Source organism: Mesorhizobium sp. 128a, assembly GCF_053848025.1.
This window is the reverse complement of the sequence record NZ_JBSPKY010000022.1, coordinates 1-55,054: the sequence shown is the minus strand read 5'-3', so window position 1 is coordinate 55,054 and position 55,054 is coordinate 1. Positions and strand designations below refer to the sequence as shown.

The window sequence follows — 55,054 nt, the reverse complement described above, 5'->3', positions numbered from 1 at the left end:
CATGCTCTACCCCATGTGGGGCCAGCCCCTAAACTTTTGCCGACGCTACTGCGCCGAAATGCACGTCGCCGGCGGCGACCGTCACGACCGACCCCTCATCATCGCGGATCACGAAACGGCAGTCCTCGTCAATGGTCTCGAAGGTACCGCGCACGACATTCCCGTCAATCCTGACAGCAACCTCGCCGCCAAGCCCGGCCGCGCGCGCCAACCAGCGCCGCCTGATGGCGTCGAGCCCGCGTCCGTCATCCCACAGCCGGGCATTGTCGGTCCAGGCATCCGACAGCGCCAGAAAAAGCGTTTCGGCATCGCATGCAGCGCCAAGCGCCTGCAGCGATGTCGCCGGATACGGCATATCAGTGGGATGTGCCACCACATTGACGCCGATGCCGACCGCCACCGCGAAGCGGCCGCCGTCGAGAATGGCCGATTCCAGCAGGATGCCGGCCAGCTTGGCGCCGGACGCCAGCACATCGTTCGGCCATTTCAGCTCGAAGCGGTTTTTGCCCTCACTGCCGCCATCGAAGCCGATTGCGATCCTGCCCTTCGGCACGACGGCCTCGAGCGCATCGGCCAGCGACAGGCCGGCGACGAAACCCAGCGTCGCGGCAAGGCGAAGCTCACCGCCGGTGATGACGAGCAAAGTCGCTGCCAGATTGCCTTCGGGCGATACCCAGGCACGGCCACGCCGGCCGCGCCCGCTTTCCTGCTTCTTGGAAACGACCCACAATTTGCCGGGGTCACCTGCCCTTGCATGGTCCAGTGCCACCGTATTGGTGGAGCCGATACTGTCATGGACCTCGAGCCGGAACCCTTCCGTCTCGGAGGTTGGAGCCAGCCGAAATGCCATCCCGCTCAGAAAAATGTCTTGGCGGCGGCTTCGGCGTAGGTCGCGATCGGACCGCCGATCAGCACATAGAACAGCACGAAGGCGCCACTGACGCCGAGTACGAGGCGCAGTTCGCTGGCCATCGGCACGAAGCCGCCGGCGGGTTCGTCGAACCACATGATCTTGATGATGCGCAGGTAGTAATAAGCGCCCACGACCGAGGCCAGCACGCCGATGATCGCCAGCGCATAGAGGTTGGCGTTGATGGCGGCGAGGAAGACGTACCACTTCCCCCAGAAACCGGCGAGCGGCGGGATGCCGGCCAGCGAGAACATCAGGATGGTCAGGATCGTCGCCATGATCGGGTTGGTCGAGGATAGACCGGCCAGATCGCTGATCTGCTCGACATTGCCTTCCTTGCGCCGCATGGCGAGGATGAAGGCGAAGGTGCCGAGCGTCATCACCAGATAGATCAGCATGTAGATGGCGACGCCGCGCACGCCGGCCTCGCTGTTGGCGGCAAGGCCGACCAGCGCGTAGCCCATATGGCCGATCGAGGAGTACGCCATCAGCCGCTTGATGTTGGTCTGGCCGATCGCGGCAAAGGCGCCGAGCGCCATCGAGGCGATCGAAATGAAGACGATGATCTGCTGCCAGTCCGAGGCGATCGGCTTGAAGGCGCCCATGGTGACGCGCACGATCAGCGCCATCGCCGCCATCTTGGGGGCTGCCGCCAGGAAGGCGGTGACCGGCGTCGGTGCGCCCTCATAGACATCCGGCGTCCACATATGGAACGGCACCGCCGAAATCTTGAAAGCGAGACCGGCGAGCACGAAGACCAGGCCGACGACGAGGCCAAGTTGGCGTTCGCCGCTGCCGAGCGCCGAGGCGATTTCCTGGAAGCCGACATTGCCGGTATAGCCGTAGACCAGGCTGATGCCGTAGAGCAGCATGCCCGACGACAGCGCGCCCAGCACAAAGTACTTCAGGCCGGCTTCGGTCGAACGCAGATTGTCGCGGTTGATCGCAGCCAGCACGTAGATCGCCAGCGATTGCAGTTCGAGGCCGAGATAGAGCCCGATCATGCCGTTGGCCGAGATCATCAGCATCATGCCGAGCGTGCACAGCAGGATCAGCACGGGGTATTCGAACTTGTCGAAATGCTCCTGCTTTGCGAAGCGCATCGACATCACCAGCGTCACCGCCGAACCGACCAGCGACAGCACCTTCATGAAGCGCGAGAACGGATCCTGGATGAAGGCGTTGCCGTAGGCGCTGCCCTGCCCCGTGGAAAAGACCAGCCATAGGCCGGCGATCACCAGCACCCCGACGGCAAGGCCTGTTACCAGGTTGACCATGTTGGCGCGCGAATAGGCGCCGACCATCAAGAGCGCCAGCGCGCCGATGGCGAGGATCAGCTCCGGCGTCGAGAGCGAAAGGCTGGAATAAAGGTCCGGCGTCATGGTTCGCAAAACCTCTGGTCAGTTCGCCGCCGCGGTCTGCGCGGCGCCGATGGATGCGGTGACATTGGTGACGAGCGCCTTGACCGACTGGGCCGTGGCATCGAAGACGGGGGCGGGATAGACGCCGAAGAAGATGACCAGCACGACCAGCGGGTAGATGATCGCCTTCTCGCGCGTCGAGAGATCGAGCAGACCCTTCAGGCTTTCCTTGGTCAGCGCGCCGAAGATCACCCGCCGGTAGAGCCAGAGCGCGTAAGCCGCCGACAGGATGACGCCGGTGGCGGCGAAGAAGGCCACCCAGGTGTTGACCTTGAACACGCCAAGCATGGTGAGGAATTCGCCGACGAAACCTGACGTGCCGGGCAGGCCGACATTGGCCATGGTGAAGACCATGAACACGGTGGCGTATTTCGGCATGTTGTTGACCAGCCCGCCATAGGCGTCGATCTCGCGCGTATGCATGCGGTCGTAGATGACGCCGACGCACAGGAACAGCGCGCCGGAGACGAGGCCGTGACTGAGCATCTGGAAGATCGCGCCCTGCACGCCTTCCTGGTTCATGGCGAAGATGCCCATGGTGACGAAGCCCATATGGGCGACTGAGGAATAGGCGATCAGCTTTTTCATGTCCTCCTGCATCAGCGCCACCAGCGAGGTGTAGATGATGGCAACGACCGACAGCGTGAACACCAGCGGCGCAAACATCTCCGACGCCAGCGGGAACATCGGCAGGGAGAAGCGCAGGAAGCCGTACCCGCCCATCTTCAGAAGGATGGCGGCCAGGATCACCGAACCGGCCGTCGGCGCTTCGACGTGAGCGTCGGGCAGCCAGGTGTGCACCGGCCACATCGGCATCTTCACCGCGAAGGAGGCGAAGAAGGCCAGCCATAGCCAGGTCTGCATATTGGCCGGGAAATTGTGCGTCAGAAGCGTCGGGATGTCGGTGGTGCCGGACTGGAAGAACATCGCCATGATGGCGAGCAGCATCAGCACCGAGCCGGCGAGCGTGTAGAGGAAGAACTTGAACGAGGCATAGACGCGGCGCTTGCCGCCCCAGACGCCGATGATGATGAACATCGGGATCAGGCCGGCTTCGAAGAAGACGTAGAACAGCACGATGTCGAGCGCGCAGAACACGCCGATCATCAGCGTTTCCAGGAGCAGGAAGGCAATCATGTAGGCCTTGACGCGCTTGTCGATCGCTTCCCACGACGCCAGGATGCAGAGCGGCATCAGGAACGTCGTCAGGATGACGAACAGCATCGAAATGCCGTCGACGCCCATATGGTAGGAGATGCCGGAATCCAGCCAGGCGTATTTCTCGACGAACTGGAAGCCGGCCTGAGAATTGTCGAAGCCGGTCCAGATGAACAGCGACACCAGGAAGACGAATGCCGTCGTCGAGAATGCGATGGCGCGGATGTTGCGGCGCGCATTCGGGCTGTCATCCCTGATCGGCAGGATCAGCAGCACACCCACCAGCGGCAGGAAGGTGACCAGCGAGAGGATTGGCACGGCGGTCATCAGAGCATCATCCAGGTGACGAGTGCGGCCACGCCGATCAGCATGGCGAAGGCATAGTGATAGAGGTAGCCGGTCTGCAGCTTGACGACGCGGTTGGTGACGTCGACGACGCGCGCCGATACTCCGTCCGGACCGAGCCCATCAATGATGGCGCCATCGCCGGTCTTCCACAGGAACCGGCCCAGCGCCTTGGCAGGGCGCACGAACACCACGTCATAGAGCTCGTCGAAATACCACTTGTTGAGCAGGAAGGCGTAGAGCAGGCGATGGTTGGCGGCCACACTCCGGGGCAATTCCGGCGAGCGTATGTAGAACTTCCAGGCGACGGCAAAGCCGATGACCATGGCGACGAACGGTGCCAGCTCGACCCACAAGGGCAGTTCGTGGATCTCGTGCAGGATGTGGTTGTCCGGCAGCGTGAACAGCGACACCTTCCAGAACTCGGCATAGCCCTCGCCGATGAAGGCGCCGTGGAAGATGATGCCGGCAAACAGCGCACCGGCCGCCAGGATGAACAGCGGCACCAGCATCACCGGCGGCGATTCATGGACATGGTGCATGACCTCGTGGCTCGCCCGCGGCTCGCCGTGGAAAGTCATGAAGATCAGCCGCCAGGAGTAGAAGGAGGTGAAGCAGGCCGCGATGACCAGCAGGATGAAGGCGAGGCCGGCGACCGAATTGTGCCCGGCAAAGGCAGCCTCGATGATGGCATCCTTGGAGAAGAAGCCGGCGGTGCCGATGACTGTCACCGGAATGCCGACGCCGGTCAGCGCCAGCGTGCCGACCACCATCATCCAGTAGGTCTTCGGAATGAGCTTCCGGAGACCACCCATCCTGCGCATGTCCTGCTCGTCGGAGACGGCATGGATGACCGAGCCCGAACCGAGGAACAGCAGCGCCTTGAAGAAGGCATGTGTGAACAGATGGAAGATGGCCGCGCCATAGGCGCCGACGCCGAGCGCTACAAACATGTAGCCGAGCTGCGAGCAGGTCGAATAGGCGATGACGCGCTTGATGTCGTTCTGGACGAGACCGACGGTGGCGGCGAAGAAAGCGGTGAAGGCGCCGATGAAAGTCACCACCGTCAGCGCCGAATGCGACAGCTCGAACAGCGGCGACAGGCGCGCCAGCATGAACACGCCGGCGGTCACCATGGTGGCGGCATGGATGAGCGCGGAGACCGGCGTCGGGCCCTCCATGGCGTCCGGCAGCCAGGTGTGCAACGGCACCTGCGCCGACTTGCCCATGGCGCCCATGAACAGCAGCAGGCAGACGATGGTCATGGCGGAATGCTTGTCGAGTGCATAGCCGAGGAAGGTCAGCACAGCAGCACCGTGCTCAGCGCCTTCGGCCGGAATGAAGGTCGCGGCATTGGCAAAGATGGTGCCGAGATTGACCGAGCCGAACAAAACGAAGACGCCGAAAATGCCGAGAGCGAAGCCGAAATCGCCGACGCGATTGACGACGAAGGCCTTGATGGCGGCAGCGTTGGCCGATGGTTTTTTGTACCAGAAGCCGATCAGCAGATAGGAGGCGAGACCCACCCCTTCCCAGCCGAAGAACATCTGCACCAGATTGTCGGCCGTCACCAGCATCAGCATGGCGAAGGTGAACAGCGACAGATAGGCAAAGAAGCGCGGCCGGTTCGGATCGTGGTGCATGTAGCCGATCGAGTAGATGTGGACCAGCGCCGAAACGGTGTTGACGACGACCAGCATCACCACGGTCAGCGTATCGACCCTGAGCGCCCAGGAGGCGTCGAGGCCGCCGGACTGGATCCAGCGCAGCACCGGCACGGTGAACACTTCGCCTTCGCCGAAGCCGACGGAGAAGAAGGCGACCCAGGACAGCACGGCAGAGATCACCAGGAAGCCCGAGGTGATGTATTCGGATGCCTTGGCGCCGAGCGAATTGCCGAACAGGCCGACGATCAGGAAGCCGAGCAGCGGAAGGAAGACGATCGCTTGATACATGTTAGCCCCGTCAACCCTTCATCTGGTTCACGTCTTCGACCGCGATCGAGCCGCGGTTGCGGAAGAAGACGACGAGAATGGCAAGTCCGATAGCCGCTTCGGCGGCAGCGACCGTCAGCACGAACAGGGCGAAGACCTGTCCGACGAGATCGCCGAGTGCCGCCGAAAAGGCGACGAAATTGATGTTGACCGCCAACAGGATCAGCTCGACCGACATCAGGATGACAATGATGTTCCTGCGGTTCAGGAAGATGCCGAACACGCCGAGCGTGAACAGGATCGCCGATACGGTCAAGTAATGTGCGATGCCGACGACCATCTCAGAGCCCCTCGCCCGACTTGACCTTGCGGATTTCCATGCCCGTTGCCGGCGTGCGGCCGACCTGGGCTGCGATCGACTGCCGCTTGACCCCTTCCTTGTGACGCAGCGTCAGCACGATGGCGCCGATCATGGCGACCAGCAGCACGAGGCCCGAAATCTGGAAGTAGTAGAGGTAGTCCGTATAGAGGATGTCGCCGAGGGCGGCCGTGTTTGTCCGCGCGGCGAGATCCGGAATGGGCTTTGAGACAGGCGACGCCAGTTGCGGCGCGAAGGTGTAGCCGCCGAGCACCACGATCAGCTCCGCCGCCAGGATCAACCCGACCAGCGCGCCGACAGGCGCATACTGCAGGGCACCCTCCTTCATCTCGGCGAAGTCGACATCGAGCATCATGACGACGAACAGGAACAGCACCATCACGGCGCCGACATAGACGACGAGCAGGATCATCGCCAGGAACTCGGCGCCGGTCAGCATGAACAGGCCGGCGGCATTGAAGAAGGTCAGGATCAGGAACAGCACGGAATGCACGGGGTTACGCGACGAAATGACCATGAAGGCCGACGCCACCGCGACAAAGGCGAAGAGGTAGAAAAAGGCCGCCTCTAGTCCACTCAGCATTGGGGATCCCCCGGGTTCCTGTCCGAAACAGGACGCTCGTCCTGTTCGATATTTGCGACCGCCTCCGGCCGGCAAGTTGCGTGTTCCTTAGACGAGGCCCCTCGCCCCGTCCATGCGTCAAATGTCAGCGGTAGGGCGAGTCCAGCGAGATGTTGCGCGCCAGTTCGCGCTCCCACCGGTCGCCATTCGCCAGCAGCCTGTCCTTGTCGTAGTAAAGTTCCTCGCGCGTCTCCGTCGCGAATTCGAAATTCGGTCCCTCGACGATGGCATCGACCGGGCAGGCTTCCTGGCAGAAGCCGCAATAGATGCACTTCACCATGTCGATGTCGTAGCGCACGGTGCGCCGCGTGCCGTCATTGCGGCGCGGGCCGGCCTCGATGGTGATCGCCTGCGCCGGGCAGATCGCTTCGCACAGCTTGCAGGCGATGCAGCGTTCCTCGCCATTGGGATAGCGGCGCAGCGCGTGCTCGCCACGGAAGCGCGGGCTGACCGGCCCCTTCTCGTGCGGATAGTTGATCGTCTCCTTCGGCGCGAAGAATTGGCGCACCGACAGGAAGAAGGCGCTGACGAAATCCTGCAGCAGCAGCGATTTGGCGGCTTGGCCGAGAGCGGACATCACGCAAACCCCGTGATCTTGAGGAAGGCTGCGGTGAGAACCACCATCGCCAGCGAGATCGGCAGGAAGACCTTCCAGCCCAGCCGCATCAGCTGGTCGTAGCGGTAGCGCGGCACGAAGGCCTTCACCATCGAGAACATGAAGAACATCAGGCAGATCTTGAGCACGAACCAGATCACGCCGGGCACCCAGGTGAAGGGCGCGAAGTCGAACGGCGGCAGCCAGCCGCCGAGGAACAGGATCGTCGCCAGCGCGCACATCAGCACCACTGCGACATATTCGCCGAGGAAGAACAGCAGGAACGGCGTCGAGGAATATTCGACCATGTGACCGGCAACAAGTTCCGATTCGGCTTCCACGAGGTCGAAGGGCGGCCGGTTGGTTTCGGCCAGCGCCGAGATGAAGAAGATGACGAACATCGGGAACAGCGACAGCCAATGCCAGTCGAGGAAGGTGTTGGACAGGCCAAGCTTGGTGCCCAGGCCGTCCTGTTGCGACATGACGATGTCCGACAGGTTGAGTGAGCCAACGCACAGAAGCACGGTGACGATGACGAAGCCGATCGAGACTTCGTAGGACACCATTTGCGCCGCCGAGCGCAGCGCGCCGAGGAACGGGTATTTCGAGTTGGACGCCCAGCCGCCCATGATCACGCCATAGACTTCGAGCGAGGAGATGGCGAAGACGTAGAGGATGCCGACATTGACGTTGGCGATCGCCCAGCCATCGCTGACGGGGATAACCGCCCAGGCCGAGATCGCCAGCACGGCGGAAACCAATGGCGCCAGGAGAAAAACGCCCTTGTTGGCGCCGGACGGGATCACCGGCTCCTTGAACACGAATTTCAACAGGTCGGCGAAGGCCTGCAGCGTGCCCCAGGGGCCGACGACGTTCGGGCCGCGGCGCAGCTGCACCGCCGCCCAGATCTTGCGGTCGGCATAAAGCAGATAGGCGACGCCGATGAGCAGGACAACGATGAGGAGCACCGACTCGGCCACAATCCAGAACGCCGGCACCACATAGAGGGAGAAGAAAGTGTCCATGCTTATTCCGCCGCCTGCTTGAAGCCGCTCTTCGCCAGCGCCGAGCATTCCGCCATGACGGCGGAGGCCCGTGCGATCGGGTTGGTCAGATAGAAATCCGCGACCGGCGAGGTGAAAGTGCCCTTGTTCAGCCGCCCGCCGAGCTTCGCCACCTTGGCGATATCATCGGCACTGCCTGCCTCGACATGGTCGATGCGGGCGAGATGCGGATATTCGCCATAGAGCTTGGCGCGCAGTTGCTGCAGCGAATCGAAGGGCAGCTTCTTGCCCAGCACATCTGACAGCGCCCGCATGATGGCCCAGTCTTCGCGCGCATCGCCCGGCGCGAAGCCGGCGCGGTTGGTCTGCTGCACGCGTCCCTCGGTGTTGACATAGGTGCCTGACTTTTCGGTGTACGCGGCGCCCGGCAGGATGACATTGGCGCGATGCGCGCCGGCGTCACCATGGGTGCCGACATAGACGACGAAGGCGCCGCCGGTCTTTGACATGTCGATCTCGTCGGCGCCGAGCAGGAACAGCACGTCGCTGTCGCCGAGCATGCCGGCGACATTCTTGCCGCCCTCGCCCGGTACGAATCCGACATCGAGGCCGCCGACGCGGGCCGCCGCATTGTGCAGCACGGCAAAGCCGTTCCAGTCGGCCCGCGCCGCGTTGAGGGCAGCGGCGAGCTTGGCCGCCTGGCCGAGCACGGCGGCTCCGTCGGCGCGCGCCAACGCGCCCTGGCCGACAATGATCAGCGGATGCGTCGCCTTCTTCAGCACCTGGAAGAACTTGCCGTTGCCGTCGGCCAGATCCTTCAGCGATTCCGGACCGGCGCCTAGCTGCTCGTATTCATAACGTGTGTCGCCGACCTCGCCAATGACGCCGACCGGCAGATTGCCGATGCGCCAGCGCTTGCGGATGCGGGCGTTGAGCACCGAGGCCTCGAAGCGCGGATTGGCGCCGATGATCAGCACAGCGTCGGCCAGCTCGATGCCCTCGATGGTCGGGTTGAAGATGTAGCTGGCGCGGCCCAGCGCCGGATCGAGTGCTGCGCCATCCTGGCGGCAATCGGTGTTCTTCGAGCCGAGCGAAGCCATGAGCTGCTTCAGCGCGTAGATTTCCTCAACCGCAGCCAGATCGCCGGCAATCGCGCCAATCTTTTCGGGCGCAGCCTTGGACACCGCATCCTTGATCGCGGCGAACGCTTCCGCCCAGCTTGCGGGGGCGAGCTTGCCGTCCTTGCGCACATAGGGGCGATCGAGGCGCTGCGTGCGCAGGCCGTCCCAGATGAAACGGGTCTTGTCGGAAATCCACTCCTCGTTCACCGCCTCGTTGACGCGCGGCAGGATGCGCATCACTTCGCGGCCGCGGCTATCGACGCGGATCGCCGAGCCGACGGCGTCCATCACGTCGATGGATTCGGTCTTGGTGAGCTCCCACGGCCGCGCCTGGAAGGCGAACGGCTTTGAGGTCAGCGCGCCGACCGGGCAAAGGTCGATGACGTTGCCCTGCAGCTCCGAGGTCATGGCGCTTTCGAGATAGGTGGTGATCTCGGCATCCTCGCCGCGGCCGATCAGGCCGAGCTCGGAAATGCCGGCAACTTCCGTGGTGAAGCGGACGCAGCGCGTGCAGTGGATGCAGCGGTTCATCACCGTCTTGACCAGCGGGCCGATATACTTGTCTTCGACGGCGCGCTTGTTCTCGTGATAGCGCGAGGAATCGACGCCGAAGGCCATGGCCTGGTCCTGCAGGTCGCATTCGCCGCCCTGGTCGCAGATCGGACAATCCAGCGGATGGTTGATCAGCAGGAATTCCATCACGCCTTCCCGGGCCTTCTTGACCATCGGCGTGTTGGTGAAGATTTCCGGCGTTTCGCCATTCGGGCCCGGGCGCAGGTCGCGCACGCCCATGGCACAGGAGGCCTGCGGCTTGGGCGGTCCGCCCTTCACCTCGATCAGGCACATGCGGCAATTGCCGGCGATCGACAGCCGCTCATGGAAGCAGAAGCGCGGCACTTCCGCGCCCGCGTCCTCGGCCGCCTGCAGCAGCGTGTAGTGGTCGGGTACAGTGATTTCTTTCCCGTCGACCTTGAGCTTTGCCATCAATTGCCCCCGGCGGTCTGCGCCGTCTCATATGCCTGAAACAGATCGCGCAACCTGATGCCATTGATCATCATGCCGGCGACTTCAGCGTTTTCTATCTTCACGTTGCTCATATTCACATTGGTGAAAAACGCGTTCGAGAGGTTCGCGTCGTCCACCACGGCCGCCGACAGGTTGACGTTGTGAAACTGCGTGTTCGACAGGTTCACATCGTCAAATCTGGAGTTGCTGACGATGGCATTACGCACATCGAGAACTTCGCTCCTGTCGTGGACATCCATACCTGCCCCCTACCTCTTCGCCTTGGCGGCGAGCGTCAGCGCCGCCGCCTGGCGGGTCCACTCGTCGCGGCCGATGCGGCCCTTGAGCGACAGGTAATCCTCGACCCAGGCGATCTCTTCCGGCGTCCACGCAGCGACCTGGCCAAAGGTCCAGATGCCGAGGCCGTTCAGCACTTTTTCCAGCTTCGGCCCGACGCCCGTTATTGCCTTGAGATCCGACGGCTTGGACGGACGGGCAATGGTCTTGGGCTGCCTGAAATCCTCCGGCATCAACCCGGTCGCCGCGTCTTCGGCAACCGGATCCGCCTTCTCCGGCTCGGCATTGACGGTGCGGGCGGCAATATCGGTCACGTCCTGGGCAAAGGTCTGCGCCTCGGCGATCAGGGTCTTGGTCGCGGCGCGCGCCTTGGTGGCGGGGGCGGTCTCCGAGTAACGCTCGGCGCGCTGGTCGAAATCGTCGATGATCGGCTGGAAAATCCGCTGCGAAGCCTCGGCCGCGCCCGACAAGGCGCCCAGCCAAACGCCAAAGGCATGGTTGGCGAGGCCGAAGCCCAGCGCCGACATGGCGGCGGCACCGGCGACAGGATGCGCGAGAAGGTTGACGGCGCTGGCCATCTCCTTCGGCATCATCCTGGTCAAATCCTGGTTCATCTTCTCAAGCTGGTCCAAATTGGGCATCAAAGGGTTCGAATACGGCGCCATAGAATTCTCCTGGTCGTTTCTTCGTTTGCCCCGCCCCATGCCTTTAGTCTTGGGCTTGCGCCCGTATTTCAAAAGTCGTCGTCTATTCCGCCGCCACCATCACCGGTTCGGCCCGGTGCGCGTTGCGGGAAAACTCGTCGATGCGCCGCTCCACCTCGCCGCGGAAATGCCGCATCAGGCCCTGGATTGGCCATGCCGCCGCATCGCCCAGCGCGCAGATCGTGTGGCCTTCCACCTGCTTGGTGACGTCGAGCAGCATGTCGATCTCGCGCTTCTGTGCTTCCCCGCGCACCAGCCGCTCCATCACCCGCCACATCCAGCCGGTGCCCTCGCGGCACGGCGTGCACTGGCCGCAGCTTTCGTGCTTGTAGAAATAGGAAAGCCTTGCGATCGCCTTCACGATATCGGTCGACTTGTCCATGACGATGACAGCAGCCGTGCCGAGGCCCGATTTGAGGTCGCGCAGCGCGTCGAAATCCATCGGCGCGTCGATGATCTGCTCGGCCGGAACCAGCGGCACCGAAGCGCCGCCCGGAATGACCGCGAGCAGATTGTCCCAGCCGCCGCGAATGCCGCCGCAATGCGTCTCGATCAGCTCGCGGAACGGGATCGACATCGCTTCTTCGACGGTACACGGATTGTTGACGTGGCCCGAGATGCAAAACAGCTTGGTGCCGACATTATTGGGCCGGCCGAAGGATGAGAACCAGGCCGCACCCCGGCGCAAAATGGTCGGCGCCACTGCGATCGATTCGACATTGTTCACCGTTGTCGGACAACCGTACAAGCCGACATTGGCCGGGAATGGCGGCTTCAGGCGCGGCTGGCCCTTCTTGCCTTCGAGGCTTTCCAGAAGTGCCGTTTCCTCGCCGCAGATGTAGGCGCCGGCGCCGTGATGCATGTAGATATCGAAATCGTAGCCGGACGTGTTGTTCTTGCCGATCAGCTTGGCCTCATAGGCCTCGTCGATGGCGCGCTGCAGCGCCTCGCGCTCGCGGACGAACTCGCCGCGCACATAAATGTAGGCGGCGACCGCGCCCATGGCGAAACCGGCGATGAACGAGCCCTCGACCAGCGTGTGCGGATCGTTGCGCAGAATGTCGCGGTCCTTGCACGTGCCTGGCTCGGATTCGTCAGCGTTGACAACGAGATAGCTCGGCCTTCCGTCGCTCTGCTTGGGCATGAACGACCATTTCAGCCCGGTCGGGAAGCCGGCGCCGCCACGGCCGCGCAGGCCGGACGCCTTCATCTCGTTGACGATCCATTCGCGCCCCTTGGCGATGATGCCGGGCGTGTTGTCCCAGGCGCCACGCGCCATGGCGCCGGCCAGCGACTTGTCGAAGAGGCCGTAGATGTTGTTGAAGATGCGGTCTTTATCCTGAAGCATTGTTCGTCCCTCAGACCGGCTTCTTGCCGAAGACGCGGATGTATTCGGCGACGCCGCCCTTGGCGAGCGCCTTGGCCTGGCCGACCCAGTCGTCGCGGTCGATACGGCCCTGGAAGGCGAGATAGCCGTCCACCCAGTCGCGCTCGGCCTTCTTCCAGGAGGCGACCTGCGCGAAGGTGAAGATGCCCAGCGTATGCAGGACGCCCTCGATCTTCGGGCCGACGCCCGAGATCAGCTTGAGGTCGTCGACGGCGGCCGGCCTGACGATGCCGGCCGGGCGGTTCTTGTCTTCCAGCGACGGTTTTGCCGGCTTGGCGGCTGGTATCTTGACTTCCGGCGCCTTGAAGGCAGCCGCCGGCTCGGCTTTGTTCCTGGGGCCGCTACGCTGTTTCGAGACCTCCTCGACTTCCGGCGCAGCCAGATTGGCATTGGCAGCCGAATGCAGCGGTGCGGCAACGCTCGCTGCTTTTTCCACCTCGGGCGCGACCTTGACCGGCGATGGCGACTTCAGAGCCGGGCTGGTCTCTGGAGCATCGGTCTTTGGCTTGCCGGCCTTGGACGGCGCAACCGGCGCTGCGGCCGGCGCCTGCGAAACCGTAGCGGCCGGCGCAACTGCGGCTGGCGCCGCTTTGGCAGCCTTGGTCGCCGCCTTGGCTTCCTTGTCGCGCGTCGCCTTGAGGATCGCCTTTTCGCTCTTCAGCGTCGTCAGGCCAGGCGCCGGCTCGGAGCCGGTTCGACCGTTCTGCGGTCCCGTGGGGACCGTGGCACCCTTGCCGGCATCGTAGAGATCGATGATTTCGGCCAGCCGCTCGGGGGTCAAATCCTCGAACGTGTCCTTGAAGACCATGACCATCGGTGCGTTGACGCAGGCGCCAAGGCATTCGACCTCCTCCCACGACAGCGTGCCCTTGTCGTTGGTGTGGAACTGGTCGTGGTGGATTTTCGAACGGCACACATCCATCAGCGCTTCCGACCCGCGCAGCATGCAGGGCGTGGTGCCGCAGACCTGGATATGGGCACGAGTTCCGACCGGGTTGAGCTGGTATTGCGTGTAGAAGGTCGCGACCTCGAGCCCGCGGATGCGCGGCATGCCGAGCATATCCGAGATGGTCTCGATCGCCGCCTTGGTGACCCAGCCTTCCTGCTCCTGTGCGATCATCAGCAAAGGAATGATCGCCGACTGCTCGCGGCCCTTCGGATATTTCTTGATCCATTGCTTGGCCACCGCCGCATTCGCCCGGTTGAAGGCGAAGGACGCTGGCTGGACGCTGGCTTCTGCGAGACGGCGGACTGACATTTAGCGATCGACCTCACCAAACACGATGTCGAGGGAGCCGAGAACGGCGGTGACGTCGGCCAGCATGTGACCGCGGCAGAGGAAATCCATGGCTTGCAGATGCGCGAAACCGGGGGCGCGCAGCTTGCAGCGATAGGGCTTGTTGGTGCCGTCGGAGACGAGATAGACGCCGAACTCGCCCTTCGGCGCCTCGACCGCCGCATAGACCTCCCCGGCCGGCACGCGATAACCCTCGGTGTAGAGCTTGAAGTGGTGGATCAGCGCTTCCATCGAGCGCTTCATGGCCTGGCGCTTGGGTGGCACCACCTTGCCGTCGAGGTTCGATACCGGGCCGGTGCTTTCCTTGCCGAGCAGAAGGTCGACGCACTGACGCATGATCTTGGCCGACTGGCGCATTTCTTCCATGCGCACGAGGTAACGATCGTAGCAGTCACCGTTCTTACCGATCGGGATGTCGAAATCCATCTCGGAATAGCACTCATAGGGCTGCGACTTGCGCAGGTCCCAGGCAGCGCCCGAACCGCGCACCATGACGCCCGAAAAACCCCAGGCCCAGGCATCGGCCAGCGACACCGTGCCAATATCGACATTGCGCTGCTTGAAGATGCGGTTGCCGGTGAGCAGCTTGTCGAGATCGTCAAGCGACTTCAGGAACGGATCGATCCACTTGCCGATGTCCTCGACCAGTTTCGCCGGCAGGTCCTGGTGGACGCCGCCCGGACGGAAATAGGCCGCATGCATGCGCGAACCCGAGGCCCGCTCATAGAACACCATCAGCTTTTCGCGTTCGACGAAGCCCCACAGCGGCGGCGTCAGCGCGCCGATATCGAGCGCCTGCGTCGTCACATTGAGGATGTGCGACATGATGCGGCCGATCTCGCAATAGAGCACGCGGATCAGCTGGCCGCGCTTCGGCACCTCGATGCCGAGCAGCCGCTCGGCGGCAAGCGCGAAGGCATGCTCCTGGTTCATCGGCGCGCAATAATCGAGCCGGTCGAGATAGGGCACCGCCTGCAGATAGGTCTTGTGCTCGATCAGCTTTTCGGTGCCGCGGTGGAGCAAGCCGATATGCGGATCTACGCGGTCGACCACTTCGCCGTCCAACTCAAGAACCAACCTCAAAACACCATGCGCCGCAGGGTGTTGAGGTCCGAAGTTGATGTTAAAATTGCGGACGGAGGTTTCGGCCATTCTGGCGCCTCAATTCGTCTTGGCTTTTTCGTCCCCGGGCAGCACGTAGTCGGTGCCTTCCCACGGGGAAAGAAAATCGAAATTGCGGAATTCCTGCTTCAGCTCGACAGGCTCATAGATCACGCGCTTGGCTTCGTCGTCGTAGCGCACTTCGACAAACCCGGTCAGCGGAAAATCCTTGCGCAGCGGATGACCCTCGAAACCGTAGTCGGTGAGGATGCGGCGCAGATCCGGATGGCCCGAGAACAGCACCCCGTAGAGATCGTAGGTCTCGCGCTCGAACCAGTCGGCGCCGGGATAAACTGATGTCAGCGACGGCACCAGCGTCGCTTCGTCGGCCTGGACCTTGATGCGGATGCGCAAATTCTGCTTCGGCGACAACAGATGATAGACGACGTCGAAGCGCTTGGCGCGCGACGGGTAGTCGGCGCCGCAGACATCGATGATCGAGATGAACTGACAGCCCGCATCGTCGCGCAGGAAGGTCGCCACGTCGATCAGGTCGCCGGGCTCGACCGAGATCGTCAGTTCGCCATAGGCCGGCACCGCGTCATGGACGCGATGCGGCAGCTTTTCGCCGAGATAGGTCGACAGTTCACTAAGGGATGCGGCCATGGATTTACCGTTCGATCGTGCCGGTGCGGCGGATCTTCTTCTGCAGCAGAAGAATGCCGTAGAGCAGCGCTTCGGCGCTCGGCGGGCAGCCGGGGACATAGATGTCGACCGGCACGACGCGGTCGCAGCCGCGCACCACCGAATAGGAATAGTGGTAATAGCCGCCGCCATTGGCGCAGGAGCCCATCGAGATGACGTAGCGCGGCTCCGGCATCTGGTCGTAGACCTTGCGCAGCGCAGGGGCCATCTTGTTGGTCAGCGTGCCGGCGACGATCATGATGTCGGACTGGCGCGGAGACGCGCGCGGCGCAACACCGAACCGCTCCGAATCGTAGCGCGGCATCGACGTGTGGATCATCTCGACGGCGCAGCAGGCCAGACCGAAGGTCATGAACATCAGCGAACCGCTGCGCGCCCAGGTGATCAGCGCCTCGGTCGAGGTGACCAGAAAGCCCTTGTCGGCGAGTTCATTGTTGATCTCGAGGAAGAACGGATCGTCAGAACCGACCGGGCGACCGGTATTGGGGTCGATCAGGCCTTTGGGCTTCGGCGCAACGAGCGTACCGGAACTGTCGTTCAATCCCATTCCAGCGCTCCTTTTTTCCATTCATAGGCAAAGCCGATGGTCAGCACCGCCAAAAACACCATCATCGACCAGAAACCGAGCATGCCGATCTTCGAGAACGACACCGCCCACGGAAACAGGAAGGCCACTTCCAGGTCGAAGATGATGAACAGGATCGACACCAGGTAGAAGCGGATGTCGAACTTCATGCGGGCATCGTCGAACGAGTTGAAGCCGCACTCATAGGCGGAAAGCTTTTCCGGGTCGGGACTGCGGTAGGCCACCAGGAACGGCGCTATGATAAGCACCAGGCCAATGACCGCCGCCACGGCGATGAAGAGGACGATGGGCAGGTACGAACTGAGCAGTGCGTTCATGCTGCGGCTTCCCTTGGCGGCCAATCCACGTTGATTACAGCAACCAACCCTAATGCGGAAGCGTGACAGTTTAACCGCTGAACCGTTTTAGGTGCCTATGCTGCAACGCGGCGAGGGTTAGCGCAGGGCTTTCGGCGAAGCAAGTCAAACCTTGTTCAAAACGCAGTGCTGGACGGCAGGTCGGGAAAAACTGGTCCGATCCGCTCTTGTTTGATTTCCTTCACTTTTTACTCCACTTTTGTCTCCTGACATGTCTCCCGCCACAAGCCTGCTAGCATGGCCGGAATCACCGGCTAAAAATACGGCAACAGGACCAGGGGCAAAGGTATCTTGATGAAGGACAAAATATCGCTCGCCATGGCCAGGCGGATCGCCCTTGGCGCGCAGGGTTTTACCGACCCGCGCCCAGGCGGCACACCGGACCGCCGCCACCTCGCCCGCGTGCTCTCGCGCACCGGCCTCTTGCAGATCGATTCCGTCAGCGCCGTGGTGCGCGCCCACTACATGCCGCTCTACTCCCGCCTTGGCCCCTACCCGCTTGCCTTGCTCGACAATGCCGCCGTCACCCGCAAGCGCACCGTGTTCGAATACTGGGCGCACGAGGCCTCGTTCCTGCCGGTCGAGACCTGGCCTTTGATGCGCTGGCGCATGCAGCGCGCCGAGAGCGGCGACGAAATGTATCTGGGGCTGGCCAAATGGGGCCGCGAACATGCCTCCTATATCGAGGAGATCTACCGCGCGGTCGCCGAGCGCGGCCCGATCGCTGCTTCCGCGCTCGAAGGCCAGAAGGGCTCTGGCGGCTGGTGGGGCTGGAGCCACGCCAAGCACGCCTTTGAATGGCTGTTCTGGGCCGGGCGCATCACCACCGCCCACCGTCGCGGCTTCGAGCGCTTCTACGACCTGCCCGAGCGCGTCCTGCCGCAGGCGATCCTCGATATGCCCGTGCCGACAGCGGAGGACGCACACCGCGAATTGCTGCGCATTTCCGCCCGCGCCCACGGCATCGCGACCTCCGGCGACCTGCGCGACTATTTCCGCCTGTCGCCGGCCGACATGAAGGGCCGGCTGGAGGAACTGGTCGAGTTAGGCGAACTGCTGCCGATGCGCGTCGAAGGCTGGGACAAGCCGGCTTACTTCCACCGGGACGCCCGCATCCCCCGAAAAATCGAGGCCCGCGCCCTGCTGGCTCCGTTCGATCCGGTCGTCTTCGAGCGCTCGCGCAGCGAGCGCCTCTTCGATTTCCACTACCGCATCGAGATCTACACCCCGGCCGACAAGCGGCAATACGGCTACTACGTCCTGCCCTTCCTGCTGGGCGACCGGATCGTGGCGCGCGTCGACCTCAAGGCCGATCGGCCCGCCAGCGTGCTTCGCGTCCACGCCGCCTATGCCGAACCCGGCGCGCCGCCTGACACCGTCGCCCAACTCTTCGAGGAATTGAAGCAGATGCAAGGCTGGCTTGAACTGGAAAGCATGCAAATCACGCCGGCCGGCGATCTTGGGCAGCCTTTAGCCGACATCGCCGTGTCGTAGCCGTGCGTTGACACCGCTGCCCGCAAAAGCCTAAATCCGCTCCAGACGGTCCCTTGCCCGCAACGGCAGGGGCTAAGAGGGAATGCGGTGCGAGGTGAAAATCTCAAATCCGCGGCTGTCCCCGCAACTGTAAGCGAAGAGCCAAGGCCGAATGCCACTGGGTAACACCGGGAAGGCGGCTAACCAAGGCGACGACTCGCGAGCCAGGAGACCTGCCGTCTGAGACAAAGTATCCGATCGCCCGGCGGGTTTCCGGGCAAGGAGCCCGGTTTTTGGACCAGAACAGCAGATTTTCGGCTGGCACAGCGGATTTTTCGCCCGCCGATAGCGATGCCTTGTCGGGCGTCACCGTCGTCGTCTGCGCCTCCTGCCGCGACGAGACCGGTTCCGACGCCCATCCCCGCGCCGGCGAACTGCTGGCCGGCGACACGCGCCGCGCCGCATCCGATGACGACATCCGCGTCCGCACCGTCGAATGCCTCGGCAATTGCAAGCGCCGGCTCAGCGCCGCGATCCTGCGCGATGGCTGCTGGAGCTATGTCTTCGGCGATCTGACCGCGACCAGCGGCGCCGATCTCGTCACCGGCGCAAAGCTTTTCGCCACCTCGACCGACGGCCTCATGCCCTGGCGCGGCCGGCCCGATAGCCTCAAGCGCGGCCTCGTTGCCCGCATCCCGCCCCTCGACGTGCTGAAGGACTGACCATGACCGCTTCCGTTTCCCGTGTTCCCTGCACTGTCGTCACCGGCTTCCTCGGCGCCGGCAAGACGACGCTGGTCCGCCATCTCCTCGAAAACGCGGGGGGCAAGCGCATTGCCATCATCGTCAACGAGTTCGGCGACATCGGCATCGACGGCGAGATCCTGAAAGGCTGCGGCATCGACACCTGCCCCGAGGAAAACATCGTCGAACTGGCCAATGGCTGCATCTGTTGCACCGTTGCCGACGATTTCGTGCCGGCGCTCGATCAGATCCTGGCGCTGACCCCGAAGGTCGACCACATCCTGATCGAGACATCGGGCCTGGCTCTGCCCAAGCCGCTGGTCCAGGCGTTCCAGTGGCCCAGCGTGAAGAGCCGGGTGACGGTCGACGGCGTTATCGCCGTGGTCGACGGCCCGGCGCTGGCCGAAGGCCGCGTCGCCAACGACATGGACGCGCTTCAGGCGCAACGCGTGGCTGACGAAACGCTCGATCACGACGATCCGGTCGAGGAAGTCTTCGAGGACCAGATCGCCTGCGCCGACCTGATCATCCTGTCGAAGAGCGATTTGATGGACGCCGCCGGTTCGACCCGCGCCAACGCCATCATCAATGAGCACTCCGCCCGGGCCGTAAAAATCGTGCCGACCGCGCATGGCAAGGTCGACCCCTCGGTGCTGCTCGGCCTCGGCCTCGCCGTCGAGGACGACATCGAGAACCGCAAGTCGCATCATGACGGCGCCTTCGACCACGAGCATGACGATTTCGACACCTTCATTGTCGACATTCCCTCGATCGCCAATCCGGATGACCTGGCAAAGCGTGTCGCCACCGTTGCCGAGGAAGAGAATGTGTTGCGCGTCAAAGGTTTCGTCGATGTCGGCGGCAAGCCGATGCGGCTTTTGCTGCAGGCCGTCGGCCCGCGCGTCAATCATTACTATGACCGCGCCTGGACCGCCGAGGACGACCGCCGCTCGCGCCTCGTCGTCATCGGGCTGAAGGGGCTGAACCGCCCGGCGATCGAGGCTATACTGGCCGGCTGACGCGAAAACACGGGCAGCGATGCATATACTCACGACCACATCCGCCTCGCTCGACGATCTCGCCGAGCCAGTTGATCTCAGGCAGACGCCGGCGGATATCGTGGCGCTGTCCTTCACCGATAGCGACCTCGCCGGCCTCGCGGCGGCATGGAAGGCCGATACCGCCCGCCTGCCCTCGATGCGGCTGGCGGCGCTCCGCGACCTGCGACACCCCATGTCCGTCGACCTCTGGGTCGACAGTGTCGCCCGCCACGCCAAGGTGATCTTGGTGCGCATCCTCGGCGGCTACGACTGGTGGCGCTATGGCTGCGACCAGCTTGCCGCGACTGCTCGTGAGCGGGGCATAAACCTGGCGCTGCTGCCTGGCGAAAGCCATGACGAGGATCTCAGGCTGATCGAAGCCTCGACGCTGCCGCGCGCGGAACTGGACGCCTTGCTCGGCTATTTCCGCGAGGGCGGTCCGGCAAATATGAGCGCGCTGGTGCATAGGCTGGCGGGATTGGCTGGAACGGATGCGGCAGCGGCTGAGCCGGTGGCTGTGCCTAAGGCTGGTTATTATGAGCCGGGCCGCGGCGTCGTCCCCCTCCCCCTCGAGGGGAGGGTCCGGCCGCAGGCCGGGGGTGGGGTCGCCGGTGAAGTGCGCCGACTTTCTAAGGCGCCGCGATTTCAAGAAGCGTCGAACCCAGTCGCCCCGACCCCACCCGGCCCTTCGGGCCACCCTCCCCTCGAGGGGGAGGGAAAGGTCATCCCCATCCTCTTCTACCGCTCGATGCTGCTCGCCGCCGATGTCGCGCCGATCGACGCGCTGGTCGAAGCGCTCCGCCTGCGAGGCCTCGCCCCGGTCCCGATCTTCGTCTCCAGCCTGAAAGACGCAACCTCTCTGGCCTTCGTCGAACCTGCCCTGGCCGCCCTGAACCCCACCGCCATCATCACCGCGACCGCTTTCGCCTCCGGCGCCGAGCCAGGCGTCGAAACCCTGTTCGACCGCGCCGGCGTGCCGGTCTTCCAGGTCATCGTCGCCACCACACGCCGCGACGTCTGGGACAGGAACCAGCGCGGCCTGGCGCCCGCCGACCTCGCCATGCATGTCGTGCTGCCCGAACTCGACGGCCGCATCCTCGCCGGCGCGATTTCCTTCAAGGGCGAGAGCGAGACCGATCCCGCACTCGGCCACCGCGCCTTCGCCAACCGGCCGGAGCCGGATCGTGTGGAGCAGGTCGCGGACAGGGTAGCGGCCTTCATCCGGTTGCAGGAGACAGCTCTCGCCGAGCGCAAGCTGGCGATCCTGATTCCGGATTATCCGAGTGCGCCCGGCCGCACCGGCTATGCCGTGGGCCTGGATGTGCCGTCCAGCGTGCTGGCGATGCTGCATGACCTGAAGGCGCAGGGCTATGCGGTTGAAGGGATTCCGCAAACGCCGCGAGGGCTGCTGGATCTGCTGGAGCGGAGCGGCGACGGGCTGGAGGTGGAGAAGTATCGCCACTTCTCGAAGGGTCTGCCGGTTAAAGCTATTGCTGCGGTAGAGGCGGCGTGGGGAAAGGCAGAAGAGATAAGTTTGCGCGAGGCACCCCCCTCTGTCCTGCCGGACATCTCCCCCGCAAGGGGGGAGATCAGCGGTTCCGCCAACCGCGCAACACCATCGTTGGCGATTGGCGAAATCCCAGAAGCCGAATTGATCTCCCCCCTTGCGGGGGAGATGTCCGGCAGGACAGAGGGGGGTGTGAAGGAACGCCAATCATCGGCGAGCACCCCACATTTCCCCTTCCGCGCCGCGACCTTCGGCAACATCACCGTGGCTCTGGTCCCCGACCGCGGCCGTTCCGCCGACCGCCGCGCCGATTACCATGACCCGACGCTGCCGCCGCGCCACGACCTCGTCGCCTTCGGTCTGTGGCTGCGCAAATCGCTCGGCATCCACGCCCTCATCCATGTCGGCGCCCATGGCACACTGGAATGGCTGCCCGGCAAGACCGTGGCGCTCTCGGAAAACTGCTTTCCCGAGATCGTCACTGGTCCCCTGCCCGTCATCTATCCCTTCATCGTCTCCAACCCGGGCGAGGCCGCACAGGCGAAGCGGCGCATCGCCGCTGTCACGCTTGGCCATTTGCCGCCACCGCTGGCCGGTGCTGGCCTCGACGAGGAGCAGCACAGACTGGAACGGCTGGTCGACGAATACGCCCAGGCCGACGGCCTCGACCGTCGCCGCCGCGATCGTCTGGCGAAACTGATCGTCGACACCGCCCAAAAAACCGGCCTCGCCTCCGAAGCCGGCGTCGCCAGAACCGATGCGCCGGACGAGGCGCTGCGCCGCATCGATGCCTGGCTCTGCGACCTCAAGGATTTCGCCATCAAGGACGGGCTGCACATTTACGGTCGCGCGCCCGGCGACGAACCCGACGCCATGCGCCGCCAAAGCGCGCAAGCCGAGAAGGCAGCGCTGCTGGCGGCGCTCGACGGCCGCCACATCAAGGCAGGCCCGGCCGGCGCCCCCGCGCGAGGCCGCTCCGACGTGCTGCCCACCGGCCGCAATCTATTCACCTCCGACCCGCGCACCATGCCGACACCGACCGCCTGCGAACTCGGCAAGGCAGCGGCAGAGGAAGTCGTGCGCGGCTACCTGCAATCGCATGGCGACTGGCCGCGCTCGCTGGTCATCGATCTCTGGGGTTCGGCCTCGCTGCGCACCGGCGGTGAGGAGATCGCGCAAGGGCTGGCGCTGATGGGCTGCCGGCCGCAATGGGATTCTGCCACCGGCCGCATCACCGGCATCGAGGTGCTGCCGCCGGCGACGCTCGGCCGCCCGCGCGTCGATGTCACCTGGCGCATATCGGGCCTGTTCCGCGACATGTTCCCGACCCAGATCGCGCTGATCGATGCCGCCGCCAACGCTGTCGCCGCCCGCGATGAGGACGATTTGGAAAACCCGCTTGCCGCCAGGACACGCGCTGACGGCAGGATCAGTCCGCGCATTTTCGGCACCTCGCCCGGCACATACGGCGCCGGCGTCGAGGATCTTCTGTCCAGCGGCGACTGGGGCGCGCGCGAAGAAATCGGCCGCGCCTATCTCGATACCACATCGCATGCCTATGGCGGCGCCGACGGCGAAGGCATCGCCTCCCCCGGCGCCTTCGAGACCCGCATCGCCGAGGCCGATCTTCTCGTCCACACCGGCGACGATCCCGGCCGCGACATTCTGGAGGGCTCCGCCGATGTCGCCTTCATCGGCGGCTTTTCGGCCGCCTTGGCGGCCCTCGGCCGAAACGCCGACGTCATTGTCCTCGACACCACGGATCCGCAAAAGCCAAAGCCGCGTTCGGTCGGCGAAGCCGTGTCGCGGGTGGTGCGGGCGCGTGCCGTGAACGCCCGTTTCATCGCTGGCCAGATGCGGCACGGCCCGCGCGGCGCCTCCGAATTCGCCGAGACCGTCGACCGTCTCATCGGCTTTGCCGAGACCACGCACGCCATTTCCGGCGCGCTGATCGAGGCGGTGCACGACGCCTATGTCGGCGATCCCCTGGTGCGCGCCTTCATCTTGCGCGAAAACCCCGCCGCCGCGAAGGTGATCGCCGAGCGCTTCCTGTCGGCGCGCCGGCGCGGCCTCTGGCACCCCTTGCGCAATTCCATCGACGACGATCTCGCCGCGCTGATCGCTGAGGCCGAGGCGCTCGGGGTCGCCGCATGAACGCCTTCTCAAGGCGCGGCGCCTGCCCGGCTTTGTCGGCGCCGATGCAAACCGGTGACGGCCTGCTGGTGCGGCTCAACCCGGTTACTGGAGGACTTTCCCCCAAATCGTTGATCGGACTCTGCGAAGCCGCTCTGCGGCACGGCAACGGCATCATGGAAGTCACCGCGCGCGGCAGTTTGCAGATACGCGGGCTCACGGCGGAAAGTGCGGCGCTGCTGGCGGCGGAGGTCGACGCGCTGGGGATCACGGTGCGCGCTGGCGTGCCGGTCGAGACCGGGCCGCTGGCGGGCATCGATCCGCATGAGATCGCCGATCCGCGGGCTCTGGCCGAGCGGATCAGGATGGCGGTTGAGGAAGCCGGGCTAACGGCACGGCTGGGGCCGAAGGTTTCGGTGGTTGTCGACGGCGGCGCGCAGTTGACGCTGGATGCGGTGATCGCGGATGTCAGGCTGAGTGCGGTTCGCGCGGATGCTGGAATTCAGTGGCAAGTGTCTGTCGCGGGCGATGGGCACAGTGCAAGACCACTCGTCCTTGCCGACGAAAGTGCGGCGCGCGATATCGCTGTTGCCGCGCTGAGAATGATTGCCGAGAAAGGGCGTGAAGCCCATGCGAGGGATTTGTCAGAGAGGCAATTGGCCTCGCTCGCGGGTTGGCACTCTGTCGCGCCCCCCTCTGTCCTGCCGGACATCTCCCCCACAAGGGGGGAGATTGAGCTGTCGCCGGCGGTTTCGCCAATCTTCAACTTCGAAAGTGAAGAGCCGCCAGCGAAACTGCCAATCTCCCCCCTTGTGGGGGAGATGTCCGGCAGGACAGAGGGGGGCGCCGTAGAGCACCGTCCTGTGCTTACGCGATCCCCTATCGGAACCTTTGATCTCGCCCGCAACACCACCGCCCTCGGCATCGGCCTCCCCTACGGCAGCATGCCGGCCGACAAGCTCATCGCGCTTGCCCAACAGGCCCTCACCCTCGGCACATCAGGAATCCGCCTCGCCCCGAGTCGTGCTCTCCTCTTCCTCGGCCAGCCAGCCGCCGCCAACCACCTCCTCGAAGCCAAAGCAAAATCCCTCGGCTTCGTCACCTCCCCCGCCGATCCGCGCATCCGCATTGCCGCTTGTCCCGGCACCCCTGCCTGCGCCTCGGGCCACATCGCCACCCGCGACATCGCCGAGACGATCGCCGCGCAAAACGCCGACATCCTCGACTTCACCTTGCACATTTCCGGTTGCGCCAAGGGCTGCGCGCATCCCGGTCAGGCGGCGCTAACATTGGTCGGCGGCGAAAACGGAGCCGGACTTGTCGTGAACGCGACGGCAAAGGCCCTTCCTGCGGGCTACAGGCCGGGCTATGACGCCGCGCGCGGCATCGGTCGCATCGCCGCAATGGTCCGCAGCGCACGATATCAAGGCGAAACCGCCGCCGCCTGCCTGTCAAGGCTCGGGCCGGCGGCAATCGCCGAAACTTACCGACAGGCCCAAACTAAAAAACGGAAATGAGCATGGCCGCCTACGACTACATCCATGACGGCAACGCGATCTACGAGCGCTCCTTCGCAATTATCCGCGCCGAAGCCGACCTGTCGCGCTTTTCGGACGCCGAAGCCGATGTCGCCATCCGCATGATCCATGCCTGCGGCCAGGTCGAAGCCGCCAGCCATTTCGTCTTCTCCAGCGATTTCGTCGCCGCCGCCCGCACCGCGCTTTCAGCCGGCGCGCCGATCTTCTGCGACGCGGAAATGGTTTCCCACGGCGTTACCCGCGCCCGGCTGCCGGCCGGCAATGAGGTGATCTGCACGCTGCGCGACGCACGCACGCACGACATCGCCAGGAAGATCGGCAACACCCGCTCGGCCGCCGCGATCGACCTCTGGGGCGAGCGCATGGCCGGTTCGATCGTGGCCATAGGCAACGCTCCAACCGCACTCTTCTATCTCCTCGAAAAACTGCGCGACGGTGCGCCGAAGCCGGCAGCCATCATCGGCATGCCGGTCGGCTTCGTCGGTGCGGCCGAATCCAAGGATGCGCTGGCTGAGAATTCCTACGGCGTGCCTTATGCCATCGTGCGTGGCAGGCTTGGCGGCAGCGCCATGACCGCCGCCGCGCTCAATTCGCTGGCGAGGCCCGGCCTGTGAACGCGCTTGTCCAAGAAGGGTCGGCCAAAGGCCGCCTCGTCGGCGTCGGCACCGGTCCCGGCGACCCCGAACTGTTGACGCTGAAGGCCGCCCGCGTCCTGGCCGAGGCCGATGTCGTGGCGTATTTCGCCAAGCGCGGCAACAACAGCAACGCCCGCGCCATCGTCGAGGCGCGCTTTCGGGCGGACATGCTGGAACTGCCGCTGCTCTATCCCGTCACCACCGAGATCGACAAGGATCACGACGACTACCGCTCGCAGATCACCGATTTCTACGAGCAGTCGGCTGAACAAGTGGCGGAACACCTCGAAGCCGGCCGGATGGTGGCCGTGCTGTCGGAAGGCGACCCGCTGTTCTACGGCTCCTACATGCATCTGCATGTGCGCCTCGCGCACCGCTTTCCGACCGAAGTCGTCCCCGGCGTCACCGCAATGTCCGGCTGCTGGTCGCAGACCGGTGTGCCGATCGTTCAGGGCGACGATGTGCTGACGGTCTTGCCGGGCACGATGAGCGAGTTCGAGCTGACTCGCCGTCTCGCCGATACCGACGCCGCCGTCATCATGAAGGTCGGCCGCAACCTGCCCAAGATCAGGCGCGCGCTGGAGGCGACCGGCAAGCTCGCCCGCGCCGTCTATGTCGAGCGCGGCACCATGGCCGGCAGCGTCTCGATGAAGCTCGCCGACAAGCCTGACGACAAGGCGCCATATTTCGCCATCGTTCTGGTCGCCGGCTGGTCCGGCCGGCCTGGCGTTATGGGAATGGGAGTTAAGCCATGAGTGGCCGCCTGACCGTCATCGGCCTCGGGCCCGGCAATGCCGATCAGGTCACGCCGGAAGCCAGCAATGCCGTCGCCGAGGCAAAGTTCTTCTATGGCTACAAACCCTATCTCGACCGGCTGGACTTGCGCCCGGACCAGACCCGCGTCGCTTCCGACAATCGTGAGGAACTCGCCCGCTCCAGGGACGCGCTGGCAAAGGCCGCCGAGGGCCATGACGTCGCCGTCGTCTCCGGCGGCGATCCCGGCGTGTTCGCCATGGCGGCTGCCGTCTGCGAGGCCATCGAGGCCGGTCCGGCCGAATGGCGCGCCGTCGATGTGGCCGTCGTGCCCGGCGTCACCGCCATGCTCGCGGTTGCGGCCCGGATCGGCGCCCCGCTCGGCCATGATTTCTGCGCCATCTCGCTGTCGGACAATCTCAAACCTTGGGAACTGATCGAACTGCGCCTTTTGGCAGCGGCCGGCGCCGGCTTCGTCATTGCGCTCTACAATCCGATCAGCAAGGCGCGACCGTGGCAGCTTGGCCGCGCCTTCGAGTGCCTCACCGCCATCCTGCCCGGCACCACGCCGGTGATCTTCGGCCGCGCCGCCGGACGGCACGACGAGCGTATCGAGGTGTTTCTGCTGGCCGAGGTCGAGGCCGAAAAAGCCGACATGGCGACCTGCATCATCATCGGCTCGCCGGAAACCAGGATCATCAAGCGTGGCGACAAGCCGGCGCTGGTCTACACGCCGCGTTCCGCGACAGGGTCGAGAACATGATCGACCAGCGCGGTGAGCTCATCGACGGTTTCGGCGTAAGGCACGCCCGGCAGGACGGGCCTGCGTATCATGACCACCTCGATGCCAAGCGCCCGTGCCGCCGCAATCTTGCCGTAGGTCGCTTCGCCGCCGCTGTTCTTGGACACGACGACATCGATGCGATGGCTCTCGAGCAGTTCGCATTCATCCGCCTCGCGAAACGGGCCGCGCGCCAAAAGGTAAGTCGCATCCGGCACCGCCAGCTTCGGTTCGACCGGATCGACACTGCGAATGAGATAATGGTGCTGCGGCGCCGCCTCGAAAGCGCCGACCTCCTGCCGGCCAAGGGCCAGGAAGACACGGCGCGGCGCCCGCCCAAGCGCCTTAACGGCATCGCCGACCATGTCGACCGGCGTCCAGCGATCGCTTGCGACAGGCTCCCAGCCCGGGCGTCGCAGTGCCAGGATCGGCACGCCGGCGATGCGCGCGGCTTGCGCCGCATTGGCGGAGATTTGCGCGGCATAGGGATGCGTCGCGTCGATCAGCAGGTCGGTGCCTGCCTGCCTGAGATAGGCGGCCAGCCCATCGGAGCCGCCAAATCCGCCGCTGCGCACCGGCACGCCTTGCGCCATCGGGCTTTCGGTACGGCCGGCCAGCGACAGGGTAATAGACAGATCGCTCCGCGCGGCCAGCTTTCCCGCCAGTTGCCGGGCTTCGCTGGTTCCGCCGAGGATCAGAATGCGGTGGGTCATCATGCCTGCTAACGGTCCGCACGGCGCCAGATGGCTCTCCATCGTCGGCATCGGCGAGGACGGTTTAGCGGGTCTCGGCGACGAGGCCAAGCGGCTGATCGCAGAGGCCGAGATCATCTTCGGCGGCAAGCGGCACCTAGGGCTGGTCGCGTCCCTTGCCAAGGACGAGCCGCGTTCCTGGCCGGTTCCCTTCGATCCGGGCATGGCGGACGTGCTGGCGCTCGCCGGCCGGCGCGTCTGCGTGCTCGCCTCCGGCGACCCGTTCTTCCATGGCGTCGGCGCCACACTGGCCCGCAAGGTGAGGCCTGAGCAGATGCATGTCATCCCTGCACCCTCGGCCATTTCGCTGGCGGCGGCGCGGCTTGGCTGGCCCTTGCAGGACATCGAGACCGTCTCGCTGCATGGCCGGCCGCTCGACCTGATCCGGCCATTGCTGCAGCCCAATGCGCGCATCCTGGCGCTGACATCGGACGGCGACGCGCCCGCGGCGATCGCGCGCCTGCTCACTGAGCTCGATTTCGGCGCTTCGCGGCTGACGGTCCTGGAAGCGCTCGGCGGGCCAGACGAGATGCAGCGCTCGGCTCGTGCCGATGCTTTCGATCTTGGAGATATCAATCCGCTCAACGTGCTGGCGCTCGAACTTGAATCGACACCGGAAGCGCGCATCCTGCCGTTGGCCGTTGGCCGCGCCGATCATCTGTTCGAGCATGATGGCCAGATCACCAAGCACGATATCCGCGCCATGACGCTTGCAGCTTTGGCACCGCGGCGTGGCGAGTTGCTGTGGGACATCGGCGCCGGTTCCGGCTCCATAGGCATCGAATGGATGCTGGCCCACCCTTCGATGCGCGCCATCGCCATCGAGGCTGACAAAGACCGTGCAGTCCGCATCGCCCGCAACGCCGCGCATTGCGGCGTGCCCGGTCTTGTCGTGGTGGAAGGGTCGGCACCCAAGGCGCTTCACAAGCTGGAGACGCCGGACGCTATCTTCATCGGCGGTGGCGGGAGTGACATCGGCGTGCTGAATGCCGCCATCAAGGCGCTGCCATCCGGCGGCCGTCTCGTCGCCAATGCCGTTACGCTGGAGATGGAGGCCCTGCTTCTGGCCCAGCACACAAAGCGTGGCGGCGATCTCACCCGCATCGCCATTTCCCGCGCTTCCCCTGTCGGCTCGATGCAGGCCTGGCGGCCGGCCATGCCGGTCACCCAATGGAGCTGGATGAAACCATGATGGTCGCGGGCATCGGCAGCCGGAAGGGCGTGAGCGTCGAAGATGTGCTGGCGGCGATCGAAACCGCTGTTGAAGCGCATGGGCTGACGATGACGGCGCTGTCCGCACTGGCCACAGCCGCGCTCAAGAAGGGTGAAGAAGCGATCGCCGCCGCCGGCCGCACGCTCAATCTTCCGGTCATCATCGTCGACGACGCAGCCCTTCAGTCCGCCTCGTCGGCGGTGCTCAGCCGTTCCGACGTTTCGCAAGAACGCGCCGGCACGCCATCCGTCTCCGAGGCATCAGCGCTTGCCGTCGCCGGCGCCGGTGCAAAACTGCTCGGGCCCCGCACGGTGCTCGGCCCGGTCACCTGCGCCATCGCCATCAGCGGAGATGCGCCATGACCGTCCATTTCATCGGCGCCGGTCCGGGCGCCGCCGATCTCATCACCTTGCGTGGCGCAAAACTCCTAGCAAGCTGCCCGGTCTGCCTGCATGCCGGCTCCATCGTCGCGCCCGAATTGCTGCAGCACTGCGCGCCGGGAACGAAACTGATCGACACCGCGCCGATGTCGCTCGACGAGATCGAGGCTGAGTATGTGGCAGCCCACAAGGCCGGCCACGATGTCGCCCGCCTGCATTCCGGCGACCTGTCGGTGTGGAGCGCGGTGGCCGAGCAGATCCGCCGGCTGGAAAAGCATGGCATCCCTTACACGCTGACGCCTGGCGTCCCCTCCTTCGCTGCCGCTGCCGCAGCGCTGCGTCGCGAACTGACCATCCCCGAAGTCGCGCAAAGCCTGGTGCTGACGCGAATATCCGGCCGCGCCTCGAAAATGCCGCCGGGCGAAACGCTGGCCGGCTTCGGCCGTACCGGCGCTACGCTCGCCATTCATCTCGCCATCCACGCCATCGACCGCGTCGTCGCCGAATTGACACCGCATTATGGCGGCGATTGCCCGGTGGCGGTTGTCTTTCGCGCCTCCTGGCCGGACGAACGCGTGCTGACCGGCACGCTGGCGACCATCGAGGCGCAGCTCGCCGCCGACCCGATGGAGCGCACGGCAATCATCTTCGTCGGCTCTTCACTCGCGGCTGAAGGCTTTGGCGAGAGTTCATTGTACGACGCCCACTACCAGCGGCGTTTTCGCGGACGGGACGGACTGTGAGCGGCAACGAGAAGAACAAGGGCGAAAACGCCACGCTCGACCGGGCGCTTGCTCGGCTGAACTTCAAGCCGCGCCGACTCGAGCCCGGCCATGTCTGGCTGGCCGGCGCCGGCCCCGGCGACCCCGGTTGCCTGACGCTGGAGGTGTTGGCGGCTTTGGCCGAAGCCGATGCGCTGGTCTACGACGCGCTGGTTTCCCCTGACGTTGTTGCCGTTGCGGAGAATGCCGAGTTGTTCTTCGCGGGAAAACGCGGCGGCAAGCCGTCGATGAAGCAGGACGACATCACGGCTCTGCTGGTGCGGCTGGCGCGCGAAGGCCGCTGTGTCGTCCGGCTGAAGGGCGGCGATCCCTATATTTTCGGCCGTGGCGGCGAAGAAGCACTGGCGCTGGCGCGCGAAAACATCCCGTTCCGGGTGCTGCCCGGCCTGACATCAGGCCTGAGTGCGCTGGCCGCCACCGGCATCCCGGCCACCATGCGCGGCATCAACAAGGCGGTCATCCTGGCGACCGGACACGCCGCCGGCACCGATGACGATCTCGACTGGGCGGCCATCGCCCGCACCGGCCAACCTGTGGTCATCTATATGGGCATGGCCAATCTGCCGATCATCGCCGCATCGCTGCTGGAAGGAGGACTAGCGCCGTCGACGCCGGCGGCGGTCATCGTTTCGGCGACGACGCCGCAGGAGCGCACCGTCGTCGCGACACTCGCCACTATCGCCGAGGCTGCCGCCGTCGCCGGGCTCGCCTCGCCGGCATTGATTGTCGTTGGCGGCATCGTCGCCATGCGCGCGGCACTGGGGGGCGATCAATGACCCGCGCCATCATCATCGGCGCGCCGCGCTCCGGCTCCGGCAAGACCAGCGTCACCATCGGCATTTTGCGCGCGCTCGCCCGGCGCGGCATCAAGGTGCGCGGCGCCAAATCCGGTCCCGACTACATCGACCCCGGTTTTCACACCGCGGCGACCGGCCTCTCCGGCGTCAATCTCGACAGCTGGGCAATGTCGCCCGACCTGCTCAATGCGCTGGCGGGGAACGCCACCGAGGATGCCGATTTCATCTTCCTCGAAAGCGCCATGGGCCTGTTCGACGGCATACCGGCCGCGCAAGGCCGCACCGGATCGGCAGCCGACCTGGCGCGGCTCTACCATCTGCCGGTGCTTTTGGTGCTCGACGTCTCCGGCCAGTCGACGACGGCGGCGGCAGTCGCCAAGGGGTTTGCCACGTACGATCCCGATGTGCGCATGGCCGGTGTCGTGCTCAACCGTCTCGGCAGCGAGCGTCACCGCAAGCTGTGCAGCCAGGCCATCGAAGCGCTCGGCCTGCCAGTCGTCGGCAGCATATTGCGCGATCCCGCGCTCAATCTGCCGGAGCGCCATCTCGGCCTCGTCCAGGCCGGCGAATACGCCGACCTGATGGCGCATCTCGACCGGCTCGCCGACATGGTCGAAAAATCGCTCGACCTCGACGCCATCATGGCGCTGGCCGCGCCGTTTGCGCCTGAAGCGGGCAGTTTCGGTGACGCCTTGCCACCGCCCGGCCAGCGCATCGCGCTGGCCGAAGACGCCGCCTTCACCTTCCTGTATCCGCATGTCGCCGCCCATTGGCGCCAGGCCGGCGCGGAGATCGTGCCGTTCTCCCCACTCGCCGACGAAGCGCCGGCGCAGGATTGCGATGTCTGCTGGCTGCCCGGCGGCTATCCCGAGCTTCACGCCGGCCGCCTCGCGGCGGCGACCAATTTCCGCACTGGCATGGCAAGGTTTGCCGAGACAAAACCCGTTCATGGCGAGTGCGGCGGCTTCATGGTGCTGGGCGAGGCACTCGAGGATGCGTCCGGCGAAACGCACAAAATGCTCGGTCTGCTCGGCCACTCCACCAGCTTCGCCAAGCGCAAGATGAACCTCGGCTACCGCGAGGCGCGGCTGCGCGCCGCTTGCCCGCTGGGAGCGGAAGGCACGCTGATCCGCGGCCATGAATTCCACTATGCGCAGATGACTGCCACCGGCAATGACGAGCCGCTGGCCGACCTCGCCGACGGCCAGGGCAATCCACTCGGCGCTTCCGGCTACCGGCGCGGCCATGTCAGCGGCACCTTCTTCCATGCCATCGCGAGGAGCGGATGAGCACAGTCCCCTCACCTCGGCAGGCACTCGACGACGTCGCGCTCTGCCTCGTCTTCTTCACCCGGCTGCCGCTCCCGGTCTTCGACTTTCGCGGCCGTAGCCTTGCCGCTGCGATCTGGGCCGCGCCCATCGCCGGCCTCGCCGTGGCGCTGGTTGGCGCCGTTGTCTACGCCGTCGGTGTAAAGCTCGGCCTTGCCGCAGGTCCGGCGGCCGCCCTTGCCCTTGCCGCAACGCTGCTCGCCACTGGCTGCCTGCACGAGGACGGGCTGTCGGATGTCGCCGACGGCTTTGGCGGCGGCAAGACCCGCGATAAAAAACTGGAGATCATGCGTGACAGCCGAATCGGCGCCTATGGCGCTTCGGCGCTTGGCCTGTCGCTGCTCATCCGCTGGAGCGCGCTGTCGCAGCTGGCCAACCCGACAAGCGTTCTCTTCGCCCTGATCGCTGCCCATGCTGCTTCGCGTGGCCTGCTGGGCGCGTTCATGCATCTGGCGGCGCCGGCGCGCCATGACGGCCTGTCTGCCGGCGCCGGCGATATCTCCCTGCAAACCGCAGTACTCGGCCCCGCCATCGGCGCCGTCGCCCTGCTGGCTCTGGGCCTCGGCGGCGGACTTGCCGCGCTCATCCTGCTTGCCCTCGTCTTCAGCGCCTTTCGCGCGCTCTGCCTCAACCAGATCGGTGGCCAGACCGGCGATACGATCGGTGCCCTGCAGCAACTGGGTGAGATCACCGTCCTGCTCGTCGCTTCCGTTTTCCTTTCCTGAATCATCCTCGGAGATCCTGCCCCCATGCCCTTCAAATCACTCGATGAACTGCGCGCAGCCTGCCTCGATTTGCCCACAGGCAGCGACGCCGCGGCCAATGCCGTCGCCCGCCGCCAGGACACGCTGACCAAGCCGCAAGGCAGCCTTGGCCGGCTGGAGACCATCGCCGCCTGGCTGGCGCGCTGGCAGGGCCGCGACATGCCAAAGCTGGACCGCGTAAAAGTCTTCGTCTTCGCTGGCAACCATGGCGTGACCGCGCAGGGCGTATCGGCCTTCCCGTCTGAGGTGACCGTGCAGATGGTGGCGAATTTCGCCGGCGGCGGTGCTGCCATCAACCAGCTTGCCCGCATCGCGGGTGCGGAACTCGACGTCATCCCGCTCGACCTCGACCATCCGACCGGTGACTTCACGCAGACCCTGGCGATGGACGAAAAGACCTTCCTTACCGCCGTCTCGGCCGGCTACGACGCTGTGACCGGCGATATCGACCTCGTCTGCTTCGGCGAGATGGGCATCGGCAACACCACCCCGGCGGCCGCCATTTCAACCGCTCTGTTCGGCGGCGGCGCGGAAAAATGGACGGGCAGAGGCACCGGCGTCGACGATGCCGGGCTGAAGCGCAAGGTCACCGCAATAGAAGCCGGCCTCGAGCGCCATGCCGCCGCACTGTCCGATCCACTGAAGATCGCCGCCGCCCTTGGCGGCCGCGAACTCGCCGCCATCTTCGGCGCCACACTCGCCGCGCGCCGCAACAATGTGCCTGTGCTGCTCGACGGCTTCGTCTGCACCGCTGCCGCAGCGCCCCTAGCACGGCTGCACCCAAGCGGCCTCGCCCACACCATTGCCGCCCACGTTTCGGCCGAATCCGGCCACCGCCGCCTGCTCGAAGCGCTCGGCCTGCCGCCGCTGCTCGATCTCGGCATGCGGCTCGGCGAAGGCTCCGGCGCCTGCCTCGCCGTCAACATAGTGCGCTCTGCGCTGGAGTGTCACGCGAGGATGGCAAGTTTCGCAGAGGCCGGCGTGTCGGAGAAGTAAACACGGCGAGGCAGGCCCCCCAACGACGCGCCTAGACTAGGGGCGCAATAAAAAACCCCGCGCAAGCGGGGCTTTTAAAGAGCGACAGGTCGGAATCAGAATTTGTAGGCAAGTCCAACGCGAACATCGTTGGTGGTCAGATCAAGCCTGACTTGTTCTGTCGGGAAGTTGAACGGCGCAGGTTGCGATTTGCGGCCATAGTCGGAATAGCGGTATTCGACGCGCGCAATCAAATTGTCGGTCATGGCATATTCAAGTCCGGCGCCTGCCGTCCAGCCAACCATGTTATCGCTGTGCTCGAGCGACCCATTTTCTGAGCCGGAGTAATGACCGATGGCAAGACCGCCAGTTACAAATGGCAGGAAACGATCGAATGCGTAGCCAGCACGCAGGCGCGCCGATCCGAACCATTTTAACTCACCGCTTGCGACGACACCGGGGAAAGTAGAAAACGTATTGTCCCCATTTACGTCGGCGAAATTGGCATCCGCTTCAACGCCGATGACATAGTTGCCGTTGAACTGGTAGTTGTAGCCAACATATGCACCGCCAAAGCCGCCTTTAGGATCGACGGAGGTGCTGATGAAGGGGGGGCCGGCCGGAGACCCGGCTCCGTCGTAAGTTGAATTTCCCCAAGCGTACCCAGCCTCCGCACCCACATAGAGACCGGTCCAGGTATAAGCCGCAGGCTCAGTCGGCAGTGGGGAAAGATCGGCCGCCAATGCGGGGGTGGCAAATGCAAGCGAAGCAAGAAAGGCAAATTTCAGTGTGCGCATCGGGCCGTTCCTAGGAGAGAAACAGATGATCCAAGTTTAGCGCGGTTCTCCAGCAAGCTATGTAACCTTTCTGCCACAAATTGGAAAAATGCTCGATCACAAGCCGAGAGAGACGGGGCCATTACTGCCGCTATCAAGGATAGGCGACGGATAGCAGTCATCACAGAGCTCTGGCTTGATCCCGTCGGCCGCCCTCTCAGAACTGTGCGGCATGACGATTCCGCCTCAATGCCCTGCTATCGAGCGCCTGGACAAGGCCAGCAAGAAACTCGGCCGCCCGCCAGTGACCGCGTAAATCCCACGTGGGACGTGGGACGGTGATTTACCGTCCCACGTTCTCCCTGTGTTCTCAGGGTCTTTCCACCTAAGCTTTTGAAATCTTTGGTGGGTGCGCACAGGATTGAACTGTGGACCCGCTGATTAAGAGTCAGCTGCTCTACCAACTGAGCTACGCACCCACTCGAACGCGGGAGGTTCGCGCCTCGTCTGGACGAACTTCATGACAAGGCGTTCGGCATCATGACTCGGAACCGTTGTCGAACAGTTCGCGAACAGTCTCTTACTACGGAGACGGAGACGGTTACACGAGACAGAGAAGAGACCGTCACCGACACTTTTTACCGAAAAGGAGATTTTAGACCGCCAAAATCGCGAAACGTCGAGAACGTCACCAACGCCGCAAGAGGGCTTCGGAGGAAAGAGGTGCCAAGAACCAACGTCGGTGCTCTTGCTCCTGCGTCACAGCCCCAAAGTCCAGCTTTCCGGCAAGGCTTCCCTGACCATCTGGGCCTGCTCAACTTTGACAGCTTCGATCAACTCGGCCGCAGCCGACAGGACAAGGTCTGCCGAGCGGTCGACCTCATCAAGGCGCCGCATAATCCGAAAGCGAAGACGCACAAGTCGATGAAGCTCGGAACGCCTGTCTCCAATGGTCAGAGATTCAAAACGCATAACAGCAACTCAAAACTCGGTGGTGCTGACATTAAGCGTCGCTCAGATCGGTTGCCCCAGCGAGATCGCCATAGGGCGAACCTCACCGGCTTCGCCATCGTCCCAGCTGCTACTGCCAGCTGGCTTCCATGATGAGCGCGCCAATGAATTGGCTCGGCGGCTACGGCTTCTGGGCCTTTTTGTGAGCCGGCGCCTGCTTTACAATGATGCTTACACGAACGATTTCTGAGGAGGCGCCCGGCCCCAGCCTGGTTGCAGGGCGGCTTCTGCGATGCGTCTTATATTAGAAAGAAACGATATATTAACGGCTGTGACGCACCCTCCACATCACGGGGACGGGAAACCACCTCCCTCATCGACGTTACAACGCGCGCCCTGGAGCGCCGGAAAACGCTCGACCAATGCGGAGCAAACGCATGAGTGTCGTCGGAGCAGCTCTCGAACAATTGCTGCGGTTGATTCATCGCCGAGCCCTTAAAATAGCGGCGTTTCCCGAGGATGAAAGGGATACACACTACGATCTCATCCGCCTGTCATGTTGCGCAGCCGCCGAGCACATTGGGCAAAGTCCTGATGAGGCAGCCATCACGGCAAACGATATGGTTCAGTTTGTTCGCGCACTGGTCGGAATCATTGAGGTGGGCGGCGGATCAGACCAAGAGCGAAGCGCCGATCGGCCGGCGCCGACGCGACATTTTGGTAGCCGTGAGAATAGCACTACGCGCATCTAGGGATTGCGACGCAAATCGGCCGGCCGGGATCAGCGGCCGGTGTTCTTCACCTGCATTCCTGACTATGCCGGTATCGACCGGCGACGAACGGGCGGAACACCTTGGCCGGCTTCGTGCCCGAAAACGTGCCCAAATGGCTTTTCGGACAACCGAACGTTTCGGCTCCGAAATAATATCCCACTGAATTCCTTGAGGAATTTGGTGGGTGCGCACAGGATTGAACTGTGGACCCGCTGATTAAGAGTCAGCTGCTCTACCAACTGAGCTACGCACCCACTCGACCGGCAAAACCGGTGTTGGCGGGCATATAGCCGCCGATACCGGTCCTGTCCAGCCCTGCCGGAATCATTTCCCGACAAAACGCCGAAGTGCCGCAGATGCTCAAACGAACAGCTTGCCTTCCGCCACCTTCACCGCATGGCCGCCTATGCGCGCGGAGGCCAGTTTTCCGGCCTCGACAGTGAGCTCGAGCCGGATGCGCGACGGCCTGCCCATCTCCAGCCCCTGCTCGATCCACAGCTGCGAAATGCCGTCGGTCGGCCCGTCGAAATGCATGATGGCGCCGGCAAAGGCGGCTGCAGCAGAACCCGTTGCCGGGTCTTCGTAGGATGGCGTGCCCGGCACGATCATGCGGACATGGAAAGCGCTGTCATGGTTCACCGTCTGGCGGCAATAGACATACGGGCTGGCAAAAGCCCATTCGCTCTTGTGCGGTGCCAGTTCCGACCAGGCCTGGTTGTCCAGCTTGATCCGGCCCGCCACCTCCAGGTTGGCGACGGGAATGGTGACGTAGGGCACGCCGGCGGACCAGAACGATACCAGGTGATTCTCGAAGCCGATTTCGTGCGGCGCCAGGCCAAGGGCAGCACCAATCGCATGCGGGTCGGCCTCCAGCTTCAACGGCTCCGGCAACTTGGCCAGGTCGAACTCGGCAAAGGTGGCGCCATCGTGCTTGCTCACCGCGCAGCGCACCGGGCCGATATTCTCCTCCAGCACGAAGATTCCGGCGTCGCCCTCGCCTGCCAGTTCGGCCAGCGCAATCGCCGCGCCGACGGTCGGGTGACCGGCAAACGGCATTTCATAGTCAGGCGTGAAGATGCGGATACGGTTGCGATGTTTTGGATCGTCCGGCGGCAGCACGAAAACCGATTCGGAGAGGTTGAACTCGCGGGCGATGGCCTGCATGGCCGCTGTGTCCAGCCCCTTGCTGTCGAGCACGACAGCCAGCGGATTTCCGGCCAGCCGTTCGGTCGTAAACACATCGTAGAGCAAGTAATTGCGCGTCTGCATCTTGGAAAACCTTCCGCCTCAATCCGAACATGGCCGAAATTTGATTTGATATTCGAACCACCAAGCCTGATCTGTGCACATATAGGGATATTACGCTTTCATAGGGGTCCGGCGTGGACCAGCTTGTCAATCTGCCAAAGACGGAATCGGATTCCGCCATCGAGGTGGCACTGGGGCTCGACCAGAATGGCGTGCGCAAGAACCGCCGCCGCTTCTGGCTTTACGCGCTGCTGGCGCTGATCGCCTTTGCCGGCGGCCTCGCCGGCTACCAATGGTATGCCGGCGCTCCCGCCAAGATCGACTACACCACCACGCCGGCCACAATTGCCGATCTCACCGTCGCGGTGTCGGCGACCGGCACGCTGCAGCCGCTCACCCAGGTCGATATATCGAGCGAACTGTCGGGCATCATCCGCTCGGTCTCGGCCGAGGAGAACCAGCAGGTCAAGAAGGGCGACGTGCTGGCGACGCTCGACACGGTGAAACTCGAGGTCCAGATCGAACGCGCCGAGGCTTCCGCCAAGGCGGCTGCGGCAGCCGTCGAGACCGCCAAGGTGACACTGCAGGAAAACGAAAGCGCCCTGACCCGCGCGGCAGCCCTCACCAAACGCGGCATGGCGACCGACCAGTCGCTCGAAGCCGCAACCGCCACGCGCGACCGCGCCAGGGCGGCCCTCGACAGCGCGCAAGCCAATCTCGCAATCGCTGAGGCCGACCTCAAGGCGCAGCAGACCGACCTTGCCAAGAGCACCATCTATGCGCCGATCGACGGCATCGTGCTGACGCGCTCGGTCGACCCCGGCCAGACGGTCGCCTCCTCGCTGCAGGCGCCGGTGCTGTTCATCATCGCCGCCGATTTGAGGAACATGGAACTGGTGGCGGCGGTCGACGAAGCCGATATCGGCGCAGTCAAATCAGGCCAGCATGCGCGCTTCACCGTCGATGCCTTTCCGGAGCGGCCGTTCGACGCCGAGATACGCGACATCTCCTACGCCTCGGTCACCACCGACGGCGTCGTCACCTACAATGCGCGGCTCGAGGTCGACAACAATGAGGTGCTGCTGCGGCCGGGCATGACCGCCACGGTTTCGGTCGTCACCAGGCAAGCCAAAAGCGTGCTCACCGTACCCTCCACCGCCTTCCGCTACCGGCCGGCGCAGCAGGCGGCCCGCGGCTGGAGCCTCAGCGACCTGTTCACCGGCCGCATGGGCCGCCCCAACCGGCAGCGCGACGTGGCGAAGGCGCCCACCGACGGCTCGCGCACGCTCTACGTGCTTGAAAACGGCCGGCCAAATCCGGTCAACGTCAAGATCGGCTCCACCGACGGCGAGTTGACCGAGATCACGTCCGGCCTCGACGAAGGCGCAGAGGTTATCACCGCCTCGCAGCTGCGGAGCTGACGCCGTGGCCGCGGGCGCGACCCTCATCGGCTTCGACACGGTCTGGAAGAGTTATGGCCAGGGCGAAGCCAAGGTGCATGCGCTGGCCGGCGTCGATCTTGCCATCCAGCGTGGCGAATTCGTCGCCATCATGGGTCCGTCCGGTTCGGGCAAGTCGACGACGATGAACATCATCGGCTGCCTCGACACGCCGACCGCCGGAACCTATTCCTTCATGGGCATCGATGCCGGCCGGCTCGACCGCAACCGCCGCGCGCTTCTGCGCAATCTCTATATCGGCTTCGTCTTCCAGGGCTACAATCTGCTGCCGCGCACCACGGCGGCGGAGAATGTCGAGCTGCCGCTGATCTATCGCGGCGCCCCGGCCCGCGAGCGCCGCGACCTCGCCATGCAGGCCCTGGCCGAGGTCGGCCTTGTCGGCCGCGAGCACCACACGCCGGCCGAACTTTCCGGCGGCCAGCAGCAGCGCGTGGCGATCGCACGCGCCATCGTGACCCGGCCGACGCTGCTTGTCGCCGACGAGCCGACCGGCAATCTCGACACCGCCCGCACGCATGAGATCATGGAGCTGTTGACGCGGCTGAACCGCGAGCTTGGCCTGACCATCGCCATGGTCACCCACGAGGCCGACGTAGCTGATTATGCCGAACGCACTATTCGCTTCCTCGACGGCCACGTCGCTTCCGACTCGAAGGATCTCGAGGTAGCCCAATGATCTGGGAAACCGTCCGCCTGTCCCTGCGCTCCATCCGCCGCAATGTCTTGCGCTCGTTCCTGACGCTGCTCGGCATCGTCATCGGCGTCGCCGCCGTCATCGCCATGCTGACCATCGGCTCGGGCACCACGGCCAAGGTCAAATCCGACATCGCCAAGCTCGGCTCCAACCTGCTCGTCGTCCGTTCCGGCCGCCCGGCGGGCATGGGTGGGCCGGGAGGCCTCGACCAGGCGGTGCGGCCGCTGGCCGACAAGGATGTTGCCGCACTTGTCGCGCATCTGACCGGCGCGCGCGCCATTTCGCCGGCCTCGCAAAAGCAGGTTCGCGTCATCTTCGGCACCGAGAGCCTGACCTCGGGCGTCACCGGCACCGACAGCGCCTATCTCGACGCGCGCGACTGGAAGCTGGTTTCGGGACGGCCATTCTCGGATTCGGAGACACGCTCCGGCACCGGCGTGTGCCTGATAGGCGAGACGGTGCGCCAGCAATTCTTCGGCGCCGGCGATCCCGAGGGCGAGATCATCCGCGTCAACCGCACCTCGTGCAAGATCATCGGCCTGCTCGAACCCAAGGGCTATACCGGCTTCGGCCAGGACCAGGACAATGTCGTCCTGATGCCGCTCGCCGCCTATCAGCGCCGCATCGCCGGCAACCGCGACATCGACAACATCTATGTCGCTGCCGACGACCGCACGCCGACCACCGAATTGCAGCCGCGCGTCGAGGACATCTTGCGCGATACAAGGCGCATCACGCCCGACCGCGAAGACGATTTCTCGATCCGCGACATGACCCAGATCGCCGACGCCATGGCCAGCGCCACCACCACCATGACCGGCATGCTGGGCGCAGTCGCCGGTGTCAGCCTGCTGGTCGGCGGCATCGGCATCATGAACATCATGCTGGTGTTGGTCACCGAGCGTACTCGCGAGATCGGAATCAGGCTGGCCATCGGCGCGCATGAAAAGCACATCCTCATCCAGTTCCTTGTCGAGGCGACGGTGCTGTCGCTGCTCGGCGGCATCATCGGCATCCTGATCGGCCTGGCGCTGGCCGGCCTCGCCTCGGCGACGCTGGCCATACCGTTTGCGCCGAGCCCGGCGGTCATCCTGCTTGCCGTCGGCTTTTCGGCGCTGATCGGCATGGTGTTCGGCTTCTTCCCGGCGCTGCGCGGCGCCAGGCTCGACCCGATCGACGCGCTAAGGCATGAGTGATGCCAGCAAAGCTAGCGACTGGACAAAGAGACGTGCGAGCTCACGTGACTGGTCATACATCACCTCTCGTCGATTCGAGATTGAAAAGAACGCGCTCCAACACATATTCATCGCCGTCGAAGACGAACTCGGCGCGATCAAATCCATAGCCCCAATGCTCTGGAGCACCCGCTACTACTTCTTTCCCATCGATGGTCGTGAACGCCGGTAAGGCCCACACCGTGTCCCTCGGCATGCCTCTTAGCGCTTCGCCACTGTAGCAATAGGCGAAGCCGCGGTTTCGTCCGTCATCAATATCGATATTTGTTGTGTTTATTGACCGAAGGGCCTCATGAGCCGCCAGCCTCGCGGTCTGCTCCACCGGCCATTTGTCCTGCCTTAAAGACGTGTCCGCCGGATAGAAAGCGGCCGCCCCCTCAATACTGCCTCTCAGCCCTACCAATTGTGTCCCGTCGCGGCGCAGTGCGCCGAAATCTGGCTGCCAGAAGCCACCATTCAACCCTAGTGTCAGTCCGTCGTCGCGCGTCTGCTTCTGCGCCTTTTTCCGCGCTTCGCGGATTTCGCTCGCAAAGGAGGCTTGGGTGGTCGTGTCCAAGAGAGTCTGGGAGATAGTCCAGTATCGGGCAGCGTTCGTTGGCCGGTACTTGCGCACAATCTCCCGCTCCGGCTCGGTCAGCTTCCAGCGCGAAAAGGCGGAGCAACTTCGTCCGAACGCCGGGTAGGTCCTTGTGAGGCCCAGGAGTGCGAGCTGGTAGTCATTCTGCGCTGAATGATACTGGCTACGCGTGATGATGTTCTGCGGCCCGCTGGCGTGGAAGGCATCGAACTCGGCGCGCGTCGCGCGCTCGATGGTCGCCTTGTCAAAGCGCAACACCGATTTCGCGCTGCGATAGGCGTCGTCCGTCATGTACCCCGTGCCGAACGCGACCGTATCGGCATTGTCATAGACGACCATCACCGGCAGGAAATCCGCGAGCACGCCGCCATTTTCCGTTGTGTCGCCGCGGCAGGCGTCGGGCGCGCGCACCACCACTGCCTTGCCGTCGCTCATGCGTTGACCCCACACGGTGGGGATCAGGCCAGCTTCATAGGTTGAGGAACTGTCCTTGTAGTGGATATTGAGAACGCTGCACCCGACGACGATGTCGTAGTGGAGCGGTTCGCCCTTGTAGGCAAAGTCGACCTTTAACCGGAAATAGGTGCCGCGATCGACAAAGGCCTTTTCGGTGAAGGTCCCGCGACCGGTCAGAAGCTGTCCGCTCTGGGTCAAGGTCACCCAGAGGACGCCAAGCACGACAAGACCACCAATGACCAAAATAAGCCTTCGCAACGCAACCCTCGCAACCGCCGCATGGTTCGCAATGGTTCGCCTCTTCGCGTTAATTCCCAGTGAGCAGCATTGCTAAAATCTGGCTGGCCGTATCCATGGCCTGTCGCAACAGATCCTGGAATGCTAGAGCAACCGCCTTGGCAAAGGTGGAGGTTCGACGCATGAGCAAGAAGACACGGTTGATACTGGTGGTGGTGATCATCGAAGCAGTCCTTGCGGGCATCTGGTGGTATCTCGCCCGCTTCGGCATGGCCAATCCTGATCGCGTCACAGCCGATTTTCAGGCCGTAGTCGGCCAGACGATGGGGACCGCGATGGGCGGGTTGCTTGGTCTCGGCGTCATCCTGTTTGTCGCCGCAGCCCGCAGCGACCGCAAGGCGGCGCAGCAAAAGACGCCACGCTGACTTAGCGCTTTGAGACCTGTCAGAACGGCAGTCTCGCATTCTCCTTGACCTCCTTCATGACGAAGAACGTGCGGGTTTGCCGAACGCCCGGCAGCGCGATCAGTTTCTGCCCATGCAGCTTGTTGAAATCCGCCATGTCGCGGACCCTGATCTTCAGGAGATAGTCGAAGTCGCCGGCCACGAGATTGCAGTCCAAGACCTCCTTGAGTTCGAGCACGGCCTCTTCGAAAGCCGCGAAGCTTTCCGGTGTCGAACGGTCGAGCACGACGCCGACCATGACCAGCGCGCCAAGGCCGACCGCAACAGGCGCGATCTCCGCCCTCACCCCGGTGATGAAGCCCTCTTCAAACAGGCGCTGCGTGCGCCGATGGCATGTGGCGGCGCTGACATTGACGCGGGCCGCCAGCTCCGCATTTGTCAGCCGCCCCTCAGCCTGGAGCGCGCGCAGGATTTTCATGTCGATGCGGTCAAGGGCCGGCGTGGAAGCTTCTTCCATTTCGATGATCCTTCACAGACGATCTGGGCAATCGGATCGCCCATCTGTGAAGCATGCAGGAATCGTTGGCGCAAGTTCGAGAGCACCTTTCGCATAATTGCGCCTATCTTCCGCCGATCGAAAACGATCATGGCGGAGACAGATCGATGTCACTCCTCGCAAATTTCGAACGTTACCCCCTGACCTTCGGCACGACGCCGATCGAGCATCTGCCGCGGCTGAGCGCGGCACTGGGCGGAAAGGTGCAGGTCTACGCCAAGCGCGACGACTGCAATTCCGGGCTCGCTATGGGCGGCAACAAATTGCGCAAGCTCGAATATATCGTCCCGGACGCCATTGCCTCCGGCGCCGACACGCTGGTGTCGATCGGCGGCGTCCAGTCGAACCATACGCGCATGGTGGCTGCGACCGCCGCCAAGATCGGCATGAAATGCGTGGTGATCCAGGAGAAATGGGTGCCCCACTACGACTCGGTTTACGATCGGGTCGGAAACATCCTGATGACGCGGCTGATGGGCGCGGACAGCCGGCTGGTCGATGACGGCTTCGACATCGGCATCCGCAAGAGCTGGGAGGACGCCATCCAGTCGGTGAAGGACGCCGGCGGCAAGCCCTACCCGATTCCCGCCGGCGCCTCGGTGCACAAGTTCGGCGGGCTGGGCTATGTCGGCTTCGCCGAGGAGGTGGCGAGCCAGGAAGCCGAGCTCGGCTTCACCTTCGACTACATCATTGTCTGCGTGGTGACCGGATCGACGCAGGCCGGCATGATCGTCGGCTTCGCCGCGCAAGACCGCGCCGACCGGGTGATCGGCATCGACGCCTCCGGTACGCTCGACCAGACCCGCGCCCAGGTACGCCGCATCGTCGACGACACCGCCGCCCTCGTCGGGCTCGGCCGCACCGTGCGCGACGACGAGATCGTCATCAATCCCGACTATGCCTATCCGGCCTATGGCGTCCCCTCGGATGAGACCAACGATGCAATCCGGCTGGCAGCCCGCACCGAGGCGATGATCACCGATCCGGTCTATGAGGGAAAGTCGATGCAGGGACTGATCGACCTGACCCGCAAAGGTTTCTTCCCCGAGGGGTCGAGAATTCTCTACGCACACCTCGGCGGCGCGCCGGCGATCAACGGCTACAGCTATTACTACAAGGACGATGGCGCCCCGACCCGGCCGCAACCGGCAGCGAGCTCTGAACGGGAAAGCACAGCGCCGGAGACACTGCCGCCGCTCTTCCCCTGATCAGGGGTCCTCACCGCTGCGGGCAAAATGCCACTCGACCAGGGGCTTCATATGCGGCGCCAGCCCCTCCGGCAGGTCCGCGGCATGGCGGATGATCACCGGTCCTTCGATCTCCGGGTCGGCCTCGGTGGCGACGAAGACGCTGATGCGCCGCGCAATCTCACTGGCCGGCTCATCGACGTGGTAGCGGCGGAAGAGAACCGTGCCGGTCGAAGTCGACAGCGCGTGGTAGCGCCTGCCGCGCGCAGCTGTCGTCAGGTCAAGCCCGGTCTCCTCGCGCACTTCGCGGATCATGTTGAAATCGACATCGACGCGGCCGTCGCGAAAATCGATTGGCTCGAACGAGCCGGCGGCGAAATAGACGCGACCGGCCATGACCGTGTGCGGCCCCATGCGGATCGCCACCAGCGCATTGTCGCCGGCGACCAGCATGGCGTGGCCATAGGCATGCTCCGCGCCGGTCCCCTGCCGGTTCTGTCGCCACAACATGAAGGTCGAGTACTTCACCGCGTGACAGCGCCCGACCAGACGGTTGTCGCGCCAGGCGAGCGCCGACAGCAGCACCACGGTGCCGTCGAACAGTGCCGGCTTGGCAGCGATTTCCCGGCGCCAGTTCTCCTCGATCGCCAGCTGATTGTCGCGCTCGAACGCATGCGGGCCTGGGTCGAGCCGCACGTCGATTTCGTCGACCGGCAGGATGACGTTGCGCGGCAGGTCGAAGCTCACGTTCAGGCCATGTCCAGCGTGATCGCCACCGGACAATGGTCCGAGGCTTTCGGCCGGTCCCAGCCGGCGCGCGGAAAACGCTCCACCGCCTGGCCAGCCGGAAAGATGGTGCGCCAGGGCTGGCCGTTGCGGATGATGTCGGGAACCGCCGTCGCATTCTTTGCCGCCAACCCCTTCGACAACAGGATGTAGTCGAGCTGGCACAGATGCCGCTCCTTCGGCCCGCGCGTGTGATAGAAGCTCCAGCGGTCCATCTCCGGCCGGCGCTCGACGACGTTCTCGCAAAAGCCGCCAGCGGTCAGCACGTTGATGCAGGACTGGCTCTCGTCGATCACCTGGAAGCGGTAGCCGTCGACGGCGTCGCCCTCGATCTTCACCCGTTGCCGGTAGTCGTTCATGTCGCCGCAGATCGCCCAGCGCTTGTCGGCCGCGCGATCCTTGCTGAAGCGCTCCTCGATGATGTGTCGTACGGCCTGCGCCTCGGCGACGCGCATCGGCATCGTCGCTTCGCGCCCGTCGAGCCCGTTGCGCGGCGAGCCCATCGATTTGAAATGCACGAGATAGAGCGTCAGCGGCACGCCGCCGACCTTGAGGTCGATCTCCAGGCAGTCGCGCCGGAATATCCGCTCATTGGCCTGGTTTCCGAGTGCCCCCAGCTCCGGCGTGAACAGGCCGAACTGCTCGAAGGTGACATAGGCATGGCTGGTCATGCGCACGAATTCGATCGGCTGCCCCTGCGCCGTCTCGTTGCGCATCATCACGGCAACGTCGATGCCGCGCGAATCATTGCCGGCGGTGGTGTATTTCTGCCGGTAGCCCTCGCCCACCATCTTGAAGAGATAGCCGTATTCGAAGGCCTTCAGCGCTTCGATATTGTCGACCTCCTGCATACAGATGATGTCAGCGCGCGTGGCGGCTATCGCCAGCGCCGTCAGCTGGCGCGTATCGTCGGACTGCGCGATCGCACGCGCCTGCTCCAGCATCCTGTATTCGGCCTCGCTCTGAATGTCGAAAAGCGCCAGCGTGCGGTCTTCGTTGAGCTGGTTGCGGTAGCCGGAGAAATCGAACCTGTTCATCAGGTTTTCGACATTGAAGGTGGCGAGGCGCAGCGACATGGCCGTGACCTTTGCCTGCAAGCGGTGTCGAAAACAAGGGTCTCGCCCTTGCTCGCCACGGTTGATGGAACCTTTCTGTTCATCCTCCGTTCAGATGGAAAGTTCCATCAATAGGCCTCTTCCCTGGGGTATTCTGGGCGTGGGGCCTGTATCTCTTGGAGAGTGCAATGAACTCGCTCTTGTCTTCCACGGTCAAATCCGGGCTGATAGCGCTCGGGATCGTCTCGGGTCTCACGGCGCCGTCCGCCGCCGGCCCGATCCTGCAGCCAGACCTGTCGATTCCGTCAAGCACCGCAGCCCCGACGATCACGCCGGTTCGCGACGAATGGGCGGGCGGCAATGACCGCCGCTCCTTCAACGATTGGCAGTGGCGTCGCCACGACGGCCGTCGCTATGCCCGGTCGGGCAACTGGAACAACGACAACTGGAATGGCGACGACAACTGGCGCTGGCGCCATCATCGCCATCGTCACAGCCGCGATTTTGATACCGGCGCCGCCGCGGTTCTCGGCCTGGGTCTCGGCCTCGGCCTCGGCAGCATCTACAACAACGGCTATTACAACAACGGCTACTACGTGCAGCCGGCGCCCCGGCGCTATTATCGTACGCAGCGTCTTTCCAGCGCCCATGTCCAGTGGTGCTACGACCGCTACCGGTCTTACCGGTCCTGGGACAACACGTTCCAGCCCTACAATGGCCCGCGCCAGCAATGCTGGTCGCCCTATAGCTGAGTTGTAAGCGACAATGCATGACGGCGCCGCCCATCGCGGCGCCGTTTCGTTTTTGGGCGAGAGCGTTGGATCTCTTGCCGCTAACCATCTGTTTATCGGCTCGGTCTATCCATGATACGGTGCCCCCATCTGACGACCGCGCCCAATCCGGCAGCGAAGGACGTGCCGTCATGGCCGACAACGAATTGAGAAACAAATACCGGCAGCGCGTGCTGAAGGGCGCGACGATCCTGACCGGCCTTAACAATTCCGAGGTCACATGCACGGTGCGCAACATGCATGCCGGCGGCGCCGAGCTGAAGGTGCCGATCGACGCGCGCGTGCCGGACGAATTCCTGCTCTACGTGCCGGTCGACGGCATCGGCTACAAGTCCATCGTGCGCTGGCGCAGAGAAGACCGCATCGGCGTGGAGTTCACCGGCACCGAACCGAAGCCGCACTGGCACTATGGCTGAGCGTTCTTACCCTGATTGATAACAGGCCCTGATCGATAACAGGCATGAAAAAACCGGCGGATCGCTCCGCCGGCTTTTCCTGTTCAACGATGAAATCGCAGATCAGTTCTTGGCCTTGTCGACCAGCTTGTTCTTCGAGATCCACGGCATCATGGCGCGCAGCTTGGCGCCGACTTCCTCGATCTGATGGCTGTCATTGTTGCGGCGGATGCCCTTGAAGCGCGACATGCCGGCGCGGTACTCCTGCATCCATTCCGAGGTGAACTTGCCGGTCTGGATGTCCTTCAGCACGCGCTTCATCTCGGCCTTGGTCTCGGCGGTGATGATGCGCGGACCAGAGACATATTCGCCCCATTCGGCGGTGTTCGAGATCGAGTAGTTCATGTTGGCAATGCCGCCTTCATAGATCAGATCGACGATCAGCTTGACCTCGTGCAGGCACTCGAAATAGGCCATTTCGGGCGCGTAGCCGGCTTCCACCAGCGTCTCGAAACCGGCACGGATCAGTTCGACCAGACCGCCGCACAGCACGACCTGCTCGCCGAACAGATCGGTCTCGCATTCCTCGCGGAAATTGGTCTCGATGATGCCCGAACGACCGCCGCCGACGCCGCAGGCGTAGGACAGAGCGAGATCGAGCGCGTTGCCCGACGCGTCCTGGTTGACGGCGACCAGGCACGGCACGCCGCCGCCCTTCTGGTATTCGCCGCGCACCGTGTGGCCAGGGCCCTTCGGCGCGATCATGACGACGTCGACCGTCGACTTCGGCTCGATCAGGCCGAAATGCACGTTGAGGCCATGCGCGAAGGCGATCGCGGCGCCATCGCGAATGTTCGGGGCGATTTCGTTTTTGTAGATGTCGGCCTGCAATTCGTCGGGCGTCGCCATCATCATCAGGTCGGCCCACTTGGCGGCGTCCGCCACGCTCATCACCTTGAGCCCGTCGGCCTCGACCTTCTTGGCTGTCGGCGAGCCGGCCTTGAGGCCGATGGCGATCTCCTTGGCGCCGGAATCCTTGAGGTTGAGCGCATGCGCCCGACCCTGGCTGCCATAGCCGATGATGGCGACCTTCTTGCCCTTGATCAGGTTGAGATCGGCGTCGCGATCGTAATAGACACGCATTTTGGTCTTCCTTCCCGTTTTATGAATCAGAGGCCTTTCGGCCCGGTTTTTGCTCCGAAAAGAGCGAGAAACTGTTGCGTTGCCCGGACGGCGTCGCCTCCGATCGCCGCTTCAGTCAATTCCAGCCGGTCGCCGAGCAGGAGACGGATCTGCACGTCGCGGGCGACCAGCCCGAAAAAGCTGCGGAAAGCCGTTTCGGCATTCGCGAAATCAAGCAGCCCTGCCTGCCTGCCGGCAAGCAGCACCGGCTTCAGCCGTCTGGCCAGTGCAAAGCGGCCATTCTCCAAAACGATGGCGCCGAGATCGTCCTTGCCCTCTTTACGCTTGGTTGGCCCGGCATGGCCGACTGCGACACGGTTCAGCGCGATCGACGTGTCGCTCGAAATCACCCTCAGCCAGTCCGAGGCGAAACCTTCGAGGCTTGCTGTCAGCGAAGCAAGGTCGAGTTTTTCACCGTCGACCGGCACAACGCGCACTTTCGAGGCCTGCCACTGGACCGTCGCCGTCAACAGCCCATCGCGGTCGCCGAACCATTTGTAGAGCGTTTCCTTGGAGCAGCTTGCGCGGCGCGCAACCGCCGTCATGGTCAGATTGTCGCCCTCCTCGACCAGCAGGCGCAAGGCCGCGTCCAGAACGGCCTTCTGCCGCTCCGTCAGCGTCGCGCTGGTGTCGATGTCGGCACTTGCCTGCAACACAGTCGTTCCTCGCCGTCAGGGCCTAGCCAGCAATGGCCAAGCCGTACCGTACGTTACGGTTCGGCGTTCTATGCCGTATTGCTCTTGCCCTTGCAAGCACTATTTCTGCTCGGACGGTTCACTTCATGTCTGCCGCGGGAAAGAAGATGCTGGTGGGATTGCTCGCCCTGACGGTCGCCGCGGCATTTGCCGGCGCCGCTATCGTCGCCGAACAGCCGGCGCGGCTTGGCCTCGACGACAAGGCGCTGCTCAGGGAATGGCAGCCTTCCTACAAGCGCGGCGCGGCCATGCAGGCGTCGATCGCCGTTGTCGCCTGCGTTCTCGGCCTGGTCGCCTGGTGGCAGACCGGCGGTTTCGCCTTTCTCGTTGGAGCGTTTCTGATCATCCTGCCCTGGCCGTGGACGCTGATGGTGATGATGCCGACCAACAAGGTGCTGGAAGCGATGGACGCGAGCGCCGACAATCCGCAAGCCAGAGCCCTGATCGTCAAATGGGGCACGATGCACCTGGTGCGCGCCGGATTGGGCGTGCTGGCGACGCTGGCCTATCTCTGGGGCAGCCATTCGGCCTGATAGCCGGCCGAATATCGTCAGGCCCGCAGCGCAGCTCTCTCAGTCCGTAGCCGGCGGGTGGCGCAGTCGGCCGAGCAAGGCCGAAAGCATGCTCAACTCGTCCCCCGAGAGCTTGTCGCCGACCAACTCGGTGATCGAGCGTCCGTAGACCGCCCACATCAACCGGCGTGTTTCGCGGCCCTTGGCCGAAATACGGATGGTCTGGCCGCGGCCGTCATCCGCCACCTTCAGCTTCTCGACCAGTCCGTCAGCCTCGAGCCGCGCCAGCAGCCGCGAGATGTTGTACTGCGCAAACAGGGTCCGCTCGGTCAGCTGGAACGGTCGCAGCCCGCCCTCGCCGGCCTCTGCAAGCTCATGCAGCACGTCGTACCAGTCGAGCGGCGGCAAGCCACTGTCCTTCAAACCCTCTTCTGCCTGTTCGAGGAGCTGACGCGAAACGCGCATCAGGCGCGCCCAGGCTTTGACGGCTTCCGGCGAAGGCGTGGCTTTCTCGATCATGCCCACATCCTAGACGATAGATGCAATTGCATCAAGCTTGACAGTAAATGCATCTGCATCTATATACATGCAAGCGCATCAATCCGGGAAAAATCCATGAGGCACGAAATCTGCAAAGTCGCCGACGTCCCGCAGACGGGCAGCCTGATCGCACCGTTCTTCGGCCGCGAGGTCCATGTCTGGCGCAGCGGTGATCGCATCCGCGCCGCGGCCAACGTCTGTCTGCATTTCGGCGGGCCGCTCGATTGCAAGGACGGCAAGCTGGTCTGCCAATGGCACGGCGCCGCCTTCGACATGGCATCAGGCGACCGGCTCGAAGGTCCGGCGCCAAAAGCATCCCGCCTGATGTTCCTGTCGACGCGCGTCGAGGACGGCGCGTTGAACTATGTCTGGGGTGAGTGACATGCCTGAGAAGAATGAAATGACCGACAAGCTCATTCTCGTCAGCCATCATCTGTGCCCCTATGTCCAGCGTGCCGCGATCTCGCTGGCTGAAAAAGGCGTTCCGTTCGAGCGCGTCACCATCGACCTCGCCGACAAGCCCGACTGGTTCAAGGCGGTCTCGCCGCTGGGCAAGGTGCCTTTGCTCATCGTGCAGGCGAATGGCGCCGAGACGGTGATCTTCGAATCCGCCGTCATCCTCGAATTTTTGGAGGAAACGCAGTCCAATCCGCTCCACCCGGCCGATCCCTACGCCCGCGCCCGCCATCGCGCCTGGATCGAATTCGGTTCGGCGACGCTGAATACCATAGGCCGGTTCTACTCGGCGTCGACAGAGGCGGGCTTCCTTGCCGAAGCCAGCGCACTGTCGGCCATGTTCGACCGCATGGAGAACGAACTGGCCAACCAGACAGGGCCATGGTTCGCCGGCGAGCGCTTCTGTCTCGTCGACGCCGTCTACGGTCCGGTCTTCCGCTATCTCGACACTTTCGATGAGATCGGCAGTTTCGGCATTCTCGACAGCAAGCCGCAGGTCCAGGCCTGGCGCAAGAGGCTGAGCGAACGCGCCTCGATCAGGGACGCCGTGGCGCCTGACTATCCGCAGCGCCTGCGTCAATTCCTGCGCGCAAAAAGCTCGTTTCTTTCGACCCTGATCCCGCCGGATGATCTGGCCACAGCGCTTCCCTTAGCCCGATCTGCCTGAACGGATCGATCAGCGTTCCGGCCACCATTGAGGCAAGGACGCCCGGCACTGGCGGGATTTTCGCGATGGTCGCCACCAGCCTGTCGCGGAAAAAGGGCATTGCCAGAGAGTCCGACTGGTAGAAGGGCGTCAGCGCCAGCGACAGCAACTGGAAGATCCGGACATGCCAACGGCGCGCTTTGGCATAGGCTCCCAGTGCTTCGTCGACGTTGCCCGCTTGCGCCAGCGCATGGCTGAGTGCTGCCGCATCGAGCAGCGCCATGTTGGCGCCTTGGCCAAGCTGCGGGCTGGTCGAATGCGCGGCGTCGCCGATCACCGCCAGGCGCCGTCCCGCCGGCAGCTTCATCGTGTGGTGGCCATAGCGGGCCAGCGACAACTGGTCGAAACTGTCGATCTGGTTGGTGAACGCCTCGCAGCCTGGCCACAACGCAACCAGCCTCGCCTTCCAGGCGTCAAGCCCTGCCACACGCACGCTTTCGACATCCGCCGGCTTCAGGCTCCAGAAGAACGCCGCCATCCTCTCGGCACCCGGCTGCGGCCGGCCGATCGGCAGCACGCCGATCATCACGCTGGCCTTGTCGTAGCGCTGCAGCAGCGCATTTTCGTCGAAGCCTTCGCGCCAGCCGAGCGAGGCCCAGAACGCGCCATAGCTAAGAGGCCGCGGCTCGGCCGGATCGTTCAGGCACCGGCGCAGCTTCGAGCGCGACCCGCTGGCGTCGACGACAAGGTCGAACGGCCCTGCCCTTCGCCCGGTATCGAAGACCAGGTTCGCTCGCTCGCCCACGTCCATCGTCTCGATCTCGACGCCGGTTTCGATGACGATGCCTTGGCGCTGTGCGGCGCGGAACAACACGTTGAACAGCGCCGCCCGGTGCACCGCCAGCCCGAAGCGTCCGCCGGGCTGCGCATCGTAGCGCACAGCGAGCACGGTGCGGCCGGTGGTGGCATCGGTGCCGTGCAAACGCTCGATGCGGCTGCCCAGCGCCAAGATGTCGTCGAGCAGGCCGAGATCGGCGAGCACGCTCAGCCCTGTCGGTTGCAGGATCAGGCCGGAGCCCACCGGCTTCGGCTCTTTGAAGCGTTCGAAGATGGTGACGTTATGCCCGGCGCGCTTGAGATAGAGCGACGTGGCCAGCCCCGCCGGGCCGGCGCCGGCGATTGCGATGTCGAGAGATTTTTCCATTGCCCGCCCAACCAAGTGGTCGGACAATCCTTCAGCGGCCTGGTCAAATCAAGCCATTGCCGCGTGTCAAAGTGTCAGCCGACGGAGGCGTCGAACGCATCTCGCGCGTCGCGCACCGCGTCGTGGTTTAGTTCGGCCCACAGGATCAATTGATGCAGGGCGCCGAACATCGACCGTCCGAGGTCGGTCAGGCTGTATTCGACGCTCGGCGGCTTGGTTGGGAAAACTTCGCGATTCACATAGCCGTCGCGCTGCAGCTCAAGCAGTGTCTGGGTGAGCATACGCTGAGAAATATCGGGCACAAGCCGCCGCAATTCACCGAAGCGATACGGCTTCTCCGCCAGCGCCATCGCCAGCAATGGGCTCCATTTACCGTTGATGCCCTTGATGACGCCCCGAACCGGGCAATCGGAGAAATTGGCGCCACCCGTCATGGCTCTGTAGATCTCGATCTTCGATTTCAGATTGACGATCTTGCCGTCCATCGCTGGTTCCCTGCGTGTGCCTACCTCCCGGAAAACTGCCTTCTTTACGGCATGGGGTCAATTCCTATTTTAGTGCTGGTCTCTTTTTGAGACTACCGAAGCTCCCGCCATTCCGGCGCAACCGTCAGGATCCCCCATGACCGCAACTCTTCTCGTCACCGGCGCTTCCGGCCAGCTCGGCCGCAGCGTCATCAACCGCCTGCTGGACACGCAAAAGGTTCCCGCGAACCGGATCATCGCCACCACCCGCACGCCTGACAACCTTGCCGATCTCGCGGCGCGCGGCGTCACCGTCCGGGCGGCCGACTTCGACGATCAGGCCTCGCTTGCCAAGGCCTTCGCCGGCGCCGACCGGGCGCTGATCATCTCGACCAACCAGGTCGAGGTTCGGGGGAAGCGGCGCGAACAGCAGCTGGCAGCCGTCGCCGCAGCCAGGCAGGCAGGCGTCGGTCACCTCCTCTACACCTCGATGCCCAACCCGGAGCCGGGCTCCCCGGTGGTCTTCGCGCCCGACCACTACGACACGGAGCAAGCCATCAAGGCGAGCGGTATCCCTTACACCATCTTCCGCAACGGCTGGTATGACGAGAACCTGTTCATGGCGATGCCGCAGATCCTCGCATCGGGCCAGTGGTATACATCCGTCGGCAACGGCGCCATTTCCTATGGCTCACGCGACGACTTCGCGGCGGCAATCGCTGCGGGACTTGCTTCGGATACAGGCGAAAGCACCACCTACACGCTGACCGGCCCCAAGGCACACACCGCTGCCGAGGTCGCGGCGTTCGTCACCGAAGTCACCAGCAAGCCGATCCAGATTATCCAGCTTTCCGACGAAGCTTTGACCGAGGGAATGAAGTCGGCCGGCCTGCCCGAACCCCTCGCCAAGGTTCTGGTATCCTTCGACGCCGCCGCCCGTGCCGGTCACCTCGAAATGGTGACGGACGCCGTCGAAAAACTCTCCGGCCGCAAATCGGTGCCGCTGAAGCAGTTTCTGGAGACGAACAAGGCTGCACTGGCTGGGTAGAACTACGCCGTAGCGCAGAACGTCAAAAGGCCGTGCCTTTGGGCACGGCCTTTCTGTCAGATCGCCACCTGCGTGCCGATTTCAACCACGCGCCCCGTGGGGATCTGGAAATACTCGGTCGCATCGGCAGCCGTGCGAGCCAGCCCGATGAACAGCTTGTCCTGCCACACCGGCATGCCGGAATTGGGTGATGCCTTGAGCGAGC

The 55,054-nt window shown here is 64.0% G+C and carries 57 protein-coding genes, 2 tRNA genes, 1 pseudogene and 1 riboswitch; of the genes and pseudogenes, 28 read left to right on the top strand and 32 right to left on the bottom strand.

The window, feature by feature from the left end; translation table 11 throughout:
- Positions 1-28: 28 nt before the first annotated feature.
- From ACWTU9_RS28120 to ACWTU9_RS28040, 17 genes are all read right to left on the bottom strand, one after another.
- The gene (locus ACWTU9_RS28120; protein WP_455861165.1) at positions 29-850 is read right to left on the bottom strand and encodes a biotin--[acetyl-CoA-carboxylase] ligase; all 822 of its coding nucleotides are present in this window, start codon (positions 848-850) and stop codon (positions 29-31) included.
- A 5-nt stretch (positions 851-855) separates the two neighbouring features.
- Positions 856-2,292: an NADH-quinone oxidoreductase subunit NuoN gene (gene nuoN / locus ACWTU9_RS28115; RefSeq protein ID WP_455861164.1), complete on the bottom strand. Its 1,437-nt coding sequence runs from the start codon at positions 2,290-2,292 to the stop codon at positions 856-858.
- Between the two features lie 18 nt (positions 2,293-2,310).
- Positions 2,311-3,816 carry an NADH-quinone oxidoreductase subunit M gene (locus ACWTU9_RS28110; RefSeq protein WP_455861163.1) on the bottom strand — a complete coding sequence of 502 codons (1,506 nt, stop codon included), beginning with the start codon at positions 3,814-3,816 and terminating at the stop codon, positions 2,311-2,313.
- Positions 3,816-5,789: an NADH-quinone oxidoreductase subunit L gene (nuoL, locus tag ACWTU9_RS28105; RefSeq protein ID WP_455861162.1), complete on the bottom strand. Its 1,974-nt coding sequence runs from the start codon at positions 5,787-5,789 to the stop codon at positions 3,816-3,818. The genes ACWTU9_RS28110 and nuoL overlap by 1 nt, the downstream gene beginning before the upstream one ends.
- Before the next feature lie 10 nt (positions 5,790-5,799).
- A complete protein-coding gene (gene nuoK, locus ACWTU9_RS28100; protein ID WP_454587910.1) occupies positions 5,800-6,108 on the bottom strand; it encodes an NADH-quinone oxidoreductase subunit NuoK in 309 nt (102 codons plus the stop codon).
- A 1-nt stretch (position 6,109) separates the two neighbouring features.
- Positions 6,110-6,730: an NADH-quinone oxidoreductase subunit J gene (locus tag ACWTU9_RS28095; protein WP_455861161.1), complete on the bottom strand. Its 621-nt coding sequence runs from the start codon at positions 6,728-6,730 to the stop codon at positions 6,110-6,112.
- Between the two features lie 124 nt (positions 6,731-6,854).
- The gene (gene nuoI / locus ACWTU9_RS28090) at positions 6,855-7,346 is read right to left on the bottom strand and encodes an NADH-quinone oxidoreductase subunit NuoI (protein ID WP_455861160.1); all 492 of its coding nucleotides are present in this window, start codon (positions 7,344-7,346) and stop codon (positions 6,855-6,857) included.
- Entirely contained in the window at positions 7,346-8,389 is a 1,044-nt protein-coding gene (gene nuoH / locus ACWTU9_RS28085; protein ID WP_455861159.1) for an NADH-quinone oxidoreductase subunit NuoH, read from the bottom strand. The genes nuoI and nuoH overlap by 1 nt, the downstream gene beginning before the upstream one ends.
- Positions 8,390-8,391: 2 nt before the next feature.
- A complete protein-coding gene (gene nuoG, locus ACWTU9_RS28080) occupies positions 8,392-10,473 on the bottom strand; it encodes an NADH-quinone oxidoreductase subunit NuoG (RefSeq protein ID WP_455861158.1) in 2,082 nt (693 codons plus the stop codon).
- A complete protein-coding gene (locus ACWTU9_RS28075) occupies positions 10,473-10,754 on the bottom strand; it encodes a pentapeptide repeat-containing protein (protein ID WP_455861157.1) in 282 nt (93 codons plus the stop codon). Before ACWTU9_RS28075 ends, nuoG begins: the two co-directional genes overlap by 1 nt.
- A 9-nt stretch (positions 10,755-10,763) precedes the next feature.
- Positions 10,764-11,456 (bottom strand): NADH-ubiquinone dehydrogenase, encoded by a 693-nt coding sequence (locus ACWTU9_RS28070; protein WP_455861156.1) that lies wholly within the window; start codon positions 11,454-11,456, stop codon positions 10,764-10,766.
- 82 nt (positions 11,457-11,538) lie between these two features.
- The gene (nuoF, locus tag ACWTU9_RS28065) at positions 11,539-12,843 is read right to left on the bottom strand and encodes an NADH-quinone oxidoreductase subunit NuoF (protein WP_192257651.1); all 1,305 of its coding nucleotides are present in this window, start codon (positions 12,841-12,843) and stop codon (positions 11,539-11,541) included.
- Positions 12,844-12,853: 10 nt separating this feature from the next.
- Complete coding sequence (locus ACWTU9_RS28060; RefSeq protein WP_455861155.1) at positions 12,854-14,140, bottom strand: NADH-quinone oxidoreductase subunit E; 1,287 nt, start codon at positions 14,138-14,140, stop codon at positions 12,854-12,856.
- Positions 14,141-15,331: an NADH-quinone oxidoreductase subunit D gene (locus ACWTU9_RS28055; protein ID WP_192257655.1), complete on the bottom strand. Its 1,191-nt coding sequence runs from the start codon at positions 15,329-15,331 to the stop codon at positions 14,141-14,143.
- Between the two features lie 9 nt (positions 15,332-15,340).
- Positions 15,341-15,946: an NADH-quinone oxidoreductase subunit C gene (locus tag ACWTU9_RS28050; protein WP_455861154.1), complete on the bottom strand. Its 606-nt coding sequence runs from the start codon at positions 15,944-15,946 to the stop codon at positions 15,341-15,343.
- A gap of 4 nt (positions 15,947-15,950) precedes the next feature.
- On the bottom strand, positions 15,951-16,532 hold the full coding sequence (locus tag ACWTU9_RS28045; RefSeq protein ID WP_095087216.1) for a NuoB/complex I 20 kDa subunit family protein: 582 nt from the start codon (positions 16,530-16,532) through the stop codon (positions 15,951-15,953).
- Positions 16,523-16,888: an NADH-quinone oxidoreductase subunit A gene (locus tag ACWTU9_RS28040; RefSeq protein WP_454577573.1), complete on the bottom strand. Its 366-nt coding sequence runs from the start codon at positions 16,886-16,888 to the stop codon at positions 16,523-16,525. Before ACWTU9_RS28040 ends, ACWTU9_RS28045 begins: the two co-directional genes overlap by 10 nt.
- Before the next feature lie 333 nt (positions 16,889-17,221).
- Between ACWTU9_RS28040 and ACWTU9_RS28035 the strand changes: the two genes are divergently transcribed.
- The 8 genes from ACWTU9_RS28035 to ACWTU9_RS28000 all read left to right on the top strand — a co-directional run bounded on the left by ACWTU9_RS28035 (position 17,222) and on the right by ACWTU9_RS28000 (position 27,512).
- Complete coding sequence (locus ACWTU9_RS28035; RefSeq protein WP_455861153.1) at positions 17,222-18,421, top strand: winged helix-turn-helix domain-containing protein; 1,200 nt, start codon at positions 17,222-17,224, stop codon at positions 18,419-18,421.
- A gap of 29 nt (positions 18,422-18,450) precedes the next feature.
- Positions 18,451-18,655, top strand: a riboswitch (cobalamin riboswitch).
- A gap of 38 nt (positions 18,656-18,693) precedes the next feature.
- Positions 18,694-19,122 carry a DUF1636 family protein gene (locus tag ACWTU9_RS28030; RefSeq protein WP_455861152.1) on the top strand — a complete coding sequence of 143 codons (429 nt, stop codon included), beginning with the start codon at positions 18,694-18,696 and terminating at the stop codon, positions 19,120-19,122.
- 2 nt (positions 19,123-19,124) lie between these two features.
- Positions 19,125-20,162: a cobalamin biosynthesis protein CobW gene (gene cobW / locus ACWTU9_RS28025; RefSeq protein WP_455861151.1), complete on the top strand. Its 1,038-nt coding sequence runs from the start codon at positions 19,125-19,127 to the stop codon at positions 20,160-20,162.
- Positions 20,163-20,181: 19 nt separating this feature from the next.
- A complete protein-coding gene (locus tag ACWTU9_RS28020; RefSeq protein WP_455861150.1) occupies positions 20,182-23,844 on the top strand; it encodes a cobaltochelatase subunit CobN in 3,663 nt (1,220 codons plus the stop codon).
- Entirely contained in the window at positions 23,841-25,340 is a 1,500-nt protein-coding gene (cobG, locus tag ACWTU9_RS28015) for a precorrin-3B synthase (protein ID WP_455861149.1), read from the top strand. Before ACWTU9_RS28020 ends, cobG begins: the two co-directional genes overlap by 4 nt.
- 2 nt (positions 25,341-25,342) lie before the next feature.
- Positions 25,343-25,975 carry a precorrin-8X methylmutase gene (locus tag ACWTU9_RS28010; RefSeq protein WP_455861148.1) on the top strand — a complete coding sequence of 211 codons (633 nt, stop codon included), beginning with the start codon at positions 25,343-25,345 and terminating at the stop codon, positions 25,973-25,975.
- Positions 25,972-26,751, top strand: a complete 780-nt coding sequence (locus ACWTU9_RS28005) for a precorrin-2 C(20)-methyltransferase (protein WP_455861147.1) — start codon at positions 25,972-25,974, stop codon at positions 26,749-26,751. The genes ACWTU9_RS28010 and ACWTU9_RS28005 overlap by 4 nt, the downstream gene beginning before the upstream one ends.
- Positions 26,748-27,512 carry a precorrin-3B C(17)-methyltransferase gene (locus ACWTU9_RS28000; RefSeq protein ID WP_455861146.1) on the top strand — a complete coding sequence of 255 codons (765 nt, stop codon included), beginning with the start codon at positions 26,748-26,750 and terminating at the stop codon, positions 27,510-27,512. The genes ACWTU9_RS28005 and ACWTU9_RS28000 overlap by 4 nt, the downstream gene beginning before the upstream one ends.
- Here the strand turns inward: ACWTU9_RS28000 and ACWTU9_RS27995 are convergent.
- The gene (locus tag ACWTU9_RS27995; protein ID WP_455861145.1) at positions 27,476-28,243 is read right to left on the bottom strand and encodes a cobalt-precorrin-6A reductase; all 768 of its coding nucleotides are present in this window, start codon (positions 28,241-28,243) and stop codon (positions 27,476-27,478) included. The two genes, ACWTU9_RS28000 and ACWTU9_RS27995, sit on opposite strands and share 37 nt — an antisense overlap.
- Position 28,244: 1 nt before the next feature.
- Between ACWTU9_RS27995 and cbiE the strand changes: the two genes are divergently transcribed.
- Genes cbiE through cobT form a run of 7 tightly spaced genes read left to right on the top strand, consistent with a single transcriptional unit; the run spans position 28,245 to position 34,542 of the window.
- The gene (gene cbiE / locus ACWTU9_RS27990; RefSeq protein WP_455861144.1) at positions 28,245-29,474 is read left to right on the top strand and encodes a precorrin-6y C5,15-methyltransferase (decarboxylating) subunit CbiE; all 1,230 of its coding nucleotides are present in this window, start codon (positions 28,245-28,247) and stop codon (positions 29,472-29,474) included.
- Positions 29,471-29,857: a cobalamin biosynthesis protein gene (locus ACWTU9_RS27985; RefSeq protein ID WP_455861143.1), complete on the top strand. Its 387-nt coding sequence runs from the start codon at positions 29,471-29,473 to the stop codon at positions 29,855-29,857. The genes cbiE and ACWTU9_RS27985 overlap by 4 nt, the downstream gene beginning before the upstream one ends.
- Positions 29,854-30,618, top strand: coding sequence for a precorrin-4 C(11)-methyltransferase (gene cobM, locus ACWTU9_RS27980; protein WP_455861142.1), 765 nt, complete (start codon positions 29,854-29,856; stop codon positions 30,616-30,618). Before ACWTU9_RS27985 ends, cobM begins: the two co-directional genes overlap by 4 nt.
- Positions 30,615-31,433 carry a uroporphyrinogen-III C-methyltransferase gene (gene cobA, locus ACWTU9_RS27975; protein WP_455861141.1) on the top strand — a complete coding sequence of 273 codons (819 nt, stop codon included), beginning with the start codon at positions 30,615-30,617 and terminating at the stop codon, positions 31,431-31,433. Before cobM ends, cobA begins: the two co-directional genes overlap by 4 nt.
- On the top strand, positions 31,430-32,743 hold the full coding sequence (locus ACWTU9_RS27970; protein WP_455861140.1) for a cobyrinate a,c-diamide synthase: 1,314 nt from the start codon (positions 31,430-31,432) through the stop codon (positions 32,741-32,743). Before cobA ends, ACWTU9_RS27970 begins: the two co-directional genes overlap by 4 nt.
- Positions 32,740-33,507, top strand: coding sequence for an adenosylcobinamide-GDP ribazoletransferase (locus ACWTU9_RS27965; RefSeq protein WP_455861139.1), 768 nt, complete (start codon positions 32,740-32,742; stop codon positions 33,505-33,507). Before ACWTU9_RS27970 ends, ACWTU9_RS27965 begins: the two co-directional genes overlap by 4 nt.
- 24 nt (positions 33,508-33,531) lie before the next feature.
- Positions 33,532-34,542, top strand: a complete 1,011-nt coding sequence (cobT, locus tag ACWTU9_RS27960; RefSeq protein WP_455861138.1) for a nicotinate-nucleotide--dimethylbenzimidazole phosphoribosyltransferase — start codon at positions 33,532-33,534, stop codon at positions 34,540-34,542.
- A 95-nt stretch (positions 34,543-34,637) separates the two neighbouring features.
- Here the strand turns inward: cobT and ACWTU9_RS27955 are convergent, their stop codons facing one another.
- Both ACWTU9_RS27955 and ACWTU9_RS27950 read right to left on the bottom strand, forming a co-directional pair.
- Entirely contained in the window at positions 34,638-35,318 is a 681-nt protein-coding gene (locus ACWTU9_RS27955; protein WP_455861137.1) for an outer membrane protein, read from the bottom strand.
- A 382-nt stretch (positions 35,319-35,700) separates the two neighbouring features.
- Positions 35,701-35,776, bottom strand: a tRNA-Lys gene (locus ACWTU9_RS27950).
- A 244-nt stretch (positions 35,777-36,020) separates the two neighbouring features.
- On the opposite strand from ACWTU9_RS27950, the gene ACWTU9_RS27945 reads away from it, so the two are divergent.
- Complete coding sequence (locus ACWTU9_RS27945; protein WP_455861136.1) at positions 36,021-36,401, top strand: hypothetical protein; 381 nt, start codon at positions 36,021-36,023, stop codon at positions 36,399-36,401.
- Between the two features lie 284 nt (positions 36,402-36,685).
- Positions 36,686-37,000, top strand: coding sequence for a hypothetical protein (locus ACWTU9_RS27940; RefSeq protein WP_454587936.1), 315 nt, complete (start codon positions 36,686-36,688; stop codon positions 36,998-37,000).
- 199 nt (positions 37,001-37,199) lie between these two features.
- Here ACWTU9_RS27940 and ACWTU9_RS27935 read toward each other — a convergent pair.
- A tRNA-Lys gene (locus tag ACWTU9_RS27935) sits at positions 37,200-37,275 on the bottom strand.
- A gap of 106 nt (positions 37,276-37,381) precedes the next feature.
- Positions 37,382-38,290, bottom strand: a complete 909-nt coding sequence (locus ACWTU9_RS27930; protein ID WP_455861135.1) for a PhzF family phenazine biosynthesis protein — start codon at positions 38,288-38,290, stop codon at positions 37,382-37,384.
- A 113-nt stretch (positions 38,291-38,403) separates the two neighbouring features.
- Here ACWTU9_RS27930 and ACWTU9_RS27925 point away from each other — a divergent pair, with 113 nt between their 5' ends.
- The 3 genes from ACWTU9_RS27925 to ACWTU9_RS27915 are packed head-to-tail and all read left to right on the top strand — an operon-like array spanning position 38,404 to position 41,619.
- Complete coding sequence (locus ACWTU9_RS27925) at positions 38,404-39,690, top strand: efflux RND transporter periplasmic adaptor subunit (RefSeq protein ID WP_455861134.1); 1,287 nt, start codon at positions 38,404-38,406, stop codon at positions 39,688-39,690.
- A gap of 4 nt (positions 39,691-39,694) precedes the next feature.
- Positions 39,695-40,405, top strand: a complete 711-nt coding sequence (locus ACWTU9_RS27920; protein WP_455861133.1) for an ABC transporter ATP-binding protein — start codon at positions 39,695-39,697, stop codon at positions 40,403-40,405.
- Positions 40,402-41,619, top strand: a complete 1,218-nt coding sequence (locus ACWTU9_RS27915; protein ID WP_455861132.1) for an ABC transporter permease — start codon at positions 40,402-40,404, stop codon at positions 41,617-41,619. The genes ACWTU9_RS27920 and ACWTU9_RS27915 overlap by 4 nt, the downstream gene beginning before the upstream one ends.
- A gap of 52 nt (positions 41,620-41,671) precedes the next feature.
- Here the strand turns inward: ACWTU9_RS27915 and ACWTU9_RS27910 are convergent, their stop codons facing one another.
- A complete protein-coding gene (locus tag ACWTU9_RS27910) occupies positions 41,672-42,913 on the bottom strand; it encodes a hypothetical protein (RefSeq protein ID WP_455861131.1) in 1,242 nt (413 codons plus the stop codon).
- A 197-nt stretch (positions 42,914-43,110) separates the two neighbouring features.
- On the opposite strand from ACWTU9_RS27910, the gene ACWTU9_RS27905 reads away from it, so the two are divergent.
- On the top strand, positions 43,111-43,353 hold the full coding sequence (locus ACWTU9_RS27905; protein ID WP_455861130.1) for a hypothetical protein: 243 nt from the start codon (positions 43,111-43,113) through the stop codon (positions 43,351-43,353).
- A 19-nt stretch (positions 43,354-43,372) separates the two neighbouring features.
- Here ACWTU9_RS27905 and ACWTU9_RS27900 read toward each other — a convergent pair whose 3' ends face one another.
- Complete coding sequence (locus tag ACWTU9_RS27900) at positions 43,373-43,849, bottom strand: Lrp/AsnC family transcriptional regulator (RefSeq protein WP_455861129.1); 477 nt, start codon at positions 43,847-43,849, stop codon at positions 43,373-43,375.
- Between the two features lie 146 nt (positions 43,850-43,995).
- Here ACWTU9_RS27900 and ACWTU9_RS27895 point away from each other — a divergent pair, with 146 nt between their 5' ends.
- Positions 43,996-45,096 carry a 1-aminocyclopropane-1-carboxylate deaminase gene (locus ACWTU9_RS27895; protein WP_455861128.1) on the top strand — a complete coding sequence of 367 codons (1,101 nt, stop codon included), beginning with the start codon at positions 43,996-43,998 and terminating at the stop codon, positions 45,094-45,096.
- On the opposite strand, the gene ACWTU9_RS27890 is transcribed toward ACWTU9_RS27895, so the two are convergent.
- Both ACWTU9_RS27890 and ACWTU9_RS27885 read right to left on the bottom strand, forming a co-directional pair.
- Positions 45,097-45,822: a hypothetical protein gene (locus ACWTU9_RS27890; RefSeq protein WP_455861127.1), complete on the bottom strand. Its 726-nt coding sequence runs from the start codon at positions 45,820-45,822 to the stop codon at positions 45,097-45,099. It lies immediately after the preceding gene.
- 2 nt (positions 45,823-45,824) lie between these two features.
- Positions 45,825-46,937, bottom strand: coding sequence for an endonuclease/exonuclease/phosphatase family protein (locus tag ACWTU9_RS27885; RefSeq protein WP_455861126.1), 1,113 nt, complete (start codon positions 46,935-46,937; stop codon positions 45,825-45,827).
- Between the two features lie 167 nt (positions 46,938-47,104).
- Between ACWTU9_RS27885 and ACWTU9_RS27880 the strand changes: the two genes are divergently transcribed.
- The gene (locus ACWTU9_RS27880; protein WP_455861125.1) at positions 47,105-47,668 is read left to right on the top strand and encodes a BA14K family protein; all 564 of its coding nucleotides are present in this window, start codon (positions 47,105-47,107) and stop codon (positions 47,666-47,668) included.
- Between the two features lie 170 nt (positions 47,669-47,838).
- Positions 47,839-48,123, top strand: coding sequence for a PilZ domain-containing protein (locus ACWTU9_RS27875; protein WP_455861124.1), 285 nt, complete (start codon positions 47,839-47,841; stop codon positions 48,121-48,123).
- A 102-nt stretch (positions 48,124-48,225) separates the two neighbouring features.
- Here the strand turns inward: ACWTU9_RS27875 and ilvC are convergent, their stop codons facing one another.
- Positions 48,226-49,245, bottom strand: a complete 1,020-nt coding sequence (gene ilvC / locus ACWTU9_RS27870; protein ID WP_454577603.1) for a ketol-acid reductoisomerase — start codon at positions 49,243-49,245, stop codon at positions 48,226-48,228.
- A gap of 26 nt (positions 49,246-49,271) precedes the next feature.
- Positions 49,272-49,937, bottom strand: coding sequence for a TetR/AcrR family transcriptional regulator (locus ACWTU9_RS27865; protein ID WP_455861202.1), 666 nt, complete (start codon positions 49,935-49,937; stop codon positions 49,272-49,274).
- Between the two features lie 128 nt (positions 49,938-50,065).
- On the opposite strand from ACWTU9_RS27865, the gene ACWTU9_RS27860 reads away from it, so the two are divergent.
- On the top strand, positions 50,066-50,512 hold the full coding sequence (locus ACWTU9_RS27860; RefSeq protein WP_455861123.1) for a DUF1772 domain-containing protein: 447 nt from the start codon (positions 50,066-50,068) through the stop codon (positions 50,510-50,512).
- 39 nt (positions 50,513-50,551) lie between these two features.
- On the opposite strand, the gene ACWTU9_RS27855 is transcribed toward ACWTU9_RS27860, so the two are convergent.
- A complete protein-coding gene (locus ACWTU9_RS27855) occupies positions 50,552-51,010 on the bottom strand; it encodes a MarR family winged helix-turn-helix transcriptional regulator (RefSeq protein ID WP_455861122.1) in 459 nt (152 codons plus the stop codon).
- Positions 51,011-51,106: 96 nt separating this feature from the next.
- On the opposite strand from ACWTU9_RS27855, the gene ACWTU9_RS27850 reads away from it, so the two are divergent.
- Both ACWTU9_RS27850 and ACWTU9_RS27845 read left to right on the top strand, forming a co-directional pair.
- Complete coding sequence (locus tag ACWTU9_RS27850) at positions 51,107-51,412, top strand: Rieske 2Fe-2S domain-containing protein (RefSeq protein ID WP_436260545.1); 306 nt, start codon at positions 51,107-51,109, stop codon at positions 51,410-51,412.
- A gap of 1 nt (position 51,413) precedes the next feature.
- Positions 51,414-52,154, top strand: coding sequence for a glutathione S-transferase family protein (locus tag ACWTU9_RS27845; protein ID WP_455861121.1), 741 nt, complete (start codon positions 51,414-51,416; stop codon positions 52,152-52,154).
- On the opposite strand, the pseudogene ACWTU9_RS27840 reads toward ACWTU9_RS27845, so the two are convergent.
- Together ACWTU9_RS27840 and ACWTU9_RS27835 are read right to left on the bottom strand one after the other, a co-directional pair.
- Positions 52,111-53,337, bottom strand: a pseudogene (locus tag ACWTU9_RS27840) (FAD-dependent oxidoreductase); the annotation flags it as partial. The gene ACWTU9_RS27845 and the pseudogene ACWTU9_RS27840 sit on opposite strands and share 44 nt — an antisense overlap.
- A 74-nt stretch (positions 53,338-53,411) precedes the next feature.
- Positions 53,412-53,822: a winged helix-turn-helix transcriptional regulator gene (locus tag ACWTU9_RS27835; protein WP_455861120.1), complete on the bottom strand. Its 411-nt coding sequence runs from the start codon at positions 53,820-53,822 to the stop codon at positions 53,412-53,414.
- A gap of 136 nt (positions 53,823-53,958) precedes the next feature.
- On the opposite strand from ACWTU9_RS27835, the gene ACWTU9_RS27830 reads away from it, so the two are divergent.
- Positions 53,959-54,849: an SDR family oxidoreductase gene (locus ACWTU9_RS27830; protein WP_455861119.1), complete on the top strand. Its 891-nt coding sequence runs from the start codon at positions 53,959-53,961 to the stop codon at positions 54,847-54,849.
- 56 nt (positions 54,850-54,905) lie between these two features.
- On the opposite strand, the gene ACWTU9_RS27825 is transcribed toward ACWTU9_RS27830, so the two are convergent.
- A partial coding sequence (locus ACWTU9_RS27825; RefSeq protein WP_454577612.1) for a KUP/HAK/KT family potassium transporter occupies positions 54,906-55,054 on the bottom strand: 149 nt, incomplete at its 5' end.

Coding starts and splice junctions, on each gene's coding strand:
- nuoG (WP_455861158.1), bottom strand. CDS start 10,473: ATGGCAAAGCTCAAGGTCGACGGGAAAGAAATCACTGTACCCGACCAC.
- nuoH (WP_455861159.1), bottom strand. CDS start 8,389: ATGGACACTTTCTTCTCCCTCTATGTGGTGCCGGCGTTCTGGATTGTG.
- ACWTU9_RS28060 (WP_455861155.1), bottom strand. CDS start 14,140: ATGTCAGTCCGCCGTCTCGCAGAAGCCAGCGTCCAGCCAGCGTCCTTC.
- ACWTU9_RS27845 (WP_455861121.1), top strand. CDS start 51,414: ATGCCTGAGAAGAATGAAATGACCGACAAGCTCATTCTCGTCAGCCAT.
- cobT (WP_455861138.1), top strand. CDS start 33,532: ATGCCCTTCAAATCACTCGATGAACTGCGCGCAGCCTGCCTCGATTTG.
- nuoL (WP_455861162.1), bottom strand. CDS start 5,789: ATGTATCAAGCGATCGTCTTCCTTCCGCTGCTCGGCTTCCTGATCGTC.
- cobW (WP_455861151.1), top strand. CDS start 19,125: ATGACCGCTTCCGTTTCCCGTGTTCCCTGCACTGTCGTCACCGGCTTC.
- ilvC (WP_454577603.1), bottom strand. CDS start 49,245: ATGCGTGTCTATTACGATCGCGACGCCGATCTCAACCTGATCAAGGGC.
- ACWTU9_RS27955 (WP_455861137.1), bottom strand. CDS start 35,318: ATGCGCACACTGAAATTTGCCTTTCTTGCTTCGCTTGCATTTGCCACC.
- ACWTU9_RS27915 (WP_455861132.1), top strand. CDS start 40,402: ATGATCTGGGAAACCGTCCGCCTGTCCCTGCGCTCCATCCGCCGCAAT.
- ACWTU9_RS27930 (WP_455861135.1), bottom strand. CDS start 38,290: ATGCAGACGCGCAATTACTTGCTCTACGATGTGTTTACGACCGAACGG.
- ACWTU9_RS27895 (WP_455861128.1), top strand. CDS start 43,996: ATGTCACTCCTCGCAAATTTCGAACGTTACCCCCTGACCTTCGGCACG.
- ACWTU9_RS28045 (WP_095087216.1), bottom strand. CDS start 16,532: ATGGGATTGAACGACAGTTCCGGTACGCTCGTTGCGCCGAAGCCCAAA.
- ACWTU9_RS27995 (WP_455861145.1), bottom strand. CDS start 28,243: ATGACCCACCGCATTCTGATCCTCGGCGGAACCAGCGAAGCCCGGCAA.
- ACWTU9_RS28110 (WP_455861163.1), bottom strand. CDS start 3,816: ATGACCGCCGTGCCAATCCTCTCGCTGGTCACCTTCCTGCCGCTGGTG.
- ACWTU9_RS27885 (WP_455861126.1), bottom strand. CDS start 46,937: ATGTCGCTGCGCCTCGCCACCTTCAATGTCGAAAACCTGATGAACAGG.
- ACWTU9_RS27985 (WP_455861143.1), top strand. CDS start 29,471: ATGATGGTCGCGGGCATCGGCAGCCGGAAGGGCGTGAGCGTCGAAGAT.
- ACWTU9_RS28075 (WP_455861157.1), bottom strand. CDS start 10,754: ATGGATGTCCACGACAGGAGCGAAGTTCTCGATGTGCGTAATGCCATC.
- ACWTU9_RS27880 (WP_455861125.1), top strand. CDS start 47,105: ATGAACTCGCTCTTGTCTTCCACGGTCAAATCCGGGCTGATAGCGCTC.
- cobG (WP_455861149.1), top strand. CDS start 23,841: ATGAACGCCTTCTCAAGGCGCGGCGCCTGCCCGGCTTTGTCGGCGCCG.
- ACWTU9_RS27965 (WP_455861139.1), top strand. CDS start 32,740: ATGAGCACAGTCCCCTCACCTCGGCAGGCACTCGACGACGTCGCGCTC.
- ACWTU9_RS27875 (WP_455861124.1), top strand. CDS start 47,839: ATGGCCGACAACGAATTGAGAAACAAATACCGGCAGCGCGTGCTGAAG.
- ACWTU9_RS27855 (WP_455861122.1), bottom strand. CDS start 51,010: ATGATCGAGAAAGCCACGCCTTCGCCGGAAGCCGTCAAAGCCTGGGCG.
- ACWTU9_RS27835 (WP_455861120.1), bottom strand. CDS start 53,822: ATGGACGGCAAGATCGTCAATCTGAAATCGAAGATCGAGATCTACAGA.
- ACWTU9_RS27970 (WP_455861140.1), top strand. CDS start 31,430: ATGACCCGCGCCATCATCATCGGCGCGCCGCGCTCCGGCTCCGGCAAG.
- ACWTU9_RS27860 (WP_455861123.1), top strand. CDS start 50,066: ATGTCTGCCGCGGGAAAGAAGATGCTGGTGGGATTGCTCGCCCTGACG.
- ACWTU9_RS27850 (WP_436260545.1), top strand. CDS start 51,107: ATGAGGCACGAAATCTGCAAAGTCGCCGACGTCCCGCAGACGGGCAGC.
- ACWTU9_RS28095 (WP_455861161.1), bottom strand. CDS start 6,730: ATGCTGAGTGGACTAGAGGCGGCCTTTTTCTACCTCTTCGCCTTTGTC.
- nuoK (WP_454587910.1), bottom strand. CDS start 6,108: ATGGTCGTCGGCATCGCACATTACTTGACCGTATCGGCGATCCTGTTC.
- nuoN (WP_455861164.1), bottom strand. CDS start 2,292: ATGACGCCGGACCTTTATTCCAGCCTTTCGCTCTCGACGCCGGAGCTG.
- ACWTU9_RS27940 (WP_454587936.1), top strand. CDS start 36,686: ATGAGTGTCGTCGGAGCAGCTCTCGAACAATTGCTGCGGTTGATTCAT.
- ACWTU9_RS28120 (WP_455861165.1), bottom strand. CDS start 850: ATGGCATTTCGGCTGGCTCCAACCTCCGAGACGGAAGGGTTCCGGCTC.
- ACWTU9_RS27830 (WP_455861119.1), top strand. CDS start 53,959: ATGACCGCAACTCTTCTCGTCACCGGCGCTTCCGGCCAGCTCGGCCGC.
- ACWTU9_RS28050 (WP_455861154.1), bottom strand. CDS start 15,946: ATGGCCGCATCCCTTAGTGAACTGTCGACCTATCTCGGCGAAAAGCTG.
- nuoF (WP_192257651.1), bottom strand. CDS start 12,843: ATGCTTCAGGATAAAGACCGCATCTTCAACAACATCTACGGCCTCTTC.
- ACWTU9_RS28035 (WP_455861153.1), top strand. CDS start 17,222: ATGAAGGACAAAATATCGCTCGCCATGGCCAGGCGGATCGCCCTTGGC.
- ACWTU9_RS28010 (WP_455861148.1), top strand. CDS start 25,343: ATGGCCGCCTACGACTACATCCATGACGGCAACGCGATCTACGAGCGC.
- cbiE (WP_455861144.1), top strand. CDS start 28,245: ATGCCTGCTAACGGTCCGCACGGCGCCAGATGGCTCTCCATCGTCGGC.
- nuoI (WP_455861160.1), bottom strand. CDS start 7,346: ATGTCCGCTCTCGGCCAAGCCGCCAAATCGCTGCTGCTGCAGGATTTC.
- ACWTU9_RS28000 (WP_455861146.1), top strand. CDS start 26,748: ATGAGTGGCCGCCTGACCGTCATCGGCCTCGGGCCCGGCAATGCCGAT.
- ACWTU9_RS28020 (WP_455861150.1), top strand. CDS start 20,182: ATGCATATACTCACGACCACATCCGCCTCGCTCGACGATCTCGCCGAG.
- ACWTU9_RS28070 (WP_455861156.1), bottom strand. CDS start 11,456: ATGGCGCCGTATTCGAACCCTTTGATGCCCAATTTGGACCAGCTTGAG.
- ACWTU9_RS28055 (WP_192257655.1), bottom strand. CDS start 15,331: ATGGCCGAAACCTCCGTCCGCAATTTTAACATCAACTTCGGACCTCAA.
- ACWTU9_RS27900 (WP_455861129.1), bottom strand. CDS start 43,849: ATGGAAGAAGCTTCCACGCCGGCCCTTGACCGCATCGACATGAAAATC.
- ACWTU9_RS28040 (WP_454577573.1), bottom strand. CDS start 16,888: ATGAACGCACTGCTCAGTTCGTACCTGCCCATCGTCCTCTTCATCGCC.
- cobM (WP_455861142.1), top strand. CDS start 29,854: ATGACCGTCCATTTCATCGGCGCCGGTCCGGGCGCCGCCGATCTCATC.
- ACWTU9_RS27905 (WP_455861130.1), top strand. CDS start 43,111: ATGAGCAAGAAGACACGGTTGATACTGGTGGTGGTGATCATCGAAGCA.